Origin of the sequence: Xanthomonas sp. 3075 (assembly GCF_014197275.1) — a bacterium.
GTDB classification, from domain to species: Bacteria; Pseudomonadota; Gammaproteobacteria; order Xanthomonadales; family Xanthomonadaceae; genus Xanthomonas; species Xanthomonas campestris_B.
The window spans coordinates 57672-115342 of the sequence record NZ_JACIFI010000013.1 but is presented as its reverse complement, the minus strand read 5'-3'; the positions used below and the strand labels follow the sequence as shown (position 1 = coordinate 115342).

Below are 57671 nucleotides of genomic sequence, written 5' to 3'. Positions count from 1 at the left end.
GCGCGGCCGCAGGTGATGGCCAACGTGATGACGCCCAGCCTGGCACAGCGCCGACTCGACCGCGCCCTGCGCGCGGAGATCGGCCAGACACGCGGCGGCTGTCCGTTCGCGCGGTTCATGTGCCTCAATTCCGGTTCCGAGGCGGTGGGCCTGGCTGCGCGCATCGTCGATACCAACGCCAAGCTGCACACCGATCCGGGCGCGCGCCATGCCGGCGCGACGATCAAGCGCGTGGTGGTCAAGGGCAGTTTCCACGGCCGCACCGATCGTCCGGGGCTGTATTCCGATTCCAGCCGCAAGACCTATACCAAGTACCTGGCCAGCTACCGCGACGAAGAGTCGGTGATCGCGATCGCCCCCTACGATGTGGCCGCGCTGCAGCGCGCCTTCGAGGAGGCTGCGCGCAACCACTGGTTTATCGAAGCGGTGTTCCTGGAGCCGGTGATGGGCGAAGGCGACCCGGGCCGTGCGTTGCCGGCCGACTTCTACGCCGCCGCACGCGCGCTGACCCGTACCCATGGCAGCCTGCTGCTGGTGGATTCGATCCAGGCCGGCCTGCGTGCGCATGGCGTGCTGTCGGTGGTGGACTATCCCGGCTTCGAACAGCTCGATCCGCCGGATATGGAAACCTATTCCAAGGCGCTCAACGCCGCGCAATATCCTCTGTCGGTGCTGGCGGTGACCGAGCATGCCGCGCAGGTGTATCGCAAGGGCACCTACGGCAACACCATGACCACCAATCCGCGCGCGCTCGACGTGGCCTGCGCGACGCTTGCGCTATTCACGCCGCAGGTGCGCGAGAACATCCGCCTGCGCGGCGCGCAGGCGATCGCCAAGCTGCAGGCGCTGCAGTCCGAGCTGGGCGGGCCGATCACCAAGGTACAGGGCACCGGGCTGCTGTTTTCCTGCGAACTGGCGCCGCAATTCAAGTGCTATGGCGCCGGCTCCACTGAAGAATGGCTGCGCCATCGCGGCGTCAACGTGATCCACGGCGGCGAGAATTCGCTGCGCTTCACCCCGCACTTTGCGATGGACGAAGACGAACTCGATCTGCTGGTCGGATTGATCGGTCGCGCGCTGAAGGAAGGCCCGCGTCAATCGCAGGCCGAGGCTGCGTGACGCCAGCGGTGTGAGGTGACGATTGCGCATCTGAATCGATGCGCAATCGTTCGTTCGCCACGAGGGGGCCCTTGCTCCGCGCCGGTGCCCGCGAACGATGGCGGTGCGCCGCATTGACCACGTCTGCGCATCGCCATCCGACCGCTCAAATCGGCACGGCGCTCAATTTGCGCCGCAGATAATTGGTCAGCGCGCGACGCAGTGATTTGCCGCGCCACGACGCCCAGCACAGATGCGAACCGACCGCGAGCGCGCCGCCGCGATGGCCCAGTCCGAACCAGGTCCGGTCCGGATGGAAGACATTGCGCGGCGGGAACACGATTCCGCTGAACCGGTCACCATGGGCGTTGTAGAAGCGGGTCAATCCGCGCGGACCGGAGATCATCGGAATCTGCCGGTGGTCTTCCAGCGTTTCCGGCGCATGCGCGGTGAAGATGTGCTCGATGAAGGCGCGCCAGAACGGATGCCCTGCCTCGGAGCCGAATACCGCATTGCCGATCTTGAAGTCTTCGTTGCTAGGCGCACCCTCTTCGATCGGCAGGACGCAGTGCTGAGACAGCACATCCGCACCGAGCGGACGCAGCAATTTGTAGTCGGTGTCGAAGTAGAAGCCGCCATGTGCGTGCATGTAGGCGCAACGCGCGATATCGGCCTTCATCACCCCGAAGCGGATTTTTTCGTAACGCTCGGCGAACTCGGGGAACGCACGACGCATCAACTCCGAATTGTCGGCATCGTCCCAGACATAACAGATCCAGTCCGGTAACAGCCGCTGCAGGCGCGCCTGGACTCTGCGCTCTTCCCACAGCAAATGCTTGGTGGGCGCAGTCAGATGAAAGACGTGGGGAATCATGGGGGCATCTCGGGAGCTGGGGGAACCAGACCCCACCGCAGCACCGCCCAACGCGGATTTCCCGGATGGAGATCCGGCTAAGCGCACCCTAGCTCAAACTTTTATGTGACGTAAATCTCATTTTTGGATCGGCATGCGCAATACAGATTCACAGAATCAATGGATAAGCGAAGTTTCATCACACTGACCTCATTCGCATCCACCGTCATGGCAACGCTCGTCACCGCATCGCAGCAGCCTCATTCCCAGCAGCGATCCGCCCGTCCTTTGAGCGTTGCACTGCGCGGACAGTCGCGCGGCGCGATGCGCCCTTCCTGGTGCTCGATCAGCCGTTTGCTGCCGGCGGTATCGCGCTTGAGTTCGAATGCATCGTAAAGCCGTCCGGTCGCGGTGCGCGATTCGTAGCTCAGCGACTGGGTGTCGATCCGCAGCACCTGATACAGCTGCGTGTCTTCGCCCACCGGACGCATGGTGTTGCGCGCCATCTCCGACAGCCGGTATTGCTTGGGCCCGGCAACGGAGACCACGAATACCGGCGTCGCCTGCCCGGCCTTGTCGCCACGCCGGCCATAGGTGTGGTCGTGGCCCTGCAGCACCAGATCGACCTTGTGGCGGCGGATCACCGGCAACACCTGCTGGACCAGCTTCTCGTTCTCGCGATCGGCACGCGGCGAAAAGAACGGCTGATGGATCAACACGATCGACCACGGATGCGGATTGTCGGCCAGTACCTTGTCCAGCCATTGCGCTTGCGCCGGGCCGGTGCCCAGATCCAGCGCCGAGGTTCCGTCGAGGACGGCAATGCGCACGCCTTGATAGTCGAACCAGTAGCTGGTGCGCGCCGTGGCCGATGGCCCGTTGCGCGGCAGCGCGAAGGTGACCGGCCAGTGGCTGCCGAGCACGCGCGTGGCCTGCGGGGTGTCTTCGCCTTCTTCGTGGTACTCGTGATTGCCCGGTGCCGGCGCCACGGCGGTGCCTTCCAGCAACCAGCGGCCGGCCTCGAACCACTCGGCCCATTCGTTGTCGTCCTGGGCATCCTTGCCGCTGACCAGATCGCCTGCGAACAGGGCCAGCCGCGCCTCCGGCGCCGAGCGCCACGCCTGGCGGATCACCCGCGACACCAGGCTGAGGTTCTTGTTCTGGGTATCGCCGAAATACAGCAGCGTCAGCGGCGTATCGGCGCCGGCGGCGGTGCGGAAATGATTCCACGCGCCCCAGCTGTCGTGGCCCTGCACGCGGTAGGCGTAGAGCGTGTCCGGCTTCAATCCATCGATATCGGCGCGGTGGTGGTGCGAGCTGCCATTTTCGCTGGCCAGTGTCGTGGTGCTGGCACGAATGCGGCGCGGGGTGCCCACGTCGGGCGAATCGCCGGCAATCACCAGCTCCAGCCACGGTTGGCTGACGCTGGCATCGGTGCGCCAGGCCACGGCGAAGCCGCTCGCTGCATCCTGCGCAGGCGTGGCGACGATGCGGTCCGGGAAGCCATCGGCGACATAGTGGGTGGAGCCGGCCGGCACCTGGGTATTCGGTTCGGCGGCGCGCTCGGCTGCCGGTAGCTGAGCGCTCGTCATCGCGACCAGCACCAGCAACGCTGCACGCGCACCACTCATGGCGCGCAATCTTTCAGGCGCAATGTCCGCGCGATATCGCGCCAATCGAACGCCGCCACCGCCTGGTCGTCATGCAATGCGTAGAACACGCCTCCCGGAAAGCGTGCATCGCCGCGCTGATCCAGCCACACGCCGTCGGTGTTGGCGGTCACCCGGCCAGCGAAGGCGCCGACGTGCGCCAGGCTCTGGCGATCGAATACCTGGAACACGCTGCGGTCCTTGAACTGATCGGTGGCGATCCAGTACCCGCTCCCGTCCCTGCATTCCATCAGCGTCATGCCTTCGGCCTGCGCCTTGAACAAGCCGGTGCCGACATTGCGGCCGCGATAGCGCCCGTCCATGCCGTATTCGCGTAGCTGCGTGCCCACCGCCACATCTTCTTCGGCGATCATCAAGCGCGCATTGGCTTCGTCGCCGAACACCGACTCGGCAATGCGCACCGCGCCTGCGTCGCTGGTATCGCCGAAGCTCTGGGTGAGCCGCGTTTGCCAGCCCTGCCCTGCCGTACTCACCTGATAGCGGCGAAAGCGCTGACCGAGGTCGGCCAACGGCGGCGGCACGTCCTTGTTGGCCGGCGACATGTAGTTGTCGCTGACCACCACCTCGTAGCCGCCGTCATGCTTGCGCACCCACAGCCCATAGGGCTCGCGCAGTTCGTCCTGGCCGAAGGCGGTCAACGGCTTGAAATCCGGCAACGCGAACACCTGCACGCGGCGGTTGTCGCGCTCGACCACGAACAGCAGGTCATCGATCACCGAGATGCCGTTCGGGCGATCCAGTTTGCCCAGCGCCTTGCCCTTGCCGCCGACCACGCGCAAGCGCTTGCCGGTGTCGCCATCGAACACCACCAAGGCATGCGTGGCCTTGGCGGTGGCGATCAACCAACGACCACCGTCCGGTGCCCGCCAGCTGGCCGGCGAGTCCAGATTGTCGGACGGCGTCGGGGTCGTGATGAAGGCCTCCGGCACCACCGCGTGCGCCACCTTGGCCTCGCTGAGCAAGGGATCTTTCAGCAAGGCTTCGTCGGCTTCGCGGTCGGCGGCGCCCGGTGCCGTGGCGCAGGCGCTCAGCGCGCCGATCAGTGCAAGCGTGCCGCACCGCAGGATGCCGGCCCTCACAGGTTCACCCGCAGGCCGATGCCGTAGGCGCGGCCGTATTCTTCCATCTGCTGGGTGTGCGAGCGCGTGCCCTGGTAGCGCTCCAACGGTTCGTCGAGCAGATTGGACGCCTCGAAGTACAGCTGCACATCGCTGGTCAATTGGTAGCTCAAGCTCAGGTCCAGCTGGGTATTGGGTGCCACGAAGATATCGTAGGCACGCGACTGGCCCAGCTCGTCCAGATATTCGCTGCGATGCACGGCCGACACGCGGGTGGAAATGCCGTGTTTCTCATAGCCGAGGAAGGCGCTGTAGACGTTGCGCGAGGCACGCGGCAAGGTGAAGTCCTCGCCGGCACGATCTTCCAGGCCAGGGTCGAAATCGGTGTGCAACCAGGTGCCGCTGACGCCGGCCAGCAGACCGCTCCACACGCCCGGCAGAAAGTCGAACTGCTGCTGCCAGTTGAACTCGGCGCCGTACACCTTGGCCTTGTCGCCGTTGATGGCGGTGGTGACGTCGTACCCGGCGAACTCGGCATTGTTGTTGACGGTGGTGTTGACGATATAGCCGTCGATCGATTTGCCGAACAGGCCGAGCGAGACGATGCCGTTCTGGCCGATGTATTTTTCGAACGCCAGATCCAGATTGGTGGACTCGTACGGATCCAGCTGCGGATTGCCCAGCGTCACTTCGTTGTCGCCGGTATTGATGGTCGCGCTCGGCGCGATCTGCCCGAAGCCCGGCCGCGACACGGTCTTGTTCACCGACCCGCGCAGCGCCCAGCTGTCGCCACCGTCCCAACGCAGATGCAGGCCCGGCAGCACGTTGGTGTAACTGCTGTCGGCACGGCGCCCGGTCACGGTGAACGACTCGCCGTCATCGGCCACATCGACCTGGTTGCCGGTCGCGGTGAAGCGGGTGCTTTCCACGCGCACACCGGCGATCACCCGCAGCGACGGGGTCAGGTCCCAGGTTCCCATCGCGTAGGCGGCCAGGATGTCTTCCTTGGAGGTGTAGTCCTCTGCCAGCTGCGCCACTGCATTGCTGCCCACATCGCCATCGTCGGCGCTATAGAGATTGCGGTTCTTGTTCCAGTAGGCGCGCATGGCCGAGGAACTCAGCGCCTGGCCAAGGCTGTTGCGACGATGCGCCGGTGGCGCCACCGTCCAGCTGGTCGGGTCCACTGCCGGACCTTCGGACAGCTCGATTTCATTGCCATCCACTTCGCGCTCGCGCCAGCGCCCTAGCAGGCCGACCTTGTAGCTGGCGTTGTCGGCATCGAAACGCGCGTTGATGCGTGCACTGCGCTCGGCATCGTCGGTCTGGCCCGGCGACAGCACGAATTTGTCGAACGCGTAGTTGCCGTTGTCGATCCACGAGGCGTCGGCCATGCCGAAGACCGGCAGGCGGCTGTTCTGGTCGATGCTGCCGTCCAGATCGCCGTCGTAATCGAAGCGCGCTTCCATCTCGTCCTTCACCCGCTCGCGCGTCTTGGTATAGCCGAGCTGGTAATCGACCACCGCGCCGACCAGCCGATGTTCGGCACCGAAGCTCGTCGCCAGCGTGTCCTGGTCCTTGGTGCGATTGCGCACGCGCTTGCTGAGCGTGTCGTACGGCGCCGCGTAGGTGCCGTCGCCATTGGCCTGGATATCGTCGGGGTCGAACGCCAACACCGTGTTCTGGCGCGTTTCGGCATCCTTGAAACTGCTGAACAGGCTGCGCAGGTAATACCGATTGTCCTGGTCCGGATGCCAATCGAGATTGAGGTTGGCGCCGGCGCGTTTGCGGTCCACGTAATACTTGCGGCGCTGCTGCTCGACCATGACCATGTCGCCATTGTCGATGGCGTCGTACTCGCCTTCGGTATTGTCCGACTGGAATTCGCGGTCCTGATAGTTCACGCCCAACGCCACGCCGAAGGTCTGATCGGCAAACAGATCGCTGTAGTTGAACGAGGCCTTGGGGCTGGTCTTGCCGCTGAGTTGCTGATGATTGGCTTCCACCTTGGCGCGGATGGCGCGGCCTTGGCGATCGAACGCCGAGGCCGATTCGACCAGGATCGCGCCGCCGATCGAATCGCCCGGCATGTCCGGCGTGGGCGACTTCACCACCTTCAGCCGCTCGGTGGATTCGGAAGGAATCACATCCATCGGTGCGGCGCGGTTGTCGCTCTCCGGGGTGCCGATGGCGATGCCGTCCACGCTCACGCTGTTGAGTGCCGCATCCAGGCCACGCACCACCACAAAGCGCCCCTCGCCCTGATCGCGCGTCACACTGACGCCCGGCAGGCGTTGCAGCGACTCGGCAACGTTCTTGTCGGGATAATTGCCCATCGCATCGGACGACACCGCATCCAGGATGGCATCGGAACTGCGCTTGAGATCGATCGCACGTTCCTGCGCCATCAGCTGCGGCAGCACCTTGACCGCATCCAGCGTGGTCGCGTCGGTTGCCTCGGCAGCACCGTCTGCCGCATGCGCCAGCGGTCCCCACGTGGCCGCAGCCAGCGTCAGTGTGATCGCCAGACAGAGCGGAGTCTTGTTCGACACGGTGCATCCCCAATCGGTTAAGAATGGGTGTGCACACTATGTCTACGACATTTCACTGACATGACATATGTCACTGCGGTCACACCCGATGTGTGGCGACGCCACGCACAGGTACGGCACACTGTGCCTCTCTCCTGCCTGTCGCCGCCCCATGCATATCGTCGAAGTCCGCCACCCCCTCGTCCAACACAAGATCGGCCTGCTGCGCGACGCCGCGTTGAGCACCAAGGGTTTCCGCGAACTGGTCACCGAGCTGGGCACGCTGCTGGCCTACGAGGCCACCGCCGATCTGGACACCGAATCGCACCTGCAACCGGGTTGGGCCGGGCCGGTGGAGGTGCAGCGCATCGCCGGTGCCAAGATCACGCTGGTGCCGATCCTGCGCGCCGGCCTGGGCATGCTGCCGGGCGTGCTGGCGCTGATTCCGACCGCCCGGGTCAGCGTGGTCGGCCTGCAGCGCGATGAAGAAACCCTGCAGCCGGTGCCCTACTTCGAGCGCCTGACCGGTCGCCTGGAAGAGCGCGATGCGCTGATCCTGGACCCGATGCTGGCCACCGGCGGCACCCTGATCGCCACCATCGACATGCTCAAGCGCGCAGGCGCGCGGCGCATCAAGGGCATCTTCCTGGTCGCCGCACCCGAAGGCCTCAAGGCGCTGGAAGCCGTGCACCCGGACGTGGAGGTGTATACCGCCGCGATCGACGACCATCTCAACGACAAGGGCTACATCCTGCCCGGCCTGGGCGACGCCGGCGACCGGATCTTTGGCACGCGGGTGGAGTGAGCCACACCCGCACTTAGCGCGTGTATACCTGCAAGGCAGCGGTCACATAGACCAGCGGCGCATTCCAGTTGATCGCCACTTCGTTGCTGGCATAACTGCATTCGTGATCCAGGTAGGACAGCGCCGGCAGCGTCGAGCGATAGGCGACGCTGCAATCGGCTGCGTCCTGCCGGCCCGGTTGTGGGCCGCCGACCAGCAGCCCCGGCACCGGCGCGGCGACGCCATCGGCCATCGAGATGTTCTGGTGGATGCGCAGTGGCGCGCGCGCGCCTGTTCCGGTGACGAAGGACATCCCCAGCGGATTGCGCCCCAGCACATAATCCAGTTGCGCTTGCGCCGCATCCAGATAGCGCCGCTGCGGCGATAGACGGTAGCCCTGCAGCAACATCATCGCCTGGTTCAACGCCACCGAATTGCTGCCCCATGCGAAATCGCCATTGAGCATGCTGACCCGCCACGGCGATGTCTGCCAACGCTCGGCAAGGCGCTCACTGAGCGCGGTCACTTCGCTGGCGATACGCGCCTGATCGGCATGCGCGGTCAGCTGTGCACGGTGCGTGGCCAGCGACATCCAGGCCAGACCGGCGACATTGCCCCATGACGGCACACTGGCCGACACGTTGCGCGCGATCATCGCGTCGTAAAAAGCATCCTCGCCGGTGGCGATGTACAGCTCTGCAGCCGCCCAGGCAAATTCGTCGTTGAGCTGGGTGTCGCCGTATTCGCCGGTGACGATATCGGCAGGCTGCCTGTAGAGCTTGATCGAATTCTGCCGGGTCCAGCCCCAGGCAGCGCGCGCGGCCGTCAGCATGCGTGCCGATGCGCCGGGATACTGCGCCTCGTACGGCGCATAGATGCGGCTGGCGGCAGCCATCACCGCAGCGAAGTCCAACGCCGCGGCGGTGGTCTTGGTCACCACATAGCGCGGTTTGGTCGCCTTCGCGGGCATCAGCCTGTAATCGAATTGCTTGTTGGTGAGCTTGTGATACACACCGCCATCAGCCGGATCCTGCATCGCCAGCATCCACTGCAGATTCCACCAGGTCTCCTGCAAGATGCCCGGCACGCCGGGCGCCTGATCGGGAATCTGCAAGGCCTGCGCCTGGAACAACGCCGGATGATGCTCGTAGGCGGCCAGCAGCGTATAGGTCGCGATGCCGGAATTGACGATGTATTTATTGTAGTCGCCGGCGTCGTACCAACCCTTGGGCGCGGCGATCGAACTGCCCTCCGGACGCGTGGCCGATGCTGCAGAGGCGTGCACCAGCACCGTGGTATCCGGATGCCCGGCCGCACGCGCGTAGCTACCTGCGAACTGCTGCGGCAAGGCGGTACTGGCGCGATTGAAGTAATACGCCTTCAACGCAGCGTCCAGCAGCGGCCGGTAGGCAGCCGCATCGATCGAGAACGGATCCGACAGCGGCAGACCGTCGACCTGCACCCGGTAACTGCCTGGAGAACGCAGTGCCGAAAAATCGGCCACCCGGGCCGGCATCGCGGCCGGCGACCACGTGGCGGACGGCTGCAGGCTGCCTTCCAGCACAGTCAGCCCCCGCGCATCCTGTACCGTGAAACGCGCGGCATTTTCCGCCCCACCGATCACTGCCATCTTGCCTGCAGCGGGCAGATACCCGACCTGATTGAGGTAGATCGCATCGGCCGCATCGGCAGAAGCCATGACCGACGATAGCGAGAGGAAGACCGTCAGCAGTCGGGGGTGCGCGTTCATGCCTGCATCGTCGCTGCGACCTCTCCAGACGACAAGACACGCCATCACAAAATCAACATGCAAGGCAATCGATGCGCATCGCGCTCAAGGCCTTACGTTCGCATCTGTCGGGCGGCTGTCACAGAAACCAGCACTGCCCTGTGATCGATTGCCGCAGCGCAGCCGGCGATCACCGCGCTGGCCGATGCCCACATTCTGCAAATGATGCAAGCCCGACAAGACCCGACCGCTATCGCCGGAGCGCGACACGCGCGGCAGCGGGAACCCGATCACGCAGACGCTCACGTCTGCAGTGACCAAGCCTGCAATGCGGTCAATGGGTGGTTGGTGACGAACCGGCCTTTGGCATCACGCGCCAGCCGCGCGAGTGCGCAATCTGGATCGTGGGTGAAAAACAGCTGCACGTCGCGTGCGAACGCGTCTTCCAGAAACGCACGTTTTTCATCGATCAATAGTTCGGCGTTGCGGTCGTATCCCATCGTGATCGGCACATGCACCCAGGAGCGCCCCGGGATCAGGTCAGTGCAAAATGCCACACCGCCATGGGCCTGCCCATCGGCGTGTCGGGCGCCGACGATTTCGGCGAGCATCAGTCCGGGGGTATGTCCGTCGCTGAAGCCGAAGCGCACCGTCTCACCCAATGTCTGCGAAAAAGGCCCCTCGACCAGTTCCAGTCGCCCGCTGGCTTCGAGCAACCCCGGCAGTTCTGGAATGAAGCTGGCACGGTCGCGCGCATGCGGTTGTAGTGCGCGTTGCCAATGCCTTGCACCGACCAGGAAGCGCGCGTTTGGAAACAGCAACGCCGGTGCCGCGCCCTCGCGCCACGGCGCCAGTAATCCGCCAGCATGATCGAAGTGCAAATGGCTCAACACCACGACATCGATATCGGTATGCGCAACACCGGCCTCGCGTAACGAATCCAGCAAGACGTGGCGCTCTTCCTGTATGCCGTAACGCGCGCGCAATGCCGGCGCAAAGAACGCGCCGACACCGGTCTCGAACAACACCGTTTTTCCGGCCAGGGGCCGGGCCAATAAGGCACGGCAGGCCAACGCGATCCGGTTGGCCGCATCGGGTGTGGCCCATTCCTGCCACATCGCCTTGGGCGCATTGCCGAACATCGCGCCACCGTCGAGTTTTTGCGTATTGCCTTGGATGGACCAGAGTTTCATTGGCAGTAAACGGGAAGTGGAAGAAGGCGCGCAGGCGGATCCGGTCATGGTAAGCGTGCATGCGGGCGCGACGCGGGAAAATTTGGCCATGGATCGGCGCCCAGACCGCATGAGGCAGTTCCGCCTGCGGCATGACTCGATGCCGCCACACGCCCATTGTGGCATTGCCTTGCGCACCGGCAAACGCGCCGCCCTCGGTTGAGCTCCTTTCAACGCATCTATCGCCTCGGCAGCGATTGCGCGCACTTTTTATGGCAGCTGCGTCGCGTTATTTCCGCACTGGCGCCGTGTTGTCCGCCCACACCGTGCAAATGCCGCCGATCTGCGTCAACACGCGGCGACGTTCCATCGAAACGTCTGCAATTCCCGTGGTTGACACCAATTATTCGCCGCAACGCCGACCTACCGTGGTGTTGCGGCAACTGCCGCACGCAACACCGCAACGCCCCGCCCTGCCTGACGCTCCAGGGCAGCTGCAGGCCCTGAAGCACAGCCTTTCTCACTGCCAAGGAATCGACCAATGACGACCCAACCGATCGCCTCCCTCTTTCGTCCCGAACGCAGCGCAGCTCGGCCGCATTCTGCGCAACGGCATCGACGCTTGGGCACCGGCGTCGCCGCAGTGCTGTCGCTGGGGCTGCTGAGCCTGAGTCAGGCCGCGCTTGCCACCAAGGTATGGAATGCCAGCCCCAATAAGATTCAGAACAACTGGATTTCCGGCATGTACGACAACATGACCGGCCCGCTGCAAACAACCTTGCGCCAATGCCAGAACGCGCCGCAGGCCACCTGCGAGGTGACGATTCAGGCAAATGGTGGCGTCCATACAAGTGCCAGCGACGACACGCAACACTTCACCCTGCGCTTCACGGGCAATGCCGCTCCCTACGCGGCTTGCCACATCTATCCGCTAGTGCCTGGCACTCCCGGCGATAAACGTCTGCAGGGCGCTACCTGCTACGACGCGCAGCACAACGGCACCTACATCAAACTCAACTGATGCAGGCGGCGGTCGTTTGCGGCCCACGGTGCAGACTCGCCGCAAGCCCGGCGTAGCCGGTCGCATCCAAACGACGCAGGGCGGACGTTCGCCCGCCCTGCGTTGCCAGCCCTCGTTACCGCATGTCTCTGCTTGGGGAGTGCGCGCGGTAGATGGCCTTACCTCACTGCGCAGGCGTCGCCAGCTGCACCTGCGCCTTGCCCACCGGATTACGCGGATCGCTGCCGCCGCTGAGCACATTGCTGCGCTTGTCCCATTCCACCGTCTGGAAGTTGCCCCAGACGTGGCTGGACCCGCGCCCGCCGGCGGCAGTGTCGCCCGGCAGCTTGAGCGCATGGCCCATCGCTTCCAGCGCCTTGGCGGTTTGCGGCGAGAACGCATCGGTTTCGGCATCGATGACGTCCGGCAACCACTGGTGGTGATAACGCGGCAACACGGCGACCTGCTGGGCGCCAAGTCCATCGTCGTAGCCCAGGATGCCGAGCAGCACCATGGTGATGATGCGGCTGCCGCCGGGAGTGCCGAGCACGACGACCTTGTCGGCCGATTCCATGAAGGTCGGGGTCATCGAGCTGAGCATGCGCTTGCCCGGCTTGGGCGCATTGGCCGCATAGCCCATCACCCCGAACGCGTTCGGCGTGCCCGGCTTGAGCGCGAAGTCGTCCATCTCGTTGTTGAGCAGCACCCCGGTGCCCTTGGGAATCAGCCCTGAGCCATACAGCAGGTTGACCGTCTGGGTGGCGCCGACGCGGTTGCCTTCGCCATCGATGATGGAAAAATGCGTGGTCTCGTCGTCTTCCAGCGGGGTGGGATTGCCCGACAGCAGATCGCTCGGCGTGGCCTTGTCCGGATTGATCGTGGCGCGCAGGCCTTGTGCGTAATCCTTGCTGGTCAGCACGCGCTGCGGCACCTCGACGAAGTCGGGGTCGCCCAGGAAGAAGGTACGGTCGCGGTAGGCACGGCGCATCGCTTCCACCACCAGGTGGGTACGGTGCGCATCGTCCAGTTTGCGCAGGTCCCAGCCTTCCAGGATCTGCAGCATCGCCGCCAACGCAATACCGCCGGAAGACGGCGGCGGCGCGGTGGTGATCTTCCAGCCGCGGTAATCGAACTGGATCGGCGTGCGCTCCTTCACCCGATACCCGGACAGCTCTGACGCCTTCCACTGCCCGCCGGCCTGCTTCACGCCGGCCAGCAGCTTCTTGGCGGTCTCGCCCTTGTAAAAGCCGTCGAAACCCTTGTCGCCGAGCAGTTGCAGCGTATGCGCCAGCTCGGGCTGCTTGAAGATGTCGCCTTCTGCGATCGGCTTTCCGCCGCGCAGATAGACCTCGCGCGTGCCGGGATAGCGCTCCATCACCTCGCGCCGCGACGCATAGCCCTTGGCCATGCGCGCATACACCGGGAAGCCCTCGCTGGCGATACGGATCGATGGCGCCAGCGACTGCTGCAACGGCAGCCGGCCATGCTTCGCCGCCAGTTCCACCAGCGCTGCAGGCAGGCCGGGAATGCCGGCCGACCACGGGCCATTGACCGAGCGGTCGCGGTCCAGCTCACCCTTCTTGTCCAGGAACTGCGCTTCGGTCGCCGACGCAGGCGCGGTTTCGCGCGCATCCAGCATCACGTCCTTGCCGGTCTTGGCGTCGTGCAGCAGAAAGAACCCGCCGCCACCCAACCCCGAACTGATCGGCTCGACCACCGCCAATGTGGAAGACACCGCCACCGCCGCATCGAAGGCGTTGCCGCCTTCGCGCAGAATCTGCAGGCCGGCATCGGTGGCCAGCGCGTGGCCGCTGGCAATCGCCGCACCCGGCGGATGCGCGGCCACCGGAGAGGTGGCAGCCGCCGCAGGTGTTGCGCCATCGGCAGACCAGGCCTGCGGCGCCAGCACAAAGGCCAGCAGCAACAGCGCGCGCGAAGAGACACGTCGGGGGAATACGCTCACGGGGCGGGAGGCTCCTGTTCGTAGAGTTCGGGGTGATCGCGCTGCAACTGGATCAGCTTGGCGAGCAATTGATCATGGGTTTCCGGGATGGCCGGATCCGGGTCGATGCATTCGACCGGGCACACCACCACGCATTGCGCCTCGTCGAAATGGCCCACGCATTCGGTGCAACGCGCCGGGTCGATGACGTAGATGGTTTCGCCCATCGAGATGGCCTGATTCGGACATGCCGGCTCGCAGACATCGCAGTTGACGCAGAGCTCGTTGATTTTCAGCGACATATCGGCAACACCATGCGATGCGCCGCAGCGCGATTCAACCGCAGTCGCTGGAACGCAACGTACTGCTGCAGGCGGGCGCACATGGCGCCGATCAACCAAGGGGCAACGCCGTGGGCGCTGTCGGAGACCGGCCTGACACGACCGGCTCCGGTGGCACGCGAATTCAGCAGCATGCCGCTGGATCCGAATACTGCGGCCGGATGCGCCCTCCCGCGCGTCCGGCCTGGTACGACATTACTTGGCTTCAACGAAGGTGTATTCCACGCCCTTGGGCTGGACGATGGTCTGCACGCGGGCATTTTCGGCCGCATTGCCGATGAACAACACGCGCACGCCCTTCATCGAATCGGCCGGCACGTCCTTGAACGCAGCGTCGATCAGGTCGGCCATCTTGGTCGAGGCCGACGACCCGAAGGCCAGCATATTGCCCGGCTGCACGCCACGCGCGAGTGCGGTCTTGACGCTTTCCAGCTGACGCTCGTAGCTGCCAGCGAACTCGGCATCGGACTCCGGCGGCAAGTAGTACAGGAACGGGCTATTGGTGGTGGCGCCCAGGTTCTGGCCGACCACTTCCTGCAGGTATTTCTTCCAGCCGGCGTTGTCGTCCTTGGCCGGCGCCTTCAGTGCAGCAGGAGCGGCAGCAGCGGTCGGCGCCGGCTCTTCCTTCTTGCAGGCGGTGACCGCCAGAGCGGCGATCGAAGCGAGCGCCAGAGCGCGCATGGTGTGTTTCATGAAACTCCTCCCTTTGAAAAGCATGGTGATGGAACGACAGATGAGATCAGGCCTGCGCGCGGGACTCGCGCACCTGCCGCAAGGCCTCGACGACCGAAGCCGGAACGAAACCGGACACGTCCCCGCCCAGCCGCGCGATTTCGCGCACCAGCGAGGACGAGATGAAGCTGTACTGCTCGGCCGGGGTGAGAAACAGCGTTTCCACCTCCGGGATCAGATGGCGGTTCATGCTGGCCATCTGGAATTCGTATTCGAAGTCGGACACTGCGCGCAGGCCGCGCAGCAGCACACCGGCGCCCATGTCGCGCACGAAGTGGGCCAGCAACGTATCGAAGCCGCGCACTTCCACGTTGGTGTGGGCGGCCAATGCTTCCTGGGCCAGCTCCACGCGTCGTTCCAGCGGCAAGGCCGGCCCCTTGGACGGGCTGTAGGCCACGCCGACCACCACGCGTTCGAACAACGGCGCGGCGCGGTTCACCAGATCGATATGCCCGTTGGTGATCGGGTCGAAGGTACCGGGATAGACGGCGGTGCGGCTGTTGGCCACGCTCATACGGAAACTACCGGGGTCGGATCGCCGTTCAGTGTAGCAGCGGCCCGGCGGTACAGCGCATAGCGCACCTGCTGGGTGGCGCCCTCGCGGTGCAGGTGCCAGCCGGCCGGCACCTGCGGCTGCACCTCGGCAGGGGCTTCCAGATACAGCCAGGCATCGGCCGCCATATGCGCAGGCAGGCGTTCCAGCACACTGGGCCACAGGCCGGCAGCGAACGGCGGATCGACGAACACGATGTCGGCCCGGGTCGCAGGCGCACGCTCCAGCCAGCGCAGCGCGTCTTCCTGCAGCACCTGCACCTGGCTGGCCGCATCCAGTTTGGCCACATGCGCGCGCAACCGTTGCGCCAGGCCTGGGTCGCGTTCGATCAAGGTGGCATGGGCGGCGCCGCGCGAGACCGACTCCAGGCCCAGCGCGCCGGACCCGGCGAACAGGTCCAGCACGCGCGCACCGGGCAGGCGCGGCATCAGCCAGTTGAACACCGTCTCGCGGACGCGGTCGCTGCTCGGGCGCAGGCCTGGCAGATCGGGCACCGCCAGCTTGGTATTGCGCCAGCGCCCGCCGACGATGCGCACCTGCCCCTCCGTGCGCCCCGGCGCCTGCCCTGCCGGGCGGCTCATCGCAGCGCTCCTGATGGATCGGAAACAGCGCATGACAGTGGCAGGACGCGTGGCGGCATGGAGCAACACGGAAAGTGGGGCCGCCATGATAGCGCCGCCGGGCCTTGCCGCCATTGCCACCGCCATTGCCACCCGTGCCGAACGCACACCCCGCCTTGAAAAATCGCCATGCGACCTCATCCCCAGGCCATCGGCCGCGTTGCGGCCTGGTCCACCACGGAGCGCGAACCCAATGACCGTTGATACCGACAAGCAGACGCTTGGCTTTCAGACCGAGGTCAAGCAGCTGTTGCAGCTGATGATCCATTCGTTGTACTCGAACAAGGAAATCTTCCTGCGCGAGCTGGTTTCCAACGCTGCCGACGCCGCCGACAAGCTGCGTTTCGAAGCCTTGGTCAAGCCCGAGCTGCTGGAAGGCGGCAGCGAACTGCGCATCCGCGTCGACTTCGACAAGGACGCGCGCACCGTCACCATCGACGACAACGGCATCGGCATGAGCCGTGAGGATGCGGTCTCGCATCTGGGCACGATCGCCAAGTCCGGCACGGCCGACTTCCTCAAGCATCTGAGCGGCGACCAGAAGAAGGACGCCAGCCTCATCGGACAGTTCGGCGTGGGGTTCTACAGCGCCTTCATCGTCGCCGACCAGGTCGATGTGTACTCGCGTCGCGCCGGCCTGCCCGCCAACGAAGGCGTGCATTGGTCCTCGCGCGGCGAAGGCGAGTTCGAAGTCGCCAGCGTCGACAAGCCCGAGCGCGGCACCCGCATCGTGCTGCACCTGAAGGACGGCGAAGACAGCTTTGCCGATGGCTGGACGCTGCGCGGCATCCTCAAGAAGTATTCGGACCACATCGGCCTGCCGATCGAGATGCGCAAGGAGCACCACGGCGAAGAAGCCGATGCGCCGGCCGAGCCGGAGTGGGAAGCGGTCAATCGCGCCAGCGCGCTGTGGACGCGGCCCAAGTCCGAGATCAAGGACGAGGAATATCAGGAGTTCTACAAGCACGTCGCGCACGATGCGGGCAACCCGCTGGCGTGGAGCCATAACAAGGTCGAAGGCAAGCTGGATTACACCTCGCTGCTGTTCGTGCCCGGCCGCGCGCCGTTCGACCTGTATCACCGCGATTCGGCCAAGGGCCTGAAACTGTACGTGCAACGTGTGTTCGTGCTGGATCAAGCCGAGCAATTCCTGCCGCTGTACCTGCGTTTCATCAAGGGCGTGGTGGATTCGTCCGACCTGTCGCTCAATGTCTCGCGCGAGATCCTGCAATCCGGCCCGGTCGTCGATTCGATGAAGTCCGCACTGACCAAGCGTGCGCTGGATATGCTGGAGAAACTGGCCAAGGACAAGCCCGAAGAGTATGTGACGTTCTGGCGCAACTTCGGCCAGGCCTTGAAGGAAGGCCCGGCCGAGGACTATGCAAACCGCGAAAAGATCGCCGGCCTGCTGCGCTTCTCGTCCACCCACGACACCACCGGCGCGCAGAGCGTGGGCCTGGCCGATTATGTGGGCCGCTTGGCCGAGGGCCAGGACAAGCTGTACTACCTGACCGGCGAAAGCTACGCGCAGATCAAGGACAGCCCGCACCTGGAAGTCTTCCGCAAGAAAGGCATCGAAGTGCTGCTGCTCACCGATCGCATCGACGAATGGCTGATGAGCTATCTCACCGAGTTCGACGGCAAATCGTTCGTGGACGTGGCGCGCGGCGACCTGGACCTGGGCAAGCTGGATTCGGAAGAAGACAAGAAAGCGCAGGAAGAAGTCGCCAAATCCAAGGAAGGCCTGGCCTCGCGCATCAAGGCCGCCCTCGGCGACGACGTGGCCGAAGTCCGCGTCTCGCACCGCCTGACCGACTCCCCGGCGATCCTTGCCATCGGCCAGGGCGACCTGGGCCTGCAGATGCGTCAGCTGCTGGAAGCCAGCGGCCAGGCCGTGCCTGAGACCAAGCCAGTGTTCGAGTTCAACCCGGCCCACCCGCTGATCGAAAAGCTGGATGCGGAACAGGATATGGACCGCTTCGGCGATTTGAGCCGGGTGTTGTTCGACCAGGCTGCGCTGGCGGCGGGCGATAGCCTCAAGGACCCGGCTGGGTATGTAAAACGGTTGAATAAATTGTTGTTGGAGTTGTCGGCGTAAGATTTACGACACATTGGCGATACACCAAGACCGGCGCATGCGCCGGTCTTTTTTTATGTCTATGCTGGCTTATGGAAGAAGCTTCATCGTCGCAGATCACTTAACCGCTTTGAAAGTCATCACCAGAGCATTGAGCGCGCACCAGTCGGCACTGTAAGTGCAGCAGGCATGCCACCTGCACTCGCGGCATGGCCAGCACACAAAACAATCGAATTGACCTGACTCCGGCGATGCAACAAGGCAGAACTGCAATGATGAACCATCGCTTCCTACTTGTCGTGCTCGCCGCTTCGGTCGCCGCATTCCCGGCATGGAGTTCGGATATCGGCGATCCGGCGACTTGGCAATCATCGCGTTCCGTCGAACTCAATCAGACGCGCGACTTGCCGAAGTTGACCGAAGCATTGATCGCCATGATCGATCCCGATGGCGAAACTGTTCCACCAACCGTCGGCGAAGCGCAATTCATCGATCTTGATGACGATGGCACGTTGGAGCTTGTCGCGCTGGTCGACTATTCGGGACGACTATTTTTCAGCACGATTATTGTCATCACGACCAGCGATGCAACGCCGGTCGTGGTGACATACCGCAGCAACGGCGCCAACATGGATCGCCTGGGCGAGCGCGTCATTACAGAACCTGGAAACACCAAGAAATTGATCGTCGCAGACCGCTTCATCGGGGGATACAAAGGGTCAATTGCAAGCGCCAAAGAACAGCGACTTCTGGAACTCAGATCGGCCACACTGGAAGATGTCAGCACGCACTATCCCAGCTACTACCTAACCAAGCGTCTACCCGCGCTGGAAAAACAGGCCGGCGCGTCTACTCCGATCGATAATGCACATAACGTCGGGCTTGGCCCGATGACTGTCGACAAGAACAAGCGCGTGCTCAGACAGGAGATAGAACGGGCTCGGGAACAGTCGCTAGGCAAGTAACACTTTGGTTCCATCCATGTCTGAATTTGTCGCAATCCAATGGAATATCCCCAGCTGCTGCGGCGCAGATGCACCGACTGGCTCGTCCACACACCGCATCGCGCGTCGGGCTGCCGATGGAGGACGACTCGCTCTCCTGGTGAGCTTAGGTCGGCGCATTATTCAAGCCGACTCCAACACCCAACACCCGAACGCCGGGCCGGCTGAATAGCCGGTCTCAGGTTCGATGCGAATTTGCAGGGTTGCGCGGCCCGCCACCGCTGCAGGCAAGGCGTAATCCACATCGACGAAGTCCAGGCCACGATCACCGTCCAGGCGTTCGTTGGCGATGAGTTCGCCGTCGGCGAGGATGCGGAAGCGGCGGCGGGTTTCGTCGCCCCAGTAACGCAGGCGCAGGATGCGGGCCTGGGCGGTATTGCGCAGGGTGAAGGCGATGAAACCGCCGGTGCGGGCGTCGCGGCCGGCGCGGCGGCGGTAGCTGAGTGCGTAGGAGCTGTCGCTGGTGAGGCCATGAGCCTTTTCGGACGCTTCATCGCCCAGGGCGACGTGGTCCAGTGCGCGCGTGTCGAGCGCGTGTTGTTTCGCTTCTGCTGCAGCCTGCTCGGCTTGATGCTGCTGCCATGCAGCGGCATCGCGATGCTCCAGGTAGGGCGCGCTGCGGCGATCGAACTGCGCGTAGAACGGAGAGAAGCGCCACTGCTGGTCGCCTTCGCTGTAGTCGAACGCGGCAACGCCTGCCACCGGCCGCAGGCGCTGCAAGACCTCGTCGCCGCCGATCAACGCCGGGGTTTTGCCCGACCAGGGTTTTGCCGCATCGCCCAGGTCGGCCGCCAGCACCAGCGGCCCGCGCAGCACCGAGACCCAGGCCGGGTCGTCCGGTGTGGCTTCCAGGCGCAGCGGCATCTCGAACGACAGATTGAGCGTGTCGCCAGCGCGCCAGGCGCGCGTGACGCGCAGGTAGCCATCGCTGACTGCCGCATCGACCGGCTGGCCATTGAGCTGCAGCACCGGCGACTGCGCCCAGCCGGGCACGCGCAGTGCGAGCGTGCGTTGCTCTGCCGGCGCGGCATCGATGCGGAGCGATGCGCTGCCCTGCTCCGGCATCGCACTGTGCAGGGTCATGTCCAGCCCGGCGGCGTCACGCACGCTGGAGGGCACATACAGGTTGACGTAAACGCCCTGCCCGTCTTCCCAATAGATCGAGTCGCCGAACTGCGCGTGCGCCTCCATGCCGCTGCCGACGCAACACCAGAAATCATCGAACGGCGATGACCAGCCGCGCGCTTCGCCGGCCAGCAGCGGTGTCATGTAGGTGAACATGCCGGTGCGCGGATGCTGCTGGGCCATCACGTGGTTGAGCAGCGTGCGTTCGTAGTAATCGAAATGCGCGGCTTGTGGGCCCCATTGATACAGGTGCCGGGTGAGCTTGAGCATGTTGTAGCTGGCGCAATGCTCGCAGGTCTGCTCGGTGAGAAACTTCGAGATGCTGTCCGGCTGCTGGAAGTATTCGCGGTCGCCGTTGCCACCGATCACGTAGGTGTGGTGGTCGGTGACCGTGTGCCAGAAGAAGCGCGCTGCCGCGCCGGACGCGGCATCGCCGGTGACCTCGTACTCGCGGGCAAGGCCGATCAGTTTGGGGATGTTGGTATTGGAGTGCTGGTGGACCAGTTCATCGCGCTGGGCGACCAGCGGGTCGAGCACGGCGTGATGATGCAGCCGCTGCGCCAGTGCCAACCACTGCGCATCGCCGGTTTGCACATGCAATTCGACGAACGATTCGTTGAGGCCACCGAATTCGCAGGACAACACCTTTTGCAGCTGCGCATCGTCCAACGCTGCGAAGATGCCTTGTAGGTAACCGGCCAGCCCCACCGCCACCTGCAGTGCCTGCGCATTGCCGCAGTGCGCATGCACATCGAGCAGGCCGGCGAACAGCTTGTGCCAGGTGTACAGCGGCGCCCAGCTGCCGTTGAGATAGAACGGCGCCGGGTCGATCTTGCCTTTCTTCAGTTCATCGAAAACGGCGCGGCCGCTTTCGATCTTGCCTGCGGCGTTCTTGCGGGTGAAGCCGGCCACGTAGCCATCGCCTGCATGCGCCTGGCAACGCGCCAGTTCGCTCACCAGATACGCCGCACGCGATGCGCATTGCGCATCGCCGGTCTGCGCATGCATCAGCGCCAACGCGCTGAGATAGTGGCCGAGCGTATGGCCTGCGATGGTGTCCGCTTCCCAACCGCCATAGGCAGGCGCCTTGGGGTCGAGACCGGCGTACAGCACGAAGTTGTGCAATAGCCGGTCCGGCTGCAACCGCATCAGATACCGTCGATTGGTGTTGAGCGCATCCAGAAACAGCGACGGCGTCAAGCGGACCTGGGCAAGCGGCACCGCGCGCATGCGGCCCGGCTGGGCGGCATCGGCATCGACGGGAAAGCGCAGGAAGCCCGCAGCCACTGCCAGGCTGCTCCAGGCCAGAAAACGCCGCCGCGACAGGGTCAGCGCGTGGTCGATGGTGCGCTCGGTATTGGATGGCTCGGTCATGAGGTCAGCTTAGCTCCTGCCGCTGCTTGCAGACTGCGCGCGCCGTTACAGCCCGGGCCGACAAGGGTGATGTAGAGCCCCTGCGTCACATGGTCTGCCACTGCGCGATCGGATCGGGCAGCGGGGCGATCAGACAGCGGCGTCGACAGGGCCGCACTCAAAACTTCACCGTGGCACGCGCCCAATAAAACCGACCAAGCAGATCGTAGGTCGCCACATCGGTGTTCGCATTGCCCACGTTGTTGGAGTAATACAAGGGTGGCTGCTTGTTGGCGATATTGTCCACGCCCACTTCAAAGCGCGTATGCCACGGCTGCACCTCGTAGCCCAGTTGCAGGTTGTTGTACACATACGCGCCGATGTTGCGCACCACACCGGGCGTTCCGGAATCGGCCGACAGGCTCTGGCTCAGATCCGCATTGCCGATGGCGGTATGGCCCACATAACGGATGCGCCAGGTGGCGCTCCAGTCGCCCAAGCCCCAGTTGAGCGTACCCAGCGCACGCCAGCGCGGGAAGTTGCCGTAGGCCTGGGTGTAACGGCCGACATTGTGGATGGTGACCGAGCTGGGATCGGTGGTGTCGGGCAGCACGTCGTAGCGGGTGAGATAGGTCCCGTTGAGTCCGGCGGTGAACTTGCCCCAGACGGTCTCCGGCAGGCGATAGGTCAGATTGAAGTCCATGCCCTTGGCCCACAGCTTGCCCAGGTTGACGGTGGGTTCTGCAATGTAATTGATGGTGCCGTTGCCGTTGCGATGGATCAGCGGGCAGAACGCGCTGGCCGCATTGGCGAAGCACTGATTGAGCACCGTCTGCGCCGACACCGTGGTGATGGTGTCTTCCAGATCGATGCGCCACCAGTCCGCGCTCAGCGAGAGGCCATCGATCCATTGCGGATCGTAGACAAATCCCACGTCGTACGACCTGCCGGTTTCCGGCTTGAGCTGATAGCCTGCGACCGCAGCGCCGGACACCTTGCCGGCGACCTGGCCATCGGATTGCTGATAGCTACCATCGGTCGGTACATTGGCGCACGCCACCGTATTGCCGCCGGTATAGCCATTGCATGGGTCGTTGACGGTGGCCGAATCGCCGGCCACGCCGGCATACAACTCGTTGATGTTGGGCGCGCGGAACACCTGCGACACGGTGCCGCGCACCAGCAGGTTCTCGATCGGGCGATACTCCAGCGACACCTTGCTATTGGTCTTGCTGCCCACTGAGCTGTAATCGGAAAAACGCGTCCCCAGGGTGATAGTGAGCGCGTTGATGCCGGGCAGATCCTTGAGCAACGGGAACAAGGCTTCGGCATAGGCTTCCTTGACGTCGAAGCTGCCGCTCAGGGTGGACGAACAGTATTCGATCACCCCGCACAGGCCGTTCTCGTCGCCGGTCCACAGCGCGTCCGATGCCGTCGTCGAGCGCTCCTTGCGATACGAAAGCCCGGCCGCCAGGCTCGCCGCGCCGGCCGGTAGTTCGAACAACGTGCCGTTGGCGTTGGCTTCGAATTGTTTGACCGTGTACACGCTGGTCACGATCGGGTTGACCACCATGCTCTGCAACGTGGCCAGGTTGGTGCTGTCGTTGAGGTTGAAGAAGTTCAGCGGTGTGCAACCTGCAATCGCCGCGCCTGCGCTACCGCACTTGACCACGCCATCGCTGTCCAGAAACGACGGCCCGATGGCTTGATTGAACGCGGCGTAGTCCAGAAAGCCGTTATTGATCGACTTCTGTTTGACCTTGCCGTAGTTGAAGTTGGCATCCCACTGCCAGGAACTGTCGCCGAAGCGGCCACGCAGGCCCGGGCTGATCTGGAAGTTGTAGGTGTTGTATTGATAACTGCGGTTGCCCAGGACCGTGGCGCGCGTATTGAGATCGTTGTACGAGGTGCCGGTGGTGCGGTCGGTACCGAAGTTGACCCCGAACGGGTTGTAGTAACTCTGCGACGACACCAGGATGTTGTCGCCATTGGAGAAGATCGGAATCGGCGCGATGATCGAGGCCGACTCGGTTTTACTGAACCAGGTGTTGACGTAACCCTCGACGCTGTCGCTGAAGCGAAATGTGCCCAGCAGGAAGGCGTTGGTGCGCTTTTGCGGTGTCTGCAGCAAATTGAACGGCTGGTAGTTGTAGGAATCGGCGGTGGGGTCGTAGCAGTGGAAGTCGCCTGGGCCGGCGCGGCCGCTGACGCCACCGTTGAGCGTCACGCGCGCGCAGCCGTTGGCCTGCCGAAGCTGCGTGGACTGATCCGAGCCATCGTTGAAATTGACCGTGCCGGTGGGCGTGGCAGAAGACCCCTGCTTCACCGGCACACCGTCGGTGAGTGCCAGCGCATCTTTGGAGTAGTCGCGTGCACCCGCCGGGACCGGGTCGATGTTGTGGTACGACAGCCCGCCGATCAGGCTGCCGCGCTCCCAGGTCTTGCCGGCGGTGAGGGCGAAATTGCGACGATTGCCATCGCCTTCGCTGCTGGTCCCGAAGTCGCTGCTGAACTGCACGCCATCGAAGCGCGTGCGCAGGATGAAGTTGACCACGCCGCCGATGGCATCGGAGCCGTATACCGCCGAGGCGCCATCGCTGAGCACCTCGATACGCTCGATCATGCTGGACGGAATGGCGTTGACGTCGTTGTAGGCAAGCCGAATGCCATTGACCAGCACCAAGGTGCGTTTGTCGCCCAGGCCGCGCAACGACACCGCTGATGCGCCGGTGCCGCCGCCGTTGTTGGTGTACGGGTTGGTGGCGTTGCCGGCGATCGATGGCAGCTCCTGCAGCAGGTCGCCCACCGTGGCCTTGCCGGTGGCGGCGATCTGTTCCTGGCTGACGGTGACCACCGGATTGGCGGTTTCGGTATCCACACGGCGCAGGCGCGAGCCGGTGACCACCACGCTGTCGAGCGTCTGCGTTGCATCGCCGGTGCCGGCTTGCTGCGCCAGCGCAGGAACCGCTGTGCCGGCGGCGAGCGCCACCACCAGCGCGGTGGCAAGCGCGCTGCGCAGCGGGCGCGGCCCCGCGACGGTGCGGCGATGGAGGGGCAGCGACAACATCGACATGCAGGGCTCCTGATTCAAAAAAGGGTAACCGACGGGCAACACACGCCCGTACCGGCATGCACCAGTGCGGGAAACATCGAAGGCGGACACAGGCCACGGCGAGATGCTTCGCCGTGGCGACAACGCAGACGCAGACACCCAGCGACGCGCGCGATCGGCATCGATCGCGTAACCACGCGTCGTCAGATGGAGATTGGTTCGGTCATGGAGTCGCCCATGCGCTCCAGTTTGATCATCTGATCACAATGTGCCTGTGCGCACGCGCCCCGTCTTGTCGCATTTGTCGACAGTGCATGCGGAAAACAGCATGGTTGCCATGCGTACTGCGCTGGGTTGACGCATTCCTGCAGCAAAACGGTATGCCGACGCCGCCTGCCCTCACGCTACAAACGACGATCAGAATGGCTGCGACTGCCAAACAGGCACAGCTGGTGCGCGTTGCGGCATGGCGCGCATACATGGCGGTTTCGCAGTGCCGTCCGCACACACCCGGCGAGTGCTCTCAACGTCGTGGTGGTCGCCATCAGTCCCGGCGGCAGATCCAGACGCTGGACGTGCCGTCGGGCGCGCTCAACGCTGGAATATCAGCGCCTTGTCTGCACACCATCGCATCGGGCGCAATCGCTATCGATGACCGCCGTTGAAATGAATTGGCGCTCGCTGCATGCAGCCGCCACATCCACCGCGGACTGCGCGCGCAATCACGCTGGCGGCGGCGTGACCGGTGTGGTGGACGATGTGCGATTCCACGCCGGGGTTGCTGTCTGGTGCATCCAGCGCACGAAGAAATCCAGCAGGCGCCAGCGGCCATAGTCGCCACCGGCACCATGGTCGCCGCCCGGCACCACCAGCAGGTCGAAATCCTTGCCGGCCTTGATCAGGCGATCGGCCACCTGGAAGGTGCTGGCGGGATCCACATTCCTGTCCATGTCGCCGGTGACCAGCAGCAGATGCCCTTGCAGGCGCGCGGCGTTTTCCACGTTGGACGATGCTGCATACCATGGCCCCACCGGCCAGCCCATCCATTGTTCGTTCCACCAGATCTTGTCCATGCGGTTGTCGTGACAACCGGAATTGGCCACGCCTGCCATATAGAACTCCGGATGGAACAACAACGCGCCCAAGGCGTTCTGGCCGCCGGCCGAGGTGCCGTAGATGCCGACGCCGCCGCTGATGTCGTACCACGGGTACTGCGCGGCCACGGCTTTGTGCCAGGCGATGCGATCCGGCAGACCGGCATCCTTGAGGTTGCGCCAGGCCACGTCGTGGAAGGCGCGCGCACGATTATTGGTGCCCATGCCATCGATCTGCGCCACTGCAAAGCCCAGCGCGGTCAGCGAGGGAGTGTCCGTGCTGAAGCTCTTCGGCACGAACGAACCTTGCGGGCCGGCATAGATGTCTTCGACCACGCGGTAGCGCTGCTGCGGATCCAGCTGCTGCGGGCGATGGATCACGCCCCAGATCTCGGTCTTGCCATCGCGCCCGGTGGTATGGAACGGCAACGGCGCCTGCCAGCCGGCGGCCTGCAGGCGGCTCAGATCGGTCCGCTCGATGGTGCGTGCCACGCTGCCGTCGGCGCTGCGCCGCAGCTCCAGCACCGGGCCCAGATCCACGCGCGAGTACAGATCCAGCAACCACGTTCCATCCGGCGAGTACTGCACGGCATGGTCGGCCTGCTGCGGAGTCAGCGCGGTGAGGCCACTGCCATCCAGGCCGATGCGATAGGCGTGGAGGTAATAGGGATCTTCGCCGGGTTGCATGCTGGAGGCGCTGAAGTACAGCTGGCCCGCCGCCTCGTCGATGCGATCGAGCTTGCGCACCACCCAATCGCCTTGGGTGAGCTGACGGATCACCGCGCCGGTGCGGCCGTCGTAGAGATATAGATGCTCCCAGCCATCGCGCTCGGAAGCCCAGACGATCTGCGCGCCATCGGCCAGATCGCGGCGCGCATGCTTGCCGCCGTCTTCGTGCTTGCCGCTGAGCTCGGAGTATTCGATGAAGGTGGGCGAGGTTTCTTCGATCAGGGTGCGCGCAGCGGCGCTGCGTGCATCCACCTCGATGACGCGATACAGCTGATGCCCGCGTGCGTTGTACTCGAAGGTGAAACCGCGGCTGTCCTTCCACCACACCATCTCGCTCAAGGTGAAGGCATTGGGCAGCAACGTCATCGCCACCGGATGCGCGGCGCGCGTGGCGATGTCGAACAGCACCGGCTGCATCACCGGCAACACATCGCCCGGCTTGGGATAGATCTGCTGGTGCAGTCTGGGCTGCACGCGGTCGGCGGGGGCCGATTCGATGTAATAGACGATGCGCGGTGGCGGCGCCTTGACCCGATATGCGGCCAGATGCTGCGAATCCGGCGACCACACCAGGCTGTCCAGCGCGTAGTAGTCATCCGCCTTGCCGTCACGACTGAGCACGCTGCGCTCACTGCCGCTGACAGGTGCGATCACCACATTGGCCTGCTCCACCCAGGCGCGCCAGCGCCCATCCGGCGACAGCTTGGCGTTGCGCTCGCCCTGGACGAGCGGAAGCCGCATGTCCATCGACTCCGGCTGCGCATCGCGCTCGTGCAGATGCGCGCAGGAATAACGCGACAACGTGCACTGCCAGCCGACGTGGGCGAGCTGGAACGTCAGCCGATCCTGCTGCAGGGTCGGCGCCTGCAGTGCCAGCGCTGCCGCATCCACCTTCAGTGCGCCGGCCTGGGTCAATGCCGCCGCCAGGCGTGCATGGTCGAAAGCCACGGTATTGCGGCCGCTGGCGGCATCCACCATGCGGTATTCGATGGCCGGCGGCTGACCGGCGCGGGCAACTCCGCGTCGATACAGGAAGTGCCCGGCATCGACCCAGGTCGGCGCGCTGGGTGCATGCTCGACCAGGGATGCATAGTGCTGCGACAGGCCGAGCGCACGCGTGTAATCCGCTGCGGTTGGCGCCGCTGCGGATGCGGGTGTCGGCATCGCTGTCGATGTCGCTGCAGCGGTGGGCGTGGCTGCAGCTGCGAGCGTGGATGCTGCCGCCGGCAGGACGGATGCGGCCGCCACCGCCAACTGCAACGGCCACACGGCGGCCACCCGCAACAGCGCGCGGCAATGGAGGGACAGACCGGGAATCGTGCGCACTGCAAGCCTCATGGTGGTTGGGTCATTCCGCTCACGGCCCATCGCAGCGGCTGCTGTCGGCGTCGCTGGCGGCCGGTAGACGTTGCGGCTGCGGCGCCAGCACTTCCCACTCCTGCACGGCCAGCGCGGCGTAACTGTCGGGTTTGCCGGAGGCATCCATCAGCAGGCGCACGCAGCGCGTGGTGACTGCTGCAAACGACACCGCCTCGAAGCGATCGGTATGGGTGCGGTAGCGATCGCGCGTCTGCACCGGATGCCATTGCCCGCCCTGGCGGTATTCCAGGTGCCAGCGCGCCGGCGGCGCCACACCGACCTGCGCACCGGCCGGATGGTCGGCCCAGAACATCACGCGCGTCCTGTCCAGCGTGACCGGCTGCGACCAGCTGTACTGGAGCCAGTGCCGAGGCGGATTGTCGGGCATCCAGCTACCCCACAGTTGCGGTGGCAGCGGATTGCTGTTGACCACGCCATCGTTGAGCGCGGCCATCCAGTACTGCAGCGGAATCTGCGGCCCGTTGGAGGCGGTGGCCACGGCAGACGGGGCCTGGTTGCGCTGCGGCGGCAGCGGTGGTTGCGGGCGCCTGGTCGGGGTGACAGTTAGGATGCTGGCCGGCTGGGTACTGTCGTCCCATAGCAGCGGATCGATCGCCACGCTGCGACGGAAATGCCCGCCACCGCGCGCATCGGCGGTGTGATAGACCAGATACCACTGCCCCTTGAAGGCGACGATGCCCGGATGCGAGGTGGTCGAGGACACCGGCGGCAGCACGATGCCGCGATAGGTCCACGGCCCCAGCGGCGTCGGCGCGCTCGCATAGGCGATGCACGCGTGATACAGCGTAGGCGTACACGCCGACTCGCGGCCGGCAGTGTTGGCCGCATAGGCCAGGTAGTAGGTGCCGTTGCGCTTGAACAGCCACGGCGCTTCGAAAAAACCGGCCAGCGTGTCGACCGCCACCGGCGTGCCCTTGAAGGTCACCATGTCGCGCTCCAGCTCCACCCCGAACAGCGCACCGAAGGTGCCCCAGTACAGATACACGCGGCCATCGTCGTCGACCAGCACGGTGGGGTCGATGTTCTGGATGGTGTTGCGGTTGGGCACCGACTGCGACACCACCGGCCCTTGCGGATGGGCATCGGTCCACGGGCCGAGCGGGCTGTCGGCCACCGCCACGCCGATCGCGAATGGATCGGGCGTGGATGCGTTGCGCTGCTGCACCGGCGCATACAGGTAATAGCGGCCATCCGGCCCCTGCACGATCTGCGCGGCATAGGCGTAGCGATCGTCGTCCCAGGCGAACACCTGCCGCGCGCGCAGCAGATCGCGGTAATGCGTCCACTGCCCGCTGGCCGGGTCGCTGCTGACGAACATCTGCCAGCCTGGCATGACGAAGGCGTTGCGACCCGGCGGCGCGGTGTCACGCCCGGCCAGGATGTACAGCGTGCCGTCGGCCACCAGCGGCGCCGGATCGGCCGAATAGCGGCTGCCATCGGCCAGGATCGGGTTGCCCGGTGCATGCAGCGGTACGCCCTGCGGCGGCACCGCACGGGCGGCAACCGCGGCCATCGACAACGTACCGGCCAGTGCCAAGATTCGCGCCAGTCCACCGATCATGGGGTCGACCCCTGCCGCTGGGTTGGCGTGCTGGCCGCCGTGATCTGCACGCTGAGGGGAACCGACACCGCCCCGGTGGGCGCACGCCCCTGCGCGGTGCCGGTCAGGCCGATCTGCCCGGGTTGCGCGTAACGCGCCGGCGCCAGCGTTGGCCACTGCACCGGCAGGCGCTCGCGCGAGCCGTCGTTGTATTGCACGCTCACAAAACCCGGCAGCGTGGGCGCCTGCCCGGCCACTGCGCTCACCTCGGGCAAGGCCTGCACGGTGTTGATCTGCCCCGGCGGCGTGGCGCGTACCCAGACCGTGGCCTTGACCGGAACCACGCCCTCCACCAGCCCCTGCACCTCCACCGCACCCTCGCTGCCCAGCCGCTGCAGCGACAGATCCGGCCACTGCACCGCCACCGGCAATACGCTGCCATCGGCGAAGAAGGCATCGACCTGCTGCGGAAACACCGGCAACTGGCCGGGCGCGGTACGCAGATCGATCGCCTCCACACGCGTGGGCAACTCCGAGTGCACCTGCCATTCGTCCACGCCGATGGGCATGCGCCCGTCGGCCCCGGGCTGGGTGCTGAGCACCGCGCGCACGGCGGTGGTGACCACCGGCGCAAAGCGGGCCGTGCTGGCGGCGCCCATCGCAGCGGTGGCAATCGGGTAGCCACCAGTGGCGACGATGTCCTGCCAGCGGCCCTCCTGCAGTGCCTGCAACGTCCAGCTGGCAGGCGCGGCCACTCCGCCACGGGGCTGGTCGTTCCAGAAATACAGCGTGCTGGATGACAACCGCACCGGCCGCGGCCACTGGTATTGCAGCCAGAGCGTGGCCGGTTGCTCGCTCCCGTAACTGCCCCAGCGCCGGCTGCCCTTCGGCCGGCTGCCCGCCGCAGGAACGAAGCCATCGTTGAGCGCCTGCACGCGGTACTGCGCGCCGGTGAGTTGCGCGCTGACCGTGGCCAGTGCGTGCAACGGCACGCTCTGCAGCGCTGGCGCGGCGGGCGCAAGCAGCTGCACATCGGCGTGGCCCTCCAGCGCACCGTCGTTGGCCGCCAACCGCACGGTGTAGGCACCCGGCCGCGTGAAGCGCACGGCGGTCTGCGTTGCCGCAGGATCGGCAAACACGGCATCGCCACCTTCCGGGCCTTTCAGCAGTTGCCAGCGCACCTGCAATGCGCCGTTGGGCAAGCCGTCGTCGCCTACCCGGCCATTCACCCTTACCGCGCCGTCGGCACCGGCACCGGCATCGTCCAGCTGCCACGCCTGCACTTGCGGCGGCGCGTTGCCGGCAACTGCAGGCGCAGCCATCCCGCTGTCGAAGACCTGCAGTTCCTTGATGCCGGTGCGTGCGCTACCGGCGTGGGTCACCACCACGCGCAGCGCCTGCGCACGCAGCGCCGGAAAGCGCACCCGGTTGCGGTTGCCCACGGCAATCGCCGCATCGCGTACCTGCCCGGGAACGGTCTTCCAGTTGCCGGAACCGTCGCGGTACTGCACGGCATAGATCCACGGCGCGGCATAGCCGGGATAGGTGCCGGACGCAAAACCATGCTGCTGGCCGCCAGGCGACGAGCTGCGATAGAAATACAGCACCAGCTGATCCACCTGCCGGGGCTGGCCCAGGTCCAGCGCGATCCAGTCGCTGGCAGACGGCGAGCCGGCGGTGCCCCAGAACGGGGTATTCGCGGTGCTGCCGTCCACCGCCGCAGTGGCGGCAAACCCTGGCGCGGCAAAACTGGCGGTGACCTGCGCAGCGTCTGCCAGGTTGCGGTTGGCATTGGCCGGCAGCGTCACATCCACGCCGGCCTTGCTCAGCAGTTGCGCGATGCGCGCATCCGCGGCGATCGGCACCTGCGCCATCGACGCCAGCTGCGCCGGGCGCGACTCCAGTACCTGCGCCGGGCCGTTGCCATTGACCGCATCCGGCGCCGCGCTCACCTTCCCGCTGGCCGGGTCGTAGATCACATGCGCAAGCCGGTCCACGCGAAACGCCAGCCTGCCGTCCAGATACACGCGATAGCCCTGCGCGGCCTTGCCCGCGTAATGGCGCCCATCGCGGTCCCAGACAATGCTCAGATTGCGATCGCGGTAGCGCAGGTTGTCGGCGGCAAAATGGTCCCAGCCGATATCGATGGGATACAGCTCGATCTTGTCGTCGTTGCGCGGGCGCAGGCCCATCGCATCCTCGATCATCGTGAAATTCGTCGCCCCCAGCTGGGTATGGTGAATCCACGAGCGGTACGCGATCTTGCCGCCATCCGCGGCACTGCCCTTGGCCCAGAATTCGTTTTGATCCGGGTAACGGTTATCGCCATCGATGTAAGGCGCCCATGCGTTCCAATACAACAGCTTGCGGTAGCTCTGCGCGCTCAAAAACGGGCTGGGGTAATCGCGCAGCGCCTCGCCGAACAGGCGGAAGGCAACCGTCGCGTTGATGGTGGAAAAATTGTTGCTGCCCGAATCGGCATCACTGCCGCGCGCCTGCAGATCGACCTGGTTGGCGGTGTAGAACGGAAACAGCGGGTACTGCGCTGCATCGGCGAACAAGCGCAAGGCACGCACATACTTGGGGTCGTCATCGGCCTCGCCCTGCTTGGGCATCAGGCCCACGCTGAAGGGGTAGTAGTTGTTGGTTTCCTTCCAGTCCACCGGCAGGCGCGGCCCCTTGGCCTGGCGATGCTTGAGCAGCTCGCCGTGCAGGCCTACCGAATCGGCACTGTCGCGATGGTCCTGCCACAACACGTCCAGCACTGCCTGGCGGATGCGTCGTGCGGTGGCCTGCATGCGCTGCGCGGTTGCGCTGTCGCCCGCCAGTTGCGCTGCCTGCGCCGCCGCCTGCGCGTTGGCGTAGACATAGGCGCTTTCAGTGCGATCCATGCGGATTTCGCCGTGCTTGGCCGCCCAGTCGAACGACACCGCATCGGCGTCGTTGCCGGTCATCGCTGCCCAGTCGTATTCGATCAAGCCGTTGTGATTGAGATCGTAGGCAGCCAGCACGCCGTCCACATCGCCGCTGCCGTAGCGGGCCAGTTTTGCGGCCAGTGCCGGCGGGCCGCCATGCAACTGCATCGAGCGCCATGCGGCGGCGGTTATGTATTGCGCGTAGGAGTTGGACCAGTTTTCCGGCGAGCCGGGATTGTCGGTGTACTTGCTACCGCCCGCAGTCTCGCCTGCGCTGAGCCAACTGCCGTAGGCGTAGCTCGGGTCGCGCAGGTATTTCAGATCGTCCAGGAACATGCCGGTGGTCAGCACGATGGCGTTGTTGTAGCCCAGCACGCCCTCGATGGCGACCGGAAACTGATAATCGTTGCCCGGCACGTTGGCGTCGAGAAAATTGAAGCGCAGCACCCACCAGCGATAGAACAGGCTCTTGGTGATGTTCTCGTCCGGCGTGTCCAGATACGGCACGTTGTCCACCCACCAGCGGTTGTAGCGGGCAACGTGCTCCTGGTAGGCCTGTTGCGGCGACTGCGCGGCGATGCGGGTGTATTCGGCCTGCGCCTGCGGCAGTTCGTGCGTGAGCAGGCCCAGTTGCAGTTTCAGCGCTGGCGTCTCGCCGCTGGCAGGCACCACCACCTCGCGCACCAGCTGTTTGCCGTCCACCCGAAAGCCATCGCCCGACAGTCGCGGAAACACCGTGGTGATCGCGTTATACGCATCGAACGCGCCGATCAGCGTGTTGCCATCGGCATGCTGGGCCAGCGGCGAAAGCGCCTGCACCGACAGCGTATGCGCCGTGCCGTCCAGGCTCGACAGCACGACGTTGGCCACCGCCACATTCTGCTCGGTGATGTACTTGACCAGCCGCATCCGCACGCCCGCGTCTGCATCCTCGAACACGGTGCTGAAATAGCTGGGCGTCTGACGGCGCTGCTGCGCGCGCTCGGTCCACTGCACCGCTCGCTCGCCCTGCGTGGAAAAAATGCGCAGCAGCGCGTCGTAGTCGGTGGCATGCCAGTACGCCACCTGGCCGACGAAGCCGGGAATCTCGGGTTGATGGGTGGCCAGAAAGGCCGCGCGGCCACGCGTGAACAACCAGTTGTTCTCGTCATCGAAACCGCCACCGGTGCCTTCGCGCACCAGCATGCGATCGACCCAGAAATCGTTGCCCGCAGCCTGCCCTGCCCCGCGCGCACGATCGGCAGCGTAGATCCGCGCCAATTGCCCATCGGGTGCGAAGGCTACGCCGCTGTCGGGCACCGGATGCGCCAGCCCGTGAAACCGCGGATAGCCGATATCCGCATTGGCGAGCGCCACGGGCGCGTGTGGCGCCGGCGTGGCGACCGCCACCGGCATCCCCACCACCGCGCCGGCCCAGAGCAACCCGGCCACACCGGCACGCATGCCCCGCCCCTGGCGACACAGCGACATCAACAAACGGGAGCTGCGCATGCAATGGCTTTAAAGAAGGTGCTGTGCATCGGCTTGCCCTGCAATTGGAACAGCTGCGCAACACCCGACGCCGAGCTGGCAAACCTCTGCTGGACCATGCCGTCGTATGGTCGTAAACACGCAGCGCTTGTCCCGACCCGGCGACAACAGCCCGGCATAACGTCGCGCGCACCCCAAAGCTGGCCGCATGCGACGCGCGGCATGGACAAGCGCATGCCGCAGGGCCAACGGATGCATTCCGCGTCGCGCACGAGAGCGGCACAGCGCATGATCCGCCGCGCTGCGGATGCAACTCCCATCCGGCTCAAAACTCCGCCCGCAGCCGCGCCCAGAACGAGCGCCCCAGGGTGTCGTAAGTGGTGGCATCGGTATTGGCGGCGTTGGAGTAGCTGTAGAACCGCGGCGGCGCGCGATTGCCGAGGTTGTCCACGCCGATGGCCAGCGTGCTGTGCAGGGTTTCCAGCTTCCGGCTCAGCGACACATCGTGATAGACCATCGAGCCGATCGGGAAATAACGGCAGCTGCCGTCGACATTGGTGTCGGCGCAGAAGTCTTCGTATTGGCTGCCGTTGACGGTGTGGCCCAGGTAACGGGTGCTCCAGCTCGCATGCCACGGCCCCTTGTCCCAGGCCAGATTGGCTACCGCGCGCCAGCGCGGCATATTGCCCCAGCTGGAATTTTCGCCAACGTAGTTATGCGTTTCTCCAGCGAAGCGATAATCGGAGAAGAAGGTCGCGTCCAGACCGGCAGCAAAACTCCCCCACGCGGTGTCGGCCAGCGTGTAGTGGATGCCGGCATCGTAGCCGCGGATATCCACCTTGCCGGTGTTGTAGGCGAACGGCACCGACACACGCGTCAGCTGCCCGGTCGCATCGCGCTGGATCAGCGGGCAAAACGCTGCATCACGCCCCTGGAAACAATCGTTGACCACTTGTTGCAGGCCGCTGCCGGTCAGCATGTCCTCCAGCACCACGCGCCAGCTGTCCACGTTGAGCGACAGGCCGCGCACCTGGTCGGGGTCGTACACCACCCCGACGTTGTAGGAGCGGCCACGCTCGGGCTTGAGCCGGAAGCCGACATTGTTGGCGCCTGAGGTCACCACGTTGAACTGCGCGGTGTTGCTGAAGCTGCCGTCGTTGGGCACGTTGGCGCAGGCCGGATTGGGCGCAGCGCCCGCATAGCCGTTGCATGGGTCCTCGAAATCGTCGGTGGTGTCGATCACCGCGTTGTAGGGCGAGCCATACAGATCGCCCAGCGCGGGGGCGCGGAAGACCTGCGAGCCGGTGGCGCGCACCAGCAGATTGGCGATCGGCCGCCACTCGATCGCCACCTTGCTATTGGTCGTGTTGCCCCAGGCATCGTATTTGGAATAGCGCGAGCCCAGATTGAGATTCAAGCTGCTGGCGAACGGTACGTCTTTGAGCAACGGCACCAGCAACTCGGCGTAGGCCTCGCGCACCGATTCGTCGCGGCCCTGCCGGAGGATGCAGCCATCGTTGTAATCGCAGTTGCCATCGGCATCGGCGGCGGCCACCTCGCTGCTGGTGCCCTGCGCGAACTTGTTGCTGCGATAGACCAGACCCACCGCTGCCTGCACCGCGCCGGCGGGGAGCTTGAACAGGTCGCCATTGGCGCTGATGTCGACAAACCGCATCTGGCTCTCGTCGATCAGGTCCACCGGCCGCTGGGTGCCGCGCAGCGCAGCGATGGTGGCCGGATCGTTGGGGTTGAAGATGTTGATCGGCGTGCAACCGGCGATCACCGCGCCGGGCGTGCCGCACTTGACCACCCCATCGCTGTCCAGGAACGAGGCGCCGGTGGCGTTGTTCAATGCCGAGGTGATGGAAAAACCGGTGCGCACCAGCGTGTCCTTGTAGCGTGCATACCCCGCTGCCGCATCCCACTGCCAACTGGTGCCTTGCACGCGCCCGCGCAGCCCGGCCACGATGTTGGTCTGGAACATCGTGGCGGTATAGACGCGCGTATTGGCCTGGGTGGAGCGCAGCAGATAGCGGTCCAGCTGAGCGCCGAACGGGTTGTAGTAGTTGTCGGCCGCACCCTCCATCTCCATCCCGAAGGCGGGCAATTGCGAGGTGGTCTTGCTGCGCGTCCAGAACACATCGGTATATGCCTGGATGTCCGGGGTGATGTCGAAGCTGCCGTGCAAGGACGCGTTGGTGCGCTTGATCGGCGTGATCAGATACTGCCCGTCGTAGGCGTTGTAGCTATCGGTCGCGGGATCGTACGGGCGAAATGCATCTTCGCCCACTGGCCCGGGCGGTACCCCGTCGACCGGCGTCACGCGGCGCCCATCGCTGAGGAAGGCACGCGTGTTGCCGCCACGGTTCTCGCTGACCTGGCCGTCGAAAAACTCCACCGACTTGGCGGCATAGCGGCGATCGCTGTTGAACACCGGGTTCATCGAAGTGCGACTGAGCCCGAGGATCAGCCCGCCGCGGTCCCAGCTCTTGCCCCACTCCACGCCCAGCGTGCGGCTATTGGCATCGCCATGCGTGCTCTGCGCGTAATCGGCAGTCGCCGCGAAGCCGTCGTACTTGTCCTTGAGGATGATGTTGACCACCCCGCCGATCGCATCGGAGCCATACACCGACGAGGCACCATCGGTGAGCACTTCCACTCGCTCCACCATCGCCACCGGGATCGCATTGACATCCACGCCCGGTGCCGACGCCACGCTGCTGGCCGGCCCGGCCATGCGGTGGCCGTTGACCAGCACCAGGGTGCGCTGGGGCCCCAGATTGCGCAGCGACACCAGCGCGCGACCGTGGCTGAAGCCGGAATTGAGCGCCGGGCCAGGCATGAAGCCGGACATCGCCGGGAGCTGCTGCAGCAACTGGCCCAGCGTGCTTTGCCCGCTGTCTTCGATGCGCTGGCGGTCGACCACGATGACCGGGCTGGCGGTTTCGGCATCCACGCGACGCAGATGGGTGCCGGTGACGTTGACACGGTCCAGGGTCTGGGTGGCACCGTCGTCGGTCTCGGCGCTTTGCTGCGCGAACGCCGGTGCGCTGGCGATGGACAAGGCCAGCACGATCGCATCGATCAGCGGACGACGCCGGGAAACACGGCACTGCGACAACGGAGCGAAGCGGCTTGGCGACATCGGAATTCCTTGTGCTTTCTAGGGGAAAACAGCAGACCTGCGCGCACTGTCACGCCGCACTGCGGCAGCGCAAGATGGGAGATGGACCACGACAAAGACGACACCAGTGCGCTGCCGCACGACGCGGCACTGGCAAGACAAGACGACGACACTGCCCTCCCCCTGAGAGCACGTCACCCATGCAGAGCAGGCCACGCAAAAAAAGCTTGCGACAATGCCGCGCTGGCGTCTTGACGAATTTATCCGGCACGCGTGCGGAAATTCACGTGCTTTTGCCACACTGTCGACATAAAGCGCGGTGACACCCGGCAAGCGGTTGTCGCATAAACCTGGTGCCTGCCGGATCGAACCCACGCGCCCGATGGCCATGCAGTCGCGGTATGGGTCGCTTCAGGCCGGCGTGGTGGCGCGGCCACTGCAGGCGCCCTGGAAAAGTAACCTTGTTACCGATAGCGCATGAGACGGCGATCGTTGCCGATCGCCGAATTCAGTTCGCGCCGATTTTCGATATATGCACTGCAACAGCATGCATCACACGTACCAGGCCTGCACCTGCACCGCCGCGTTGCCGCGCGGCAACGCGACCCGATCTGCATGCGGGCCTTGCAGCGAAGCCGGTCGCCCATCGACCAGCACGCGTTGCAGTCGCGTGCCGGCTGGCGCTCGCAGCGTCAGCCAGATGCGCTCGGGAGTACGCTCGGGCAGTTGCGCCTGTGCATCGATGCAGCGTGCCGCGGTATCGGTGCGCAAGCGCAGCGTCACCGCGCCCCAGCGGGTCGGCGCCGCCGTGATTCCCACCGCCTCGCCACTGCCCAGCCATGCGCGCGGCACTGCGCGCGCCAGAAACAACTGCTCGCCCGCGCTGTCGTCGCTGACCAGCATCCAGCGCAGCAGCAGCGGGATGGTCATCTGCGCCGGCATGCAGAACAGCGGCATGCCGCCGGTGATGCCGCTCACCTCGCCAGCCGTCCAGCTGCCACGCGTATGCACCTGATAACGGTGCGCGTAGACGAACAACAGATACTCTTCGATGCGATCCAGGCGCAGCAGTTGCTGCGCATAGCCGTAGGAAATGAAGCCCAGCAGATCGCGGCTACCCGGCTCGGGCGGTGCGATGTTGGCCACCACGCCGATGCTGGTGCCGCCGTGGCCGCGCAGGCAATCGATCACCAGATGGGCGAGATCGTCGGGGAGCACATCGGCCTGCAGCAACTCGGCATAGGCGCGATGCGGCCACTGCTGCTCGCTGGGTTTTTCCTGCAGCAACGATTGTCGAAAGGTCAGCGTGGTGCCCGGCAACGGGCCGACGTACGGCGGCGACAACTCGCGGCGCACATTGGCACGCAGGCTGGCCTGCAAGCGGCTGCGCAACTGCTTGGCGCGGCGTTGCCATTGCGCGGCCTGTGCCGCATCGCCACCCAGCGTGCCCCAGACCTGGGCGATGTCCTCCCACCCGCGAATGGTCAGCGCGCTATTGGCGTAGTACGGCTTCCACCACAGCGAAGGATCGGGAAACAGACACGCATCCGATTCGTTCCAGCCATGCAGCAGGCCGTGCCCGGACGCGCTACGCGGCAATGCCAATGCCTGGTCGTGCAAGTCGCACAAGACCTGCGCGGTGGCTGCGATCTTGGGCAGCAATCGACGCAGGCGCACCGCATCGCCGGTATAGCGCAGATAGCGCGCCAGCAGCGACAGGGTCAGCCCGAACTGCCCCACCTCCGGCCCGCGCATGTTCGGCAGGCCATCGTCCTGTACGAACGCATCGAAGTAGTTGTCCAGCACCGCGGCGGCCTGCGCGAAGCGGCCCCATTCCAGATTGGCGTAGAACGAACTGGTGAAGGTGTCCTGGAAGCCGTCGTACTCGTTGCCGTAATAGTCGCGCTCCACCGCACCGTACTTCGGGTAGTCGCCACCGGGGCGCACCACTAGTTCGCGCGCGAAGGCGAATTGCGCCATGGCGTTCCAGCTGGCATCGGGCAGCTGCGCCTGCACCGTGCCCTCCAATGCCTGCTGCCAGTACGCGGCGAAATCGATCAGCGCCGCATAGAACTGCTCGGCGGTGGCCGGTGTACGCATGCTGCCGAAGGCGGGATAGCTGTGCGTGTAGTGCACGGCCACGACCTGCCCGCTGCGGACCTGCATCGTGCGGTGCCAGGTCTGCACCACAAAGCGGTCGCTGGCACGCACATCGGCAAATACCAGCACGTCGTACCAGGCGTCGGCCTCGCCCTCGCGGCGCATCACCTTGCGTACCGCCGGCATCCAGCCACCGAGCATGCCTTCTTCGCGCCGTTTGATCAGCGCCTCCTCGCCAAGCTCGGTGAAGGCATGCTCCGGGCGCGCCGTACGGCTGCGGCCATTGGGCAAGATCGGCATGGTGTCCAGCGCTTCGCGCGTGCCGACGAACGTGGTCCACGGCCAGCGCCCACCGTTGTCCTTGGGGTCCAGCAACGACGCCGGCGGTGGCGCGACATCGCGCACCTGTGCTTCGTCGGGGTCGCCGTCACGCAGCAGGCGATCGGCGAGCAGGTCGGCGTCTGCCATCGCCACCTGCGCCAGCGGCATGCCGAAGTACGGCTTGGCGTCGGCCGGATAGGCCGGCTCGGTGCGCTTGTCCAGCCGCAACATGCCGGCCTCGGTCCACAGCGTGAGCTGGCCCTGCGGGTCGTCGAGATGCTCGTAGACGGTCCACTGCTGCTGCAGGTGCTCAAAACTGCACAGCGTGCTGCCCACATGCGCAGCTGAAGGCAAGGCCTCCAGGCGCGGTCGCAATGCTGCAGGCGGCGCGGCCGCGCTGGCCGACGCCGCATGACCCGCCAGCGCCGCGCCGGCCCCCACCGCCGCGGTCGCTGCCATGCCTTGCCGCAGAAAGGTTCTCCGGTCCATCGTCGCGCCCTTGAATGGTCTTGAGGCATCCTGCGCGCATGCGCCCGCGACGTCTTGTGGCAACGCTCCGACGCGGGTGCGGAAATCTGCATACCGACCAAGCCGCTGGCGGGTGCCGGGAGTGCCTGCTACAACCCCGCGGCATACAGGCACCAATGGCGCCAGCCGCATGGTCTGAGCACACCATCGACGACGCTTGTTGGCTCTACGTCGACTAGGCATTACAGGCAGTTCTTATGCCGCACAGCGGCCGAGCTCGTACCGCATCGCACCGCGATCGATCATGCATGCCGGCGATGGATGGACCGCATCGATCACCGCAAGTAGCCTGTGTTGCGCTGGCGTTCTTTCATGCGCGATGTGCAAGCGCCATCTGCAGTCGACGCACGGCCTGGAGCACTTCCTCACCTCTTACCGGACCTGAGCACCGAGGTTTTGCACAGGGCGCTTGAAGCGCGCCGCAGTCGATGCCCCAGCACCGAGCAAGCACGACGTAGTACGCGCCCACGCCCCCCCTGCCATTTGGCTGCATGACTTTCCGGCCGGGTTCGATGCCTGCGGTATCGGCCACACTCGTTGCGCGTCTACTGCCGCAGGGTGGGCTTGCGGCAGCGCGGATGCGATTACCCACAAGGACCGTCATGCAGCCCCGAGCACCTCGCAATTCGAATGGCGTCGACGCGGCAGCGTCGCGTTCCGCTGCAGCGTCCGTCTCGACCACCCTGCTGCACTCCCGCCGGCTGTGCATCGCGTTGCTGACGCTCATCGCACCAGGCATCGCGCACGCCCAGGTGGACCTGTCGCAACTGGATGCCCAGATGGCCGCACCACGCACCCAGGTGCTGGTGCTCGGCAGCGTGCACCTGTCGCAATTACCCAAAGGCAGTGACATCAGCGCAGCACGGCTGCAACCGTTGCTGGACCGGTTGGCGGCCTACAAGCCGACCATCATCACCATCGAAAACCTGTCCGGGGAAACCTGCGACCTGATGCGGCGGCATCCTGCGGTGTATCTGCCCGAGGACAGTGCGAGCTATTGCCCGGACACCAGCGAGGCAGCGCATGCGACCGGGCTGGATGTTCCGGCCGCCATCGGCAAGGTGCGTGCAACGCTCAAGACCTGGCCGAGCGCGCCCACGGCAGCGCAACGTCGTCAGCTCGCCGGGCTGTTCCTGGCCTCGGGCGATCCGTCGTCTGCCTTGGTGCAGTGGTTGCAGCTTGCGCAGACCGAGCAACGCGCTGGCGATGGCCTGGATGCCGCACTGGTGGCACGTCTGCGCACGCTAGAGCATCGTCCCAACGAAAGTCAGCAGATCGCCGCACGCCTGGCGGCGCGTCTTGGCCTGCAGCGCGTCTACCCGGCCGACGATCACACCGGCGACAACGTGGACCTGGGTGACCCTGTCGCATATGGCAAGGCGATCCAGGCAGCTTGGAAGAACGCCGCGCCGCGTGCGCAGGCCATGCGCCAGCGCGAAGACCAACTCGCCAGCGAAGGCAAGTTGCTGGAGCTCTATCGCGCAATCAACCTGCCGGCCAGTCAGCAGTTGGCGATTGCGGTGGATTTTCGCGCCGCGCTGAGCGAGAACTCGCCGCAACACTACGGCTATCGCTACGTCTCCGGCTGGGAGATCCGCAACCTGCGCATGGTGTCTAACGTGCGTGCCAGCTTTGCCGACCAACCCGGTGCACGCGTGCTGGCGGTGGTGGGCGCCACGCACAAGCCCTGGTTCGACAACTGGCTGGGACAGCTGCAGGGCGTGGAGATCGTCGATGCGGCGCAGGTGTTAGGCAGTGACGGGCAGTGAGTACAACGACTTCAGCATGACGCTCTAGATCAAAAGCCTAGTCAGTCGAGGGCGCGGTGCCCTCACAGCACCAGAGAGTCAATCGGTTGCTTTCTTGCAAGTAGAGTTAGAGCAGCTAACAAAACCTAGCGAGCGCCTGTCGGTGAGTGCAGTGGTTTTGTCGGCCGTATCTTGGTGGATGCCGTCAGAAGTCCAGATCAAACACTGAGTGGGTCGAATGCGCGGTGCCCTCACCGCTCGCGGGACACGCCGTGAACCCGTCCCTGGGGGCTCGGTGGCGGCATCCATGCCGCCACACGGTCCCGCAAGCGGCGAGGACACCGCACCAGAGAGTTAGTCGGTGGCTTTTTAAAGCCATGCACACAGACCAACTCGACTGGTCCTTGCCCGCCCACCATCGCGGGACCTTACGCGGCATGGATGCCGCGTAAGCGCTTACAAGGACGTACTTGCAGCGTGTCCCGCGATGGTGGGCGGGCAAGGGCCCTGCAGCAAACCCACAGATCAGCCGCTCTGCAACTGATCTACATGCACTGTCGAATCACGTCAACAATCGAAAGGACATGCGTTGGTGGCCGAGCTGGAACCAGGCGACGTCGAGTCGTTCATCGACACTGGCGGCGAAGCAGCCAGCGATTTACCGACTCAACGACCTGCAGAGCGTGAGCTTCGAGCCAGCTACCACTAGCTACGGCATCAGGCTGAAGGCCCTGCACTCGATGCAATAGATCGACAACGGCCGTCGTCCACTCCGAGCTCTCAGCTCACTACGTCCAACAAGCTACCCAGCATCTCGTCGGAGCGCCGTAGCGCAGTGGCGTTGGCCTGGAAATCGTTGCGTGCCGATAGCCCGTCGACCAGATCGGTGGCCGGTGCCGATGGATCGGATACCGCATCGACCACGCTGGCCGACACCCCGCCGTTGGCCTGGGTACTGGCGGCCACGGACTGACGCGGGCTGCTGTCCACCGGCTGGCGAGCTACATTGCTGGCGGCCACCTGCTGACGCAGCGCGGCGACCTGCATTCCGGAACTGGCGATGTTGCTGATGCTCATGGTGGCTCCGCTGCAGAAACTGAGAAATAACCGATGACGTTTGTTTACTGACCAATCGGAACAATCGCTGCCGGCAATTGTGCTGTGCTGCTTTCGCTCTTACTCCATCCAATGCTCGTGGCGAGCGTTCCTGACGTAAGGAGAACCGGCGGACAGAAACTGAAATCCACATCTCCCACTCACCGACTCCGACCAGACCCGCCACACGGCTGCGCAGTCGCCTCACGCACGCTCAATACGTGCCGACCCGCACACGCAGCACCACAGGCACCTCGCCCGACGCATCCACACGACCGAAGTTGAGCCCGTAGTCGGTCTGGTCGCCGTTGAGCTGCCTTTCCACCTGCCAGCGCCCGTCGACGTACCGCCCCTGCTCCACCCGCAACAGTTGTCCATGACGGGTATCGGCCGCCTCGCGGAAAAATTCAATGCGCGCGGCCATGCCGGTGACCAGAAATTCCTCCGGCCCCAGCTGCGCCACCAACAGCCGCCCGCCGTGGTCGTCGTTGCCCGGCAGGATGGCCGGCGCATCGCCCCACATCGGCGCGCCGAACGACACCTTGGCCTGCCAATCGCCAAAGCGCAGGGTGCGTAGCGGCATGCCCGGCTGCTCGGCAATGCCTTGCAAGCGGCCGTCGAAGGCGGCCTGCGCCAGCACGCGCTGCAGCGGCGCCAGCAGCTTGAAGTTGGCCGCGTGCGCGGCGATCGCGGCACGATTGGCGGCGCTGTCCTGATTGCCATCCATACCGAACACCGAAAAACCGATCCCGCCCTGCCCCAGCACATGGAACAGATACGGTGCCGTCGCCGCTTCGAAGCCAGTCTCCGACACCCAGGCCGGGTTGTCCGGCCGCGCGTACTGGCCGATGACCTTGGTGTACTCGTTGTAGTCGCTGGTGTAGATATCGGTGCCGATGAAGTCGATCGACGGCGTGGCCGCGCGCCATAGCGCGAACATGTTCACCGTCGCACCGCCGGACGGATAATCCAGCCCCGGATAACGCTTACCCTTGTAGCGCAGCCAGGTGTTGACGTAGAGCGGCAGCGGATACGCACGCTTGCCGGCGGCGGCCACCTGTTCGATATACGCCGCCGTTGCGTGCGCATTGAAGGCTTCCGCCGCCTCGGCACCGAACAGCTGCTGCCAACTGCCCTGCGGCTTGCCCAGCGCCTGCGCGATCGCCGCGGGCACCGGCTGCGCAAACGCCGCCTCGCCGGCCGGGCCGTGGTCGCGCACCGTGCCGATCGCGCCGGGCTCGTTTTCCACCTGCACCAGGATCACCGTGTGGCGGTCGCCATCGACCTTGCGCAGATGCTGCATCAACGCGGTGAACGCACGCGCATCGGCCTGCACATTGGCGGCCACATGTGGCGACAGCACGTCCACCGGCTCGCCATTGGCATCGCGCATGCGCGGGTAGGTGGCGTCGTCGCGCTTGATCCACTCCGGCACGTAATGCATCTGGCCGTTCTTCCAGCTGCCGAACCACAGCAACGCCACGCGCAGGCCGCGCTTGCGAGCGCCGGCAATCAACGCATCCACATTGGCAGTGTCGAAGCGGCCCGGCGCCGGCTCGAACTGCTCCCAATACACCGGCGCTTCCACCGTGTTGGCATGCAGCGCGACCACCTCGTCCAATGCCTGCGGCAACACCGCCGGCCATGCGCTGGAATTTTGCAACTGCGCGGCCAGCATCGTATATGGCGCACCATCGACAAACACCGCATGGCGGCCGTTCTGGCTGACGAAGCGTGGCATGTCTTCCGCGCACGCTGCCGGTGTCATCGCGATTGTTAGCAACGACGACATACACAGGAAGACAACCGCGCGGCAACGCGGGCGCATGGCGGACAAACGGGCAAACAGCATCAGCGAGCCTCCGGGGCGGATGAGTTCCAATGCGGCGTGGGCTGCCCGAGCAGGTGGCGCACGAAGAAGTCGTACTGGCGGCGTTGCACGTAATCGATCGGCCCGCTGGAGCGGCCCACCGAATGTTCGCCGCCCGGCACGTTGAGCAGGTCGAAGTCCTTGCCCGCCTTGATCAAGGCATCGACCACCTGCGCGGTGGACGCCGGGTCCACATTGCTGTCCTGTTCGCCGACGATCAGCAGCAGGTCGCCCTGCAGCTTGCCCGCATTGACCACGCCCGACGCAGCGGCATAGCTGGCATCCACCGGCCAACCCATCCACTGCTCGTTCCAGCTGATCTTGTCCATGCGGTTGTCGTAGCACCCCGCAAACGCCACGCCCACCTTGTAGAAGTCCGGGTGACGTTCCAGCGCGCCCAGGGTGCTCTGCCCGCCAGCCGAAGCACCGTAAATGCCGACCCGACTGATGTCGTAAGAGGCATCCTTGGCGGCCAGTGCACGATGCCAGGCGATGCGATCGGCAAAGCCGGAATCGCCGAGATTCTTCCACGCAACGTCGTGAAAGGCCTTGGAGCGATTGGCGGTGCCCATGCCGTCGATCATCACCACGATAAAGCCCAGGTCCGCCTGCGCCTGCATGCCGATCTGCTTGTCGCCGCCGGCGTGATAGCCGAACGGCCAGAACGTCTTGGGCACGAAGGAGTCGTGCGGGCCGGCGTAGATGTTCTCGATCACCGGATAGCGTTTGCGCGGGTCGTAATCGCGCGGCCGCACCACCATGCCCCAGATGTCGGTGCGGCCGTCGCGGCCCTTGGCGACGAAGGTCTCCGGTGCATGCCAGCCTGCGGCCAGCAACTTGTCGATGTTGCCCTGTTCCACTTGCTGCAGCAGCCGGCCATCGATGGCGCGCAGTTCCATCACCGGTGGCAGATCCGGGCGCGAATAGGTATCCACGTAATGCCGGCCGTCTTGCGCAATCGCCACATCGTGATCGGCATCGGTCGTGGTCAATCGGGTGAGATGCCGCCCATCGAAGTCCACGCTGTAGAGCTGCCGGTAGTACGGGTCCTTGCCCACATCCATGCCGCTGGCGGTGAACCAGATGCGCCGCTGCGCATCGTCCACGCGCAGCACATCGCGCACGATCCACTGCCCGTGCGTGATCTGCCGCTTGCGCTTGCCGGTGCGACCATCGAACAGATAGAGATGCCGCCAGCCATCGCGCTCGGAGATCCACAGCACTTCATCGCCGCGCCCATCCACGTCGTGCCGAAAGCTGCGGTCGGCATACACGAAGCTGCGTGCATCCTCGCCGACCGCCACATGCGCGGTGCCACTATGCGCATCCACCGCAATCACCCGCATGCGTTGAAAGCCGCGTTGCACATACTCGAACGCCACGCTGCGACCGTCGCTGCGCCATTGCAGGGGCGACAGCGCGTACGGGTTGGCGAACAACGCGGTCTGCACGTCCCGGTGCGTGCCATCCACCGCGAACAAGACCGGGCGCTCCACATCCACCGCATCGCCCGGCTTGGGATACAACTGCGTGTGTACCAACGGCTCACCGCCGCCGGCAGGCGCCGCCTCCACGCGCGTCACCCGACGGGCACGCCCCGGGCGTACGCGATACACCGCCAAGCGTTGCGAATCCGGCGACCAGGCGATGCTCTCCGGGTCGAAGTAATCGTCTGCACGGCCGTCGTTGCTGAGCCGGGTGAGTTGACCATCGGCAACCCGGCGCAGGAGCAGGTTCCAGCCATCGGCCAGCACCTCCCAGCGACCGTCGGGCGAGCGACGCGGCGTAGTGTCGGCCGGCACTTGCGGATCGCGCACCACGCCGAAGCCGCGTGGACGCAGTGTCGCGCCCGCGTCATCGCGTGCGCAGCGATACGTGGTCAGCGTGCAGCGCCAGGCATCGTCGTCGAGCTGGAAACGGATCGCGCCATCGCCGCGCTCGCCTTCCTGCGCATACGAAAAACGCTCGAACGGCAACCGCAACGCGGTGTAGGTCTGCCCGGTGGACTCACTGAGCGCCTGCGCGATGCGGGCCTGATCGAAGGCAGCCCGTTTCTGCTGCGTGGCCACCGTTTCGCTGACGAAAGCGAACCCACCAGGCACCGTCTTGCGGTAAAAGAATCTACCGTTGTCCTGCCATTGCGCCGGCCAGGCGACGTTCTCGGTCAGCGTTATCCAGTGTTCGCGCAGACCGAGCGAACGCTGGTAGTCGGCCACGCTCGGCGCTGCCTGCGCAGAGGCGGAGAGCAGCACGATGCACGCCGCCAGACCGCGTACCCCGTGCATGACCCACGCACGGCGACACGGCTCATTCACCATCGTCCTCCTCCAGCGCCAGTTCGTCGCTGCGCAAGCCACTGCGTGCGCCCCAGTGATAGATGAACAACGCGATCACCGCCACACTCAAGGTGTCGAACGGATGCGCGATCCAGCCATGGCCGCCGAACGTCCCGGCCCACGACACCGCCATCACCAGCACGAAGAACACGATCAGCCACAACGAGGCACGCACCTGCCGCAGCAGCCGCCCCCTGCCCTCGCGCGAGGGCAGTCGGTACAGCACGTACAGCGCGAACGCCAGCACCTGCAAACCGAGCAACCACGACAAGGTCGGCCAGGTGGACCAGTACACGATCAACGCCGCCACCATGAACGACAGCGGCCCCAGCACCGCCAGCCCACGCACGCGAAACGGTCGCGGCAGGTCCGGCGCACTCCGACGCAACGCCGCCACCGTCACCGGCGCCACTGCATAGCTCAGCACCAGTGCAGCGGACACCACGCCGATCAAGGTCTCCCACGACGGGAACGGCAGCGTCCAGAAGATCGACAAGCCCAGGCTCAACCACAATGCAGGACGCGGAATGCCCGACGCTGGATCCACCCGCGTCAACACCGGCAGAAATCCGCCGCTACGCGCCCAGCCGTACACCACGCGCGGGGTGGCATTCATGTAGATGTTGCCGGTGCCGCTGGGCGAAACCATCGCGTCGCAGATCACCAGCGCGGCCAACCACGCCATCCCCAACGCCAACGCGATGTCGTGGTACGGCAACGCAAACACCTTGTCGATGCCGCTCCAGCCCTGCGCCAGGTGCGCAGCCGGAATGCTGCCCAGAAAGGCCAGTTGCAGCAGCACGTAGATCACCGTGGACAACGCCACCGACAGGATCAAGGCGATCGGAATATTACGCTGCGGGTCGCGCACCTCGCTGGCCACCGACACGATCGGCGTCAGTCCCAGATACGCAAAGATGATGCCGCCGGCCGAGATCGCCGCCTCCACCCCGGCCATGCCTGCCGGTGCAAACCCGTGCACGCTCAGATTGCCCGGATTGAAGTGTTTCATCAGCAGCACGATCACCAGGATCGGCACCAGGAACTTGAAGATGCTGACGATGTTGTTGGCCAGCGCAAAGGTCTTGACGCTGAAATAGTTGAGCAGGAAGAACAGTACCAGCAAGGCCAGTTGCACCAGCCAGCCCCACACGCTGGGATGCGTGCCGTTGGCCTGGTTGAGCACCGGAAACCACGCCGCCGCATATTGCCGTGCGGCCTCCACTTCGATGGCGATCAGGCTGGAAAACGCGATCAGGGTGATGAAGCCGGTCAGCGAGCCGAGCAAGGCGCCATGCGAATACTCGGGGTAACGCACCACCCCGCCGGCACGTGGCAGCGCTGCGCCGAGCTCGCAATACACCAGGCCAAGCAGCAACACCGCGATGCCGCCGAGAATCCACGACACAATGCCGGCCGGCCCGGCGATCGAGGACACATGGCTGGCCGAGAACAACCACCCCGAGCCGAAGATCGACCCCAGCCCGATAAAGGTCAGGTCGGTCAGGCTCAGTCGCTTGTGGAACTTGCCTTGCGTGGTCGCAGTGTGTGTGGTCATTGGTCACCCCCAAGCATGGAAAGCGCGGTTGCTGCCGTGAACCCTGGCATGGTCGCGCGGGTCAGTCGTCGGCAGCGGCCTTGCCCTCTTCCGCCGGCGACCCTTCCGCGTTGTCATCCGGGTAAGGTGACACGCCACCGTCGGCGATGAAGCGGTCGATACGCGCCTGCAGGACCGGCAACGGCACCGAGCCGGTCTGCAGCACCGCATCGTGGAAGTTGCGCAGATCGAACTTCTCGCCCAGGGCGGTTTCGGCCTTGTGCCGCAGCTCCAGGATCTTCAGCTCGCCCAGGTAATACGACAACGCCTGCCCTGGCCAGGCGATGTAGCGGTCCACCTCGGTGGTGACTTCGTGTTCGCTCAGGGCAGTGTTGTCGCGCAGATAGGCCTGTGCCTGCTCGCGCGTCCAGCCCTTGTGGTGGATGCCTGTGTCGATCACCAGCCGGCAGGCGCGCCACATCTGGTAGGTGAGATAGCCGAAGCGGTCGTAGGGCGTGTCGTACATGCCCATTTCCTGGCCCAGATACTCCGAATACACGGCCCAGCCTTCGCCGTAGGCAGAAATGAACGTATAGCGGCGGAACTCCGGCAACCCCTGCGCTTCCGCTGCCAGCGGCATCTGCAACGCGTGGCCGGGCGATGACTCGTGCAACGTCAAAGCGGTCAGGTTGTACAACGGCCGCGACGGCAGGTTGTAAGTATTGACCAGATAGATGCCGGGGCCGCCACGGCCGCCGGTATAGAACGGCGCCAACTCCGGCGGCACCGGCTCGATGGCGAAGCGACGGCGCGGCAGCCGGCCGATGTAGTTGCCCACCTTCGCATCCACGCGCTTGGCGATCCATGCGGCCTGCTTGAGCAATTCTTCCGGCGTCTTGGCATAGAACTGCGGGTCTGTGCGCAGGAAGTGCAGGAACGCCGGAAACACCGCCTGCCCGGCCGGTGGCTTGAAGCCGCTGGCGGCGATGGTCTGATCCATCTGCTTGCGCAGCTTGGCCACTTCCTGCAAGCCGATCTGGTGAATCTGATCGGGGCTCAACTCCAGCGTGGTGAATTCGCGGATCTGCGCGCGGTAATACGCCTGCCCATCGGGCAAGGCTTCACCGGCCAGCGTGGTACGCGCGCGGGGCTGGTACTCGTTGCGGATGAAGTCCAGCAGTTTGGCGTAAGCCGGCAGCACCTGCGCATCGATGGTCTCGACTGCCTGCCGACGCAACTGCGCCTGCACATCGGCAGGCAAGGTCGCCGGCATCTGCTTGAAGGGTGCATAGAACGGATTGGCCTCGCCCTTGGCCTGCACGACATCGGCGATGGATTGATCGCGTCCGGTGAGCGTGACCCGCGGCTGGCTGAAACCGCGCGCCAGCCCGGCACGCATGTTGTCGGTGTGCTCGGCGAAATACCGCGGGATATCGGCCAGCATCTTCAGGTAGCGCTGGTAGTCCTCGCGCGTGCGCAGCGTGGCCTGCGCACTGAACCCCAGGTCACTCCAGAACGCAGAGTCGCTGTTGAACGGCATTTCCCAGGCGCGGAAACGTTGCTGATCCAGCAGCACCGTCAACTGCTGCCGATACACCTGGTAGTTGACCTGATCCTCGGCCGACAATTGCGTCGGAGGAATCGCATCCAGTTCCTTCAATGCCTGCTGCCAGTACGCGGTGCGCAGGTTTTGCGTCGCCACATCGACCTTGGGCAGGTGGTCGGCCTGTCGCTCCTGCGTGGCCTGGTTGTCTTCGTCCACTGCGCCGGACACCTGCGCCTGCCGCCAGCGCCATTCGCGCGTGTACAGCGCCTTGAAACGTGCCGCTGCAGTGTTCTGCATGGCAGGCGTGGATGCGGGTGCGGCGGCCTGCGCCTGCGGCGCCATGCCGCCCAGGCCGGCTCCAATCAACAGGCCCAATGCGCTGGTGCGCAAGATCGTGGCGGTCTTCATCGGCGAATCTCCTGGGTAGCTTTGGACTGAGCAATCCACTGACGCACACGCTGTTGCAGCATCGACAACGGCATCGCGCCGCCGCCAAGCACTGCATCGTGGAAGCCGCGCACATCGAAGCGATCGCCAAGTTCCTTTTCGGCCTCGGCGCGTAGCGCCAGGATCTGCAACTGACCAAGTTTGTAACCCAACGCCTGGCCCGGCCACACGATGTAGCGATCGGTTTCGGACTGGATGCTGGGTTCGTCGTCGGAGGGATGGGCGTGGAAAAAATCCACCATCTGCTGGCGGTTCCAGTGCTTGTAGTGCACACCGGTGTCGAGCACCAGGCGATTGGCGCGCAACAACTCGCCGGACAGGCGTCCGTAATCGTTATACGGATCCTTGAAGAAACCGATCTCCTTGCCCAGGCGCTCGGCGTACAGCGCCCAGCCTTCGATATACGCGTTGTAGCCGGCCTGCTGGCGGAACGGCGGCAACGGCAGCGTCTGCGCAAGCGAGATCTGCAGATGATGGCCCGGCACGCCCTCGTGATACGCGGTGGTTTCGATATTGATCAGTGTGCGGCTGGCGAAGTCGCTGGTGTTGACCTTCACGATCGCCGGCTTGGTGCCTTCCGGATTGCTCTGCCAGTATTCGGCGCCGGGCGCGCTGCGCCGGAAGGCAGGCATCGCCTGGACCTCCAGCGGCGTCTTCGGCAGGTGGCCGAACAGCTTGGGGAGCTCAGGCTGCATCGCGGCGATGTACTGCCGATAGTGCTGCAGGATCTGCTCGCTGGAGGTGGCGAAGTGGCGCTTGTCGGTGTCCACCGCCTTGCGGAAGCTGGCCAGATCGGCAAAGCCCTGCGCCTTGGCGATCACGGTCATTTCGCCTTCGATGCGCGCGACTTCCTTCAGGCCGATCTGATGGATCTCCTCCGGCGCCATGTCGGTGGTGGTCTGGGTGTGGATGGCATAGCGATAACGGCGCTCGCCATCTGGCAGCGACCACAGGCCTTCCTGCGCACGCCCTTGCGCGGCATATTCGTCGCGCACGAACGCAGCCAGCTTGCCGTACGCCGGACGTACCTGCTGGTCGATCGCCGCAAGCAGCTGCGAGCGCAGCGCGGCGCGTTGATCGGCCGGCACGGCGGCATCGAGCTTTTTCAGCGGCGAGGCGAACGGGCTTTGTTCGCCGGTCAACGCCGCGATCTTGTCGATCTGCTCGGGTAGGCGCTGCAGCAGATAACGCGGCTGCACCAGGCCCTCCTTCGCACCCTGGCGCGACACTGCGATCACCTGATCGATCACCGTCGGAATCGTCTGCAGGCGCTTGATGTAGTCCTGGTAGTCCTTGGCGTTTTCGAACGGAAATGCATCGCCGTAGCCTGCCAGGGTCAATTGGATGCCGCCGATCGGCTCCAGCGGCATCGCATAGGTCTTCAGGTCGATGCCTTCCAGTTTGTCGCGCAACTGGCCGAGCATCATCTGCAGGCTGAGCTGGCGTTGCGCGTCCAGCGCCTTGGCGTCCAGCGCCTCAAATTGCTTGAGCAACTCGGCAGTGGCGGTGCGTTCGGCCTGCACGGCGTCGAGCGAGTAGTCGCTCCATCGATCGTTGTAACGCTTGTCACCGATGATGCTGGCGAACTCGGGAGTGTGCTGCAGCTGGAACTGCCATTGCTTGTCCAGCAACGCATCGAACGCCTTGGCGGCCTGCTCGCCAGTCACTGCACCCGTGGTGGCTGCGGCTTTCTCCGGCGCGGGCGGTGCCGGCTTGCAGGCGGTGAACAACCCGGCTGCAAGCAGTGCGATGGCAACGGGACGCAGGTGGTTCATGCATTCACTCCTAGAGGGCCAGTGCGCCGGCAGCGCGCGATGCAACAACGTGGTCATCGCACACTCGAGCGCCAAAGGCGCTAGCGGCGGCGTTCTTCGTGCGTCAACGCGCCCGGAATTACTGCGTGGGCGCACAAGGCAGTTATGCAAACGGTCGATCGATCGCCAGCGACGGCGGCGTAAACCACTGCGCGCCTGCCTCGGTGACATAGAAGTGGTCTTCCAGCCGCACACCGAAGTGACCCGGCATCACGATCATCGGTTCGTTGCTGGCGCACATCCCTGGCTGCAGCGGCAAGGCGTTGCCGCGCACCAGATACGGCGCTTCGTGGATGGCCAGGCCACAGCCGTGGCCGGTGCGGTGCGGCAGGCCGGGCAGGCGATAGTCCGGGCCCAGCCCGGCCGCTTCCAGCACGTTGCGCGCAGCCTGGTCCACCGCTTCGCACGCCACCCCTGGGCGAACCGCCGCAAACGCCGCCGCCTGCGCGGCCCGTTCCAGGTCCCAGATACGCCGTTGCGTCTCGCTGGGCGCGCCATAGATCCAGGTGCGGGTGATATCGGAATGGTAGCCCTGCACGGTGCAGCCGGTATCGATCAGCACCAGTTCGCCGTCGCGCAGGTGCTGCACGCCGGGGATGCCGTGCGGAAATGCAGTGGCATGACCGAACTGCACGATGCAGAAGGTCGAGCCGTTGTCCGCACCTAACGCGCGATGCGCCTCGTCGATGAAGCGCACCAGTTGATCGGTGCCGATGCCGTCGTGGGCGATGCCGGCAGCCAGTTGCTGCACCAGCAAGGTCATGTCGCAGGCCTGTTGCATCAGCGCCAATTCGGCCGGCGACTTGCACATGCGGCAGCCATCGATAATGGCGCCGGCGTCGCGGATCGCCGTGCCCAGATGCGCGCGCAGACCGGTATGCACGGCAAAGGCGATGCCTGGATCCAGCGCCAATGCATGCGCGTGGCGTTCGGCCATGGCCTGCGCCACCAGCGCGTACGGGTCGTGGTGTTCTTCCCACAGCCACTTGGAAACGGGAAGTTGCAGGACCGCATCCAGCGAGCCTTCCTCGAAGGCAGGACAGATCAACACCGGGTCGCCCGTCAAGGTCAGCAGCAATGCGACCAGACGCTCGCTCGCCCCCCACGGCACCCCGGTGAAGTACCGCAGCGAGGTGCCCGCACCGACCAGCAACGCATCCACGCCCTGCGCACGCATCAGGCTACGCGCGCGTTCGATACGCCGTTGATATTCGTCCGCGGCGATCGGCGCGGCACGCTGTGCCCACGGCGTCAATTGCGCGCGCGCCTGTTCCAGCGACAGCCCGCCGATCTGGTTGCTCATTTGCCCGCTCCGAGATCGGCCGTGCTCCACTGCCCATCGACCAGACGCGCCACGCCGCCGGGATTGCGCTGGCGCAACTCGGCCGGCAGCAGCGCATCGGGCACCGCATCGTAACTATGCAATGCAGCGAAGCGGCGGATCGAACCGGGCATGCCCACGGCGGTGAATCCCGGATGCCCGGTACTCGGGAACGGGCCGCCATGATTCTGCGCCGCGCTCACCGCCACGCCGGTCGGCATCTTGCTGTTGATCAACCGACCGACGCGTGCGCGCAGCACCGGCGCGATGGCCTGCCAGGCGGCATCGTCGCTGCCATCGGCGGCGCGATACAACGTGCCGGTGAGATTGCCTTCGAATGCAGCCGCCACCTGCACCATTTCGGCCACATCGCGTGCGCGTACCAACAGGCTGACCGGGCCGAACGCTTCGGTCTGCAATGCCTGCGGGTTGGCGATGAACGCCTCTGCATCCACGCGCAGCAAGGTCGGCGCATAGCGGTAACCATCCTCTCCCGTATGCCCGCCGGACAACAGGGCCGCACCGGCAGCGCGCAGGCTCGCCACGCTATGCTGGACACCGGCCACACCGGCGGCCGAGAACAACACCAGCGGCATCGCCGCATCGAAGTGTTCGGTGGTGGCCTGCACGAACGCATCGCCTGCCTCGCCGTGCGGCACCACCACCACACCTGGATTGGTGCAGAACTGGCCACTGCCCAGGGTGCACGATGCAAAGAATTCCTGCGCCAGGGCTGCGCCGCGTTCGGCCAGCGCGCCCGGCAACAGGAACACCGGGTTGACGCTGGACAGTTCGGCATAGAACGCAACGCCGGCCGCGTCGGCAGCGGCCTTCAGCGCCAGGCCACCGGCGCGGCTGCCGGTGAACCCGATGGCGCCCAACCGCGCATCGCCCGCCAGCCGCAGGCCGATCGCGTTGTCGAAGTGATACAGCAACTGCACCGCCGCAGCCGGCAGGCCCGCCGCGACCAATGCTGCGTGCGCCAGCTGCGCCATGCGCTGGCTGGTGGCCGGATGCAGCGGATGCGCCTTGGCGATCACCGGGTTGCGCGCGGCGATGGCAGAGGCGAAATCGCTGCCGGCGATCGCATTGAAGGCAAACGGGAAATTGTTCGGCCCGAACACCAGCACCGGCTTGCCGAGCGGGGCCAGATGCGCACGCAGATCGGCAGCGCTGTCGATGATGGGCTGGGTCCAGCTGTAGCTGCGCACCGCCTGCGCGGCCTGACGCAACTGGCCACTGGTGCGTGGCAGTTCATTGCCACGCAAGCGCGTGGGCGCAGGCAAGGCGGTTTCGGCATGTGCCAGCGCCACCAGCGTGTCGGCATCGGCATCCAGCGCATCGGCGTAGGCATCCAGAAATGCCGCGATGCGTTCGACCGGTGCCGCAGCCAGTTCTGATGCAACCGCCTGCGCTGCCGCAACCGCAGTCTCCACGTCGTCCGCACCGCTGACCGGGAAGTGCGGCCCGATCGCCTCGCCCGTGCTTGGATCGGCGGCGCGGAAGCTGCCGGTCGCGGCGCGGCTGGGTTGCCACTGCCCGGCCAGCAGGATGGGTTGGATGGTTTCGTTCATTGCGGCACCTTGAGTTGCATGGAATCGGCCACTGCGCACATGGTGAGGGTAGCCGACCAACACGTCGAGACGGCTGCACTGTGCTGCAGCCGCATCGACAAACATTTCACTACATCCACCAGCGCTTCACGTGCACTCCGCGCACCGCACGCTTGGCGGCGCGCGGCAGAGACCATTTTCAGGACACCTTCGGCGCGGTGGCGATGGCATGGTCGATGACCTTCAGTGCAGCCTCGCGCTCGGCACCGGCGACCACCAGCCGCGGCGCACGCACGCGCTCGCTGCCCATGCCCACCTTTTCCTGCACCAGTTTGATCAGCTGCACGAAGGTGGGCACGGTATCCAGACGCAGCAGCGGCAGGAACCAGTTGTACAACTCCTTGGCCGCCGGGTAGCCGCCATCGCGCGCGAGTTCGAACAGGCGCACCGACTCCTTGGGATAGGCGTTGACCAGACCCGCGATCCAGCCCTTGGCGCCCATGCTCAGACCTTCGACGATGGCATCGTCCATGCCGACCAGCAGCGACAGACGCGCGCCCAGCAGTTCCTGCAGCGCGGCAAAACGGCGCACATCGCCGGAAGATTCCTTCACTGCCTGCAGATTGGGAAATTCCGCCGCCAGCTCGGCGATCTGCGCCGGACCGAAGTCGGTCTTGTAGGCCACCGGGTTGTTGTACAGGATCACCGGCAGATCGGTGGCGCCGATCACCGCACGCACGTGCGCGCCCATCTCGCGCCAATCGGTGGAGTACACGTACGGCGGCAACACCATCAGCCCGCCGCAACCGAGTTCCTTGGCCGCCTTGGCCAGCGCCACCGCTTCACCGGTGGCCAGGCTGGCGATACCCGGTACCACCGGCACGCGGCCGTTCAATGCGGTGATCAACGTCTTGAGCACGGCCAGTTTGTCGTCCACGCTCAAGGTGGCCGCCTCGCCCAGCGAACCCAGCGGCACGATCGCGGTGCAGCCGGCGTCCACCAGTTGATTGGCGTGCTTGCCCAGGAAGTCGTGGTCGATCTCGCCGGAGGCGGTGAACGGGGTGGTGATGGCCGGCAACACGCCGTGCCAGAACGCAGCAATACTCATGGATGATTCCCTTGCGAGTCGGAAGTGAACGAGTCGGCCAGCGCCGCGAGGCGGACCGGGAACAACGGCGGCCGGCGGCCGGCGTCGGTGGAAAGCTCGGGCGGACAACGCCCCAGTTCGGTCAGCGCGGTGCCGCAGATGCGGCCCTGGCAGGCGCCCATGCCGCAGCGCGAGGCCAGCTTGGCCTCGCGTGCATCGTTGAAGTTGTCCAACGCAGCCAGCGACACGTCTTCGCAGCGGCACACCAGCGTGTCGGGCTGTGCCAGCGTGCGGATCCGTGGATCCAGTGCGAACTGCTGTTGCAAGAGGTGCGCGAACGCACGCGCGGCTTTTCGCCGGGGCTGCAGGCGTAATGCGGCGTCCGGGGCATCGGCCGCCATATGTCCGGCCATCGCGCCTTCGATCAACGCGCAATCGCGTCCGCCGATACCGCAGGCTTCGCCGGCCGCGAAGACCTGGGTCACGCTGGTGCGCAGCAGCGCATCCACCTGCACCTGTTGATGCGCGCCGCACGCGTCCAGCTGGCACCCCAGCAATTGCGCCAGTTCGGTATTGGGCACCAGGCCATAGCCCACCGCCAGTTGATCGCAGGCGATACGCGTGCGGCCCGCGCGCCCTTCGATCTCGACCTCGCGCAATTGCGTATCGCCATGTGCGGCAACCACCCAACTGCCGGCGCGATACGCCACCGCGCGTAGCTGCAGCCGCAGCGCCACCGCCTGCGCGGCCTTGCCCGGCCAGCGCCACAACTGCAGCGCGAACTGCTGCAATGCAGTGGCAGAGGCCTGTTCATGGATGCCGAGCACCCGTGCGCCATGCCGTTGCAGCGTGGCCGCACTGGCCAGCAGCAGCGGGCCGCTGCCAGCGACGACCACGCGCTTGCCGGCCAGCGGCCAGCCCTGTTTGGCCAGCGCCTGCGCCGCGCCGGCACCGGTGACACCGGGCAAGGTCCAGCCCGGAAATGGCAGCAGCAATTCACGTGCGCCGGTGGCCAGCACCAAGGCAGCGTAATGCAGTTGCAGCGTGCCGTCCGGGCCATCGGCCAACAGCCAACCCGGCTTCGCCAACAGAATCTGCGTCTGCGTCAACAGCGTGATCGATGCATCGCCCAGCACCTGCTGCAGCAACGCGCGCGCATCGGCTGGCGCGCCATGCCGCACATCACTGCGCCACACCTGCCCGCCGGCACGCGGCTGCATGTCCACCACGCCCACCCGCATGCCATGACTGGCCGCCGCCTGTGCCGCCGCCAGGCCGGCCGGACCGGCGCCGATCACCAGCACATCGAAATGCTGCACGCGCTCAGCCATCGGTGCGCACCTGCATGCCGTCGCGCGCATCCACCATGCACGCGCGTTGCTGGCCAATGCCGTCGATGCGCACGCGGCATTCGAAACACACCCC

The 57671-nt window shown here is 65.2% G+C and carries 35 protein-coding genes (2 of these 35 cut by a window edge); 6 read left to right on the top strand and 29 right to left on the bottom strand.

The genetic code is table 11. The features are described from left to right. On the top strand, positions 1-1119 hold the 3' portion of the coding sequence (locus GGR62_RS13610; protein ID WP_184408403.1) for an aminotransferase class III-fold pyridoxal phosphate-dependent enzyme. 378 nt of this gene lie to the left of the window's left edge; 1119 of the gene's 1497 nt are visible here — the last part of the coding sequence; its start codon lies off the left edge, out of view; the stop codon is at positions 1117-1119. A gap of 145 nt (positions 1120-1264) precedes the next feature. On the opposite strand, the gene GGR62_RS13605 is transcribed toward GGR62_RS13610, so the two are convergent. From GGR62_RS13605 to GGR62_RS13590, 4 genes are all read right to left on the bottom strand, one after another. Beyond that, on the bottom strand, positions 1265-1972 hold the full coding sequence (locus GGR62_RS13605; RefSeq protein ID WP_184408402.1) for a glycosyltransferase: 708 nt from the start codon (positions 1970-1972) through the stop codon (positions 1265-1267). 239 nt (positions 1973-2211) lie between these two features. After that, entirely contained in the window at positions 2212-3582 is a 1371-nt protein-coding gene (locus tag GGR62_RS13600; protein WP_184408401.1) for a metallophosphoesterase family protein, read from the bottom strand. After that, complete coding sequence (locus GGR62_RS13595) at positions 3579-4700, bottom strand: phytase (protein ID WP_184408400.1); 1122 nt, start codon at positions 4698-4700, stop codon at positions 3579-3581. The genes GGR62_RS13600 and GGR62_RS13595 overlap by 4 nt, the downstream gene beginning before the upstream one ends. Then, positions 4697-7228 (bottom strand): TonB-dependent receptor, encoded by a 2532-nt coding sequence (locus tag GGR62_RS13590; protein WP_184408399.1) that lies wholly within the window; start codon positions 7226-7228, stop codon positions 4697-4699. The genes GGR62_RS13595 and GGR62_RS13590 overlap by 4 nt, the downstream gene beginning before the upstream one ends. Positions 7229-7379: 151 nt before the next feature. Between GGR62_RS13590 and upp the strand changes: the two genes are divergently transcribed. Next, positions 7380-8012, top strand: coding sequence for a uracil phosphoribosyltransferase (gene upp, locus GGR62_RS13585; RefSeq protein WP_184408398.1), 633 nt, complete (start codon positions 7380-7382; stop codon positions 8010-8012). Positions 8013-8025: 13 nt separating this feature from the next. On the opposite strand, the gene GGR62_RS13580 is transcribed toward upp, so the two are convergent. Both GGR62_RS13580 and GGR62_RS13575 read right to left on the bottom strand, forming a co-directional pair. Continuing rightward, positions 8026-9741, bottom strand: coding sequence for a glycoside hydrolase family 9 protein (locus tag GGR62_RS13580; protein ID WP_184408397.1), 1716 nt, complete (start codon positions 9739-9741; stop codon positions 8026-8028). A gap of 281 nt (positions 9742-10022) precedes the next feature. Then, on the bottom strand, positions 10023-10913 hold the full coding sequence (locus GGR62_RS13575) for an MBL fold metallo-hydrolase (protein WP_184408461.1): 891 nt from the start codon (positions 10911-10913) through the stop codon (positions 10023-10025). A gap of 520 nt (positions 10914-11433) precedes the next feature. On the opposite strand from GGR62_RS13575, the gene GGR62_RS13570 reads away from it, so the two are divergent. Continuing rightward, positions 11434-11913 carry a hypothetical protein gene (locus GGR62_RS13570; protein ID WP_184408396.1) on the top strand — a complete coding sequence of 160 codons (480 nt, stop codon included), beginning with the start codon at positions 11434-11436 and terminating at the stop codon, positions 11911-11913. 163 nt (positions 11914-12076) lie between these two features. Here GGR62_RS13570 and ggt read toward each other — a convergent pair whose 3' ends face one another. From ggt to rsmD, 5 genes are all read right to left on the bottom strand, one after another. After that, on the bottom strand, positions 12077-13855 hold the full coding sequence (ggt, locus tag GGR62_RS13565; RefSeq protein WP_184408395.1) for a gamma-glutamyltransferase: 1779 nt from the start codon (positions 13853-13855) through the stop codon (positions 12077-12079). Next, positions 13852-14136, bottom strand: a complete 285-nt coding sequence (locus GGR62_RS13560) for a YfhL family 4Fe-4S dicluster ferredoxin (RefSeq protein WP_011037531.1) — start codon at positions 14134-14136, stop codon at positions 13852-13854. Before GGR62_RS13560 ends, ggt begins: the two co-directional genes overlap by 4 nt. A 234-nt stretch (positions 14137-14370) precedes the next feature. Then, positions 14371-14868, bottom strand: coding sequence for a hypothetical protein (locus GGR62_RS13555; RefSeq protein WP_184408394.1), 498 nt, complete (start codon positions 14866-14868; stop codon positions 14371-14373). A gap of 46 nt (positions 14869-14914) precedes the next feature. Then, positions 14915-15421, bottom strand: a complete 507-nt coding sequence (gene coaD, locus GGR62_RS13550) for a pantetheine-phosphate adenylyltransferase (RefSeq protein WP_184408393.1) — start codon at positions 15419-15421, stop codon at positions 14915-14917. After that, positions 15418-16041 carry a 16S rRNA (guanine(966)-N(2))-methyltransferase RsmD gene (rsmD, locus tag GGR62_RS13545; protein ID WP_184408392.1) on the bottom strand — a complete coding sequence of 208 codons (624 nt, stop codon included), beginning with the start codon at positions 16039-16041 and terminating at the stop codon, positions 15418-15420. The genes coaD and rsmD overlap by 4 nt, the downstream gene beginning before the upstream one ends. Positions 16042-16273: 232 nt before the next feature. Here rsmD and htpG point away from each other — a divergent pair, with 232 nt between their 5' ends. Continuing rightward, entirely contained in the window at positions 16274-18178 is a 1905-nt protein-coding gene (gene htpG / locus GGR62_RS13540; RefSeq protein WP_184408391.1) for a molecular chaperone HtpG, read from the top strand. Between the two features lie 188 nt (positions 18179-18366). Next, positions 18367-19122 (top strand): hypothetical protein, encoded by a 756-nt coding sequence (locus tag GGR62_RS13535; RefSeq protein WP_260305978.1) that lies wholly within the window; start codon positions 18367-18369, stop codon positions 19120-19122. Positions 19123-19284: 162 nt separating this feature from the next. Here GGR62_RS13535 and GGR62_RS13530 read toward each other — a convergent pair whose 3' ends face one another. The 7 genes from GGR62_RS13530 to GGR62_RS13500 all read right to left on the bottom strand — a co-directional run bounded on the left by GGR62_RS13530 (position 19285) and on the right by GGR62_RS13500 (position 39853). After that, a complete protein-coding gene (locus GGR62_RS13530; RefSeq protein WP_184408390.1) occupies positions 19285-21660 on the bottom strand; it encodes a glycoside hydrolase family 127 protein in 2376 nt (791 codons plus the stop codon). 157 nt (positions 21661-21817) lie between these two features. Further along, complete coding sequence (locus GGR62_RS13525; protein WP_184408389.1) at positions 21818-24712, bottom strand: TonB-dependent receptor; 2895 nt, start codon at positions 24710-24712, stop codon at positions 21818-21820. Positions 24713-25413: 701 nt separating this feature from the next. Next, a complete protein-coding gene (locus tag GGR62_RS13520; protein WP_184408459.1) occupies positions 25414-27678 on the bottom strand; it encodes a S9 family peptidase in 2265 nt (754 codons plus the stop codon). A gap of 193 nt (positions 27679-27871) precedes the next feature. After that, the gene (locus tag GGR62_RS13515) at positions 27872-29455 is read right to left on the bottom strand and encodes a family 43 glycosylhydrolase (RefSeq protein ID WP_184408388.1); all 1584 of its coding nucleotides are present in this window, start codon (positions 29453-29455) and stop codon (positions 27872-27874) included. Then, entirely contained in the window at positions 29452-33819 is a 4368-nt protein-coding gene (locus tag GGR62_RS13510) for an Ig-like domain-containing protein (protein ID WP_260306002.1), read from the bottom strand. Before GGR62_RS13510 ends, GGR62_RS13515 begins: the two co-directional genes overlap by 4 nt. Positions 33820-34144: 325 nt before the next feature. Next, complete coding sequence (locus GGR62_RS13505; RefSeq protein ID WP_184408386.1) at positions 34145-36964, bottom strand: TonB-dependent receptor; 2820 nt, start codon at positions 36962-36964, stop codon at positions 34145-34147. A gap of 531 nt (positions 36965-37495) precedes the next feature. Then, positions 37496-39853: a Tat pathway signal protein gene (locus tag GGR62_RS13500; RefSeq protein WP_184408385.1), complete on the bottom strand. Its 2358-nt coding sequence runs from the start codon at positions 39851-39853 to the stop codon at positions 37496-37498. A gap of 641 nt (positions 39854-40494) precedes the next feature. On the opposite strand from GGR62_RS13500, the gene GGR62_RS13495 reads away from it, so the two are divergent. Continuing rightward, positions 40495-41661 (top strand): DUF5694 domain-containing protein, encoded by a 1167-nt coding sequence (locus GGR62_RS13495; protein ID WP_221229182.1) that lies wholly within the window; start codon positions 40495-40497, stop codon positions 41659-41661. 759 nt (positions 41662-42420) lie between these two features. Here the strand turns inward: GGR62_RS13495 and GGR62_RS13490 are convergent. From GGR62_RS13490 to GGR62_RS13440, 11 genes are all read right to left on the bottom strand, one after another. After that, positions 42421-42717: a hypothetical protein gene (locus tag GGR62_RS13490; RefSeq protein WP_184408384.1), complete on the bottom strand. Its 297-nt coding sequence runs from the start codon at positions 42715-42717 to the stop codon at positions 42421-42423. A 232-nt stretch (positions 42718-42949) separates the two neighbouring features. After that, the gene (locus GGR62_RS13485) at positions 42950-44587 is read right to left on the bottom strand and encodes a DUF5597 domain-containing protein (RefSeq protein WP_326520264.1); all 1638 of its coding nucleotides are present in this window, start codon (positions 44585-44587) and stop codon (positions 42950-42952) included. Then, positions 44587-46923: a S9 family peptidase gene (locus GGR62_RS13480; RefSeq protein WP_184408383.1), complete on the bottom strand. Its 2337-nt coding sequence runs from the start codon at positions 46921-46923 to the stop codon at positions 44587-44589. Before GGR62_RS13480 ends, GGR62_RS13485 begins: the two co-directional genes overlap by 1 nt. Next, positions 46913-48499: an APC family permease gene (locus GGR62_RS13475; RefSeq protein ID WP_184408382.1), complete on the bottom strand. Its 1587-nt coding sequence runs from the start codon at positions 48497-48499 to the stop codon at positions 46913-46915. Before GGR62_RS13475 ends, GGR62_RS13480 begins: the two co-directional genes overlap by 11 nt. A gap of 61 nt (positions 48500-48560) precedes the next feature. After that, a complete protein-coding gene (locus GGR62_RS13470; RefSeq protein ID WP_184408381.1) occupies positions 48561-50432 on the bottom strand; it encodes a DUF885 family protein in 1872 nt (623 codons plus the stop codon). Further along, positions 50429-52246 carry a DUF885 family protein gene (locus GGR62_RS13465; protein ID WP_184408380.1) on the bottom strand — a complete coding sequence of 606 codons (1818 nt, stop codon included), beginning with the start codon at positions 52244-52246 and terminating at the stop codon, positions 50429-50431. The genes GGR62_RS13470 and GGR62_RS13465 overlap by 4 nt, the downstream gene beginning before the upstream one ends. Positions 52247-52388: 142 nt before the next feature. After that, positions 52389-53588, bottom strand: coding sequence for a Xaa-Pro peptidase family protein (locus GGR62_RS13460; RefSeq protein WP_184408379.1), 1200 nt, complete (start codon positions 53586-53588; stop codon positions 52389-52391). Beyond that, a complete protein-coding gene (locus tag GGR62_RS13455; protein ID WP_184408378.1) occupies positions 53585-55180 on the bottom strand; it encodes an aldehyde dehydrogenase family protein in 1596 nt (531 codons plus the stop codon). The genes GGR62_RS13460 and GGR62_RS13455 overlap by 4 nt, the downstream gene beginning before the upstream one ends. Before the next feature lie 178 nt (positions 55181-55358). Beyond that, positions 55359-56267 (bottom strand): dihydrodipicolinate synthase family protein, encoded by a 909-nt coding sequence (locus GGR62_RS13450; protein WP_184408377.1) that lies wholly within the window; start codon positions 56265-56267, stop codon positions 55359-55361. Continuing rightward, the gene (locus tag GGR62_RS13445) at positions 56264-57577 is read right to left on the bottom strand and encodes an FAD/NAD(P)-binding oxidoreductase (RefSeq protein ID WP_184408376.1); all 1314 of its coding nucleotides are present in this window, start codon (positions 57575-57577) and stop codon (positions 56264-56266) included. The genes GGR62_RS13450 and GGR62_RS13445 overlap by 4 nt, the downstream gene beginning before the upstream one ends. Further along, positions 57570-57671, bottom strand: partial view of a 2Fe-2S iron-sulfur cluster-binding protein gene (locus tag GGR62_RS13440; protein WP_184408375.1) — the end only. 144 nt of this gene lie beyond the right edge of the window; the window shows 102 of its 246 coding nt (coding positions 145-246); the start codon falls outside the window, past its right edge; its stop codon occupies positions 57570-57572. The genes GGR62_RS13445 and GGR62_RS13440 overlap by 8 nt, the downstream gene beginning before the upstream one ends.

Excerpts from the sequence above, each read along its gene's own strand:
- GGR62_RS13580 (WP_184408397.1), bottom strand. The coding sequence starts at position 9,741 with ATGAACGCGCACCCCCGACTGCTGACGGTCTTCCTCTCGCTATCGTCG.
- GGR62_RS13485 (WP_326520264.1), bottom strand. The coding sequence starts at position 44,587 with ATGCTGTTTGCCCGTTTGTCCGCCATGCGCCCGCGTTGCCGCGCGGTT.
- coaD (WP_184408393.1), bottom strand. The coding sequence starts at position 15,421 with ATGAGCGTGGCCAACAGCCGCACCGCCGTCTATCCCGGTACCTTCGAC.
- rsmD (WP_184408392.1), bottom strand. The coding sequence starts at position 16,041 with ATGAGCCGCCCGGCAGGGCAGGCGCCGGGGCGCACGGAGGGGCAGGTG.
- GGR62_RS13515 (WP_184408388.1), bottom strand. The coding sequence starts at position 29,455 with ATGATCGGTGGACTGGCGCGAATCTTGGCACTGGCCGGTACGTTGTCG.
- GGR62_RS13495 (WP_221229182.1), top strand. The coding sequence starts at position 40,495 with ATGCAGCCCCGAGCACCTCGCAATTCGAATGGCGTCGACGCGGCAGCG.
- htpG (WP_184408391.1), top strand. The coding sequence starts at position 16,274 with ATGACCGTTGATACCGACAAGCAGACGCTTGGCTTTCAGACCGAGGTC.
- GGR62_RS13460 (WP_184408379.1), bottom strand. The coding sequence starts at position 53,588 with ATGAGCAACCAGATCGGCGGGCTGTCGCTGGAACAGGCGCGCGCGCAA.
- GGR62_RS13600 (WP_184408401.1), bottom strand. The coding sequence starts at position 3,582 with ATGAGTGGTGCGCGTGCAGCGTTGCTGGTGCTGGTCGCGATGACGAGC.
- GGR62_RS13555 (WP_184408394.1), bottom strand. The coding sequence starts at position 14,868 with ATGAAACACACCATGCGCGCTCTGGCGCTCGCTTCGATCGCCGCTCTG.
- GGR62_RS13450 (WP_184408377.1), bottom strand. The coding sequence starts at position 56,267 with ATGAGTATTGCTGCGTTCTGGCACGGCGTGTTGCCGGCCATCACCACC.
- GGR62_RS13505 (WP_184408386.1), bottom strand. The coding sequence starts at position 36,964 with ATGTCGCCAAGCCGCTTCGCTCCGTTGTCGCAGTGCCGTGTTTCCCGG.
- GGR62_RS13605 (WP_184408402.1), bottom strand. The coding sequence starts at position 1,972 with ATGATTCCCCACGTCTTTCATCTGACTGCGCCCACCAAGCATTTGCTG.
- GGR62_RS13480 (WP_184408383.1), bottom strand. The coding sequence starts at position 46,923 with ATGGTGAATGAGCCGTGTCGCCGTGCGTGGGTCATGCACGGGGTACGC.
- GGR62_RS13520 (WP_184408459.1), bottom strand. The coding sequence starts at position 27,678 with ATGCCGACACCCGCATCCGCAGCGGCGCCAACCGCAGCGGATTACACG.
- GGR62_RS13465 (WP_184408380.1), bottom strand. The coding sequence starts at position 52,246 with ATGAACCACCTGCGTCCCGTTGCCATCGCACTGCTTGCAGCCGGGTTG.
- upp (WP_184408398.1), top strand. The coding sequence starts at position 7,380 with ATGCATATCGTCGAAGTCCGCCACCCCCTCGTCCAACACAAGATCGGC.
- GGR62_RS13570 (WP_184408396.1), top strand. The coding sequence starts at position 11,434 with ATGACGACCCAACCGATCGCCTCCCTCTTTCGTCCCGAACGCAGCGCA.
- GGR62_RS13455 (WP_184408378.1), bottom strand. The coding sequence starts at position 55,180 with ATGAACGAAACCATCCAACCCATCCTGCTGGCCGGGCAGTGGCAACCC.
- GGR62_RS13575 (WP_184408461.1), bottom strand. The coding sequence starts at position 10,913 with ATGAAACTCTGGTCCATCCAAGGCAATACGCAAAAACTCGACGGTGGC.
- GGR62_RS13470 (WP_184408381.1), bottom strand. The coding sequence starts at position 50,432 with ATGAAGACCGCCACGATCTTGCGCACCAGCGCATTGGGCCTGTTGATT.
- GGR62_RS13500 (WP_184408385.1), bottom strand. The coding sequence starts at position 39,853 with ATGGACCGGAGAACCTTTCTGCGGCAAGGCATGGCAGCGACCGCGGCG.
- GGR62_RS13490 (WP_184408384.1), bottom strand. The coding sequence starts at position 42,717 with ATGAGCATCAGCAACATCGCCAGTTCCGGAATGCAGGTCGCCGCGCTG.
- GGR62_RS13525 (WP_184408389.1), bottom strand. The coding sequence starts at position 24,712 with ATGTCGATGTTGTCGCTGCCCCTCCATCGCCGCACCGTCGCGGGGCCG.
- GGR62_RS13530 (WP_184408390.1), bottom strand. The coding sequence starts at position 21,660 with ATGACCGAGCCATCCAATACCGAGCGCACCATCGACCACGCGCTGACC.
- GGR62_RS13445 (WP_184408376.1), bottom strand. The coding sequence starts at position 57,577 with ATGGCTGAGCGCGTGCAGCATTTCGATGTGCTGGTGATCGGCGCCGGT.
- GGR62_RS13535 (WP_260305978.1), top strand. The coding sequence starts at position 18,367 with ATGGCCAGCACACAAAACAATCGAATTGACCTGACTCCGGCGATGCAA.
- GGR62_RS13560 (WP_011037531.1), bottom strand. The coding sequence starts at position 14,136 with ATGTCGCTGAAAATCAACGAGCTCTGCGTCAACTGCGATGTCTGCGAG.
- GGR62_RS13510 (WP_260306002.1), bottom strand. The coding sequence starts at position 33,819 with ATGTCGCTGTGTCGCCAGGGGCGGGGCATGCGTGCCGGTGTGGCCGGG.
- GGR62_RS13475 (WP_184408382.1), bottom strand. The coding sequence starts at position 48,499 with ATGACCACACACACTGCGACCACGCAAGGCAAGTTCCACAAGCGACTG.